The following is a 55493-nucleotide window of genomic DNA, read 5'->3' on the forward strand; positions in this document are numbered from 1 at the left end:
GTGGGCGTGCCACGCGGCCGGACGGCGGCCTTCGCGCCCACCGGCAACACACTCATCGCCTTTGGCGGCGTAAAAGGCGCGCCCGCGCGAACCTTGATGGCGATGCGCTCGGCGAGCACCGCAAGGACGATTGCCGATCTGCCCGACCTGCCCGATTCACGGCGCGAACTGGCCGCGCTCGGCCAGGCGATCGGCACCGGGTCTGCGCAGCTTCTGGTCGGCGATGACGCCACCGAAGAGGCATTACGCCGCGCCACTGTCCCGCCCGGCGCGGTGCTGGCCTTTGCCACCCATGGCCTGCTTTCTGGCGAGCTCGACGGGTTGAGCGAACCCGCGCTGCTGCTGTCGCCCGCAGGCAACGACGACGGCTTGCTCAAGCCCAGCGAGATCGGTGCGATGAACCTGCCTGCCGGGCTGGTGATCCTGTCGGCGTGCAACACCGCAGCAACCAGCTCGACCGATCGCCCGCAGCTGGCAGGGCTGGTCCAGGGCTTCTTCCTCGCCGGGGCCGAGCGCGTGCTGGCAAGCCATTGGCCGGTGCGCGATGATGTCGCCCGGCGGCTGTCGGTCAGCACCGTGCGCGGCATGAACAACCGCCTGGCGCCGGCCGAGGCACTGCGCCGCGCGATCGCCCAGGTCCGCAAGGGATCGGACGGCGAACCGGCAATCGACAAACCCGCGCTGTGGGCGGTGTTCGAGTTGTTCGAAGCCAATTGAACGACCGGGCGGGCTTTCGGTAAGCATCAGCAAGATCGCGCAATTCAATTACCGCCCAACGCTGTTGGTCGCCAAGATTGACGCAAATCGCGATCAGGCGCGCGCATTCCCATTCGGCCGTGTGGTGCTCGACCGAACTTACAGCCTCGCGCCTGCAAGATCAGCGCCTTCGCGCAAAGCCTTGAGTTTCTTGGCGGTCACCAGCGGGTCGATCTTCCCATAGCCTGCAAAGGTGCCGAACCCGCAATCGGTGCTGCCGATGATACGGTCTGCGCCGACAATGCCGGCGAAACGCGCCAGCCGCTGCGCAATCAGTTCGGGGTGCTCGACATAATTCGAGCAGGTGTCGATGACCCCGGGGGCCAGCCGCTTGTCGATGGGGATTTTCGCATCGCGCCACACCGTCCATTCATGTTCGTGCCGGGGGTTGGCCCCTTCGAACAGGATGGTGGCCGGGCGCGCGGCGAGCACGATGTCGACCACGCGCTCGAGTGGGATATCGTGATCGTGCGGACCTTCGTAATTGCCCCAGCAGATGTGCATGCGCATCCGCTCGGGCGGGATGTTGGCGGTGGCAGCGTTCAGCGCCTCGACATTGGCGGCAGCGACCTTGAGGAACTCGTCCTCGGACAGGTCCTGATAGCCGGTATGGCGCGACATCGCGAGATCGGGGCAGTCGAGCTGCAGGTCAAACCCGGCACCCACGATCGTCTCGTATTCCTCGCGCATGGCATCGGCGAGATCGGCCAGATACGCCTCGTGGCTGGGATAGTGGCGGTTGACCTGGAAGGCGGTGATCAGCCCGGGGGAAGCCGCGTTCATGAATCCACGCCCGCCTGGCGCATGCGCATCCATCGCGGCACGAAAGCGGCGGATATCGTCGTGCAGCGGCTCGAGCGATACCAGCCTAACCGGACCGATGCACGAGGCACGAACGAATTCCTGACTGCCCATGATCGCGGAGAGCCTGCGCGCCAGATCGGGCACTTCGGCCAGATCTGCGGCCGGCTTGCGATCGACGTGCCCGCCAAAGCCCGACAGCCGCTCTATCATGTAGGTCGAATAGCCAACCTTGCCCATTTCGCCGTCGCTGACGATGTCGACTCCACATTCGCGCTGGAACGCGACCGAGCGATTGACCGCATCGGACACCGCAGTGTCGAACGCGGCAGCATCATAGGGTTCGCCTGCATCGCGCGCGAGCAGCAAAGCGGTCAGCTCGGGTCCACGCGGCATCGATCCGACATGGGTTGTGGCGATATAGGTCAATTTAGCCCTCCTCATAACTTTTCACGGCCGCTGAGCTCGCTCCTTCGCCCATTTGGAGGGACCACACAAAGTGATAGCAGCGATCCAATACGATCAGTCCTGTTGATATGTGAGAGAGGCTGTTGCCGGGCCGAAACGCGGCATCTGCGCTGCCTTGGGATCGGCAGTGCGAAGGGTGGCCCTGATCGGGCTAGGAGATAATATCTCGGAAATGGACGCGGCGCCGAAAAATGTATCAGCCCTGGACGCGGATGGCATGGAGGATCTTGCACATGAGGTATCGCCTTGTGTCGGGCGTCTGTGCTGGTGGTGTGTATAGTGGTCGTTTGACCATAAAGCCCGTCAGCACATACTAACAGGCTAATTCCCCAAGGTTTTAGAGATAAAATGGTCGGGGAGACAGGATTCGAACCTGCGACCCTCTGCTCCCAAAGCAGACGCGCTACCAGGCTGCGCCACTCCCCGATCCTGGATCGACCCGGCCATGGTGTCCGCGAGGGCGGGCATCTGGGACGGATTTTCGCAATGTGCCGGTGAGTGGGCTTGCCCCAGGTTCACCTTCGACATTGCAAGGCCAGTGCTAACCGGCCTGCCGAGCAGGGTGTCTAGCGCGTTGCGACGGGATTGCAAGCCATGAAACGCCTCCACCGGGAGATTGCGATGCGGGCGCCGCGTGTGGTCCGGGATGGCCATTGCAAAGCCGTGACGGCTGCCGACTATCTGGCCTTGGCAGCGATCGCTTCGATCTCGATCAGATAATGCGGACCGGCGAGTCCTGCCACCTGCACGGTCGATCGCGCGACCAGATTTGGGTTCTGGCTGGTGCCGAAGAATGCGCGGTACCCTGCGTTGAAACCGGCAAAGTCCATCTTGCCGCCGAGCGCGGGATCGCCGACCACGAACACGGTGAGCTTGACCACGTCGGACATCGCATAGCCTCGGTCCGCCAGCGCATTTTCGATCTTGCGAAAGGTGCTGATCGTCTGGGTGCGGGTATCACCATAGGCTTCGATGCTGTCGGTGCGCGCAGGGTCGATCGGATCGGCGAGCTGTCCGCTGAGCATCAGGATCTCCGCACCCGGCGGGATCGTCACCCCGTTCAGAATGATGGCAGGCGGCGGATTGGGATGGCGGATGATCGGCTGGGCCTGCGCAGCGCTGGCGCATGCCAGCGACACGAGAGTCCAAAGCGGCAGATGACGAATCAAGCGGCGATCCTTTCTTCCTGAACCGAGGGCGCAACGCAACGCGGCGCGCAGCAGCAATCACCAGCGCAATAGCAGAGGAAGGCGGCGCCCCGCCAGCCCGGGTTCGCCTGCATTCGCTCGCGGCCCATGCGGCGCGCAACGGCGATGCTGAGGGTAAGGTGGAAAATGGTGGGCCCGGAGGGACTCGAACCCCCGACCTAGCCGTTATGAGCGGCCAGCTCTAACCAACTGAGCTACAGGCCCGTCCCGGCTGTGCCTCTGGCGCGGTTAGCCCAGCCCAGGGCGGCAATGCAAGCGGGAAAAGCGCAGTCTTCCAAAAGGCCGGCAGGCGGCGGCTTCAGCGCAGTATGGCAGCATCGATATCGCCAATGCAGGTCGGCTTGACGTCGCGCGATGCCAGATACGACAGCACCTGATGCCACCAGTCGAAAAACGCCTCCACATCCGCAGGCTCGCGAACATAGGGCGTGTGGCCTGCGCGCAGCGAGGGCGAGTGGAACGAGAAATTGAGGATCGGCAGACCATCGTCGAGCGCGATGTCGATCCCGCGGATCACCTCGGTGACCGAAATGCCTTCTGGCGTCAGCGAGATGCGTTCGAGCAACCGCCCGCGGGCCATCAGCGACTTGGTGAGACCCGCCATCTGCGCGAACGGGAAAATCGGTCCCTGGCGGCGCAGCAGCCCCCAATAGACCGACGTCACCGGCAGTTCGACGATGTCCAGCCGCCGATCCAGCCAATAGGGCTCAAGCGGGTAATGCGAAAAGTCCGGCCCCTCGGCCTTGCTGTAATCGAAATTGGCGCGCACCGAGGTATCGAACCGCACCCCTGCCTCTCGCAGCAGATTGAGCGTCTCGGGACCGATGCCATAGCGCCCGGCACGATAAGCGATCGGCTGCTTGCCGGTTACCTCAGCGATCGCATCGCGCAGTCGGTAGAATTTTGCCCGTTCCAGCTCGGGCGGCAGATTGCCGGCATAAGTGTTGCGCTGGGTCACCTCTTCGTCGAACGGCGGGTTGACCCAGGGATGCAGCTGAATGCCGACCTCGGCGCGCCCTTCGCGGACCAGCGCGCCATAGATTTCCTTGCCGCGCGGGTCTGAAATGATCGGCCAATCCACCAGATACAAAGGCGTTACGCCATATTGTTCGCACAGTGTCTGAAAATCGGTGATCGCCTCGATCGCGTCCAGCGAATAGCCTTCGCGCTGGATCGGGCGGGTCCAGTCGAACTCTTCCTCGACATCGATGGTGACAAGATAGCGCTGCCCGAAACCTGGCGCGAACTGGACGAAGTCGTCCTTGCCCGGCAATCTTGCAAAGGTCATTCAGCCCGCCCTGGTTTCACAGCGTCGCAGTCACCAAGGCCGTGCCCCCCTGGCCCCGCGCCCTGGCGCGCCCCGGAAACCTAGGAACGCGCGGCCTCTGCGCTAATCCGCGTGCAAGGCAAGGTCAAGCACAGAGCATCGGCCTCCACTGCGAGCTCGCCGCCCTGTGCAGCCAGAAGATTGCGCACCAGCCTGAGACAGAACCCCAGACCCAGCAGCGGGCCGCCATCGTCATGCCCTGCCGAAGCCCGGTCGACATCGAACAGCTGATCCCGGTTGAGGGCGGCGAGCGAGCGGGGGCGGCTGAAGCGCAGATCCAGCGCGTCTGCATGCTGGGCGAACGAAAGCGTGAGCACCTCATCCGGCGCGCAGCTGCCGATCAGCGCTGCGGCGAGCCGGGGCACGATGCGGTCGATCGCCTGGGGCGACACCGCGATCACCGCGCCTGCGGGCAATGCGCCGATCTCCAGCCTGGCGCCTGCATGGTCGAGCAACGGCTGGACCCGCCCGATCAGCCGGTCGACCAGATCGCCCGGAGCGACCTGTCCGACGGGATCATCCAACGCGTTGCGATCAAGCCGCAGCGCAGTATCGAGATCATCAAAGCCGCTGAGCAACTGGCGCGCGTCCTGGCGGATGCGCAGTGCCATGTCCCTGTATTCTGCAGCCACCGGACCGAACAGCTGCTGTTCAATGATCTCGGAAAAGCCCATGATCGCGTTCAGCGGCGTGCGCAGTTCGTGGACGATCTGGCGCAGGCCATCGCGCCCGGCGAGCATCGCGCCATCGTCCTGGGGCCCTGCGCTTTCCCACGCCATCGGGCGGCGGACCATGCCATTATAGCCGATGAAGCGCCCGCTGGCGCGATCGAACACCGGGTCGGCATCGATGCGCCACTCGCCCGACAGGCCCGCAGCACCGCCCAGATTGGCGCGGCCGCCGCGCACCGGCATCCGGCGGCTGAACGCGGTCGCGACCGCAGCATCGACTCCGCGGAACCCGGCCATCGCCGGAAGCGCGAGCGAAAGGCCGTAGACCGCGCCCAGCGCGACACCGCTGGCGCTGGCAATCGCGCCGTCGACACCGGTCGAAAATCGGAACTCCTCGGGGGTAACACTCTCCGGCGCAACGGCGAGCGGCTCGTCGGCGGCAGAACGGTCATCGTCCTGCGTCGCATCGCGGGACATAGCATCGCCCGTGATCGCATCGGCCTGGATGGCATCGCCCTGCACCGCATGGCCCAGCCGATTCCAGTCGGGCACCGCGGTGGCCGGACGATCTTCCATCGCCTGTTTGAAGCGCACTTCCTGCAGCGCCTCGATCCGCTTGACGATCTCCCCGATGCTCTGCGGCCCGCCGCTTTCGGGCGCGGTGGCAACGTTGGCGACGCTGGCCAAGGCCTCGATAGGCAAAGGTTCATCGGGCTGCAGCGCATCTGCGATCGGCGCGGCCGCTTCGGCTGTCGGCTCGGTGGAGATGACATCGGCTGATGGCAGGTCGGCGGTCGGCACCGGATCGGAAGCGATGGGTTCGGCAACGCCGCTCTGCGCCTCCGGTTCAGCTAAGGCGACCTGCGCCGCCGCATCGGGCAGCGCGGTATCGTAGAGCCCCAGTTGATCGAGCAAGGCACGGGTGCGCGCGCCTAAATCTCGGCGGTGACGCAGAAAGCCGCGCGCGCGCGTCGGCAATGCGGGAACCAGCGCGGCCCATTGGCTGTCGGTCAGCCGAGCCGCACGGATGGCAGCGCTGGCGATCTGCGGGGTTTCCGCCGCCAGATACTGGACCAGCACCGGCGATACCAGCCGCCCCGACAGGCACTGCACCGTTAGAAGGCGATCCGATTCACTCACCGCGCTGCGCAGACTGTGGATACGCGCCAGACCCAGGGCATGGCGTTCGTCAGCAGCGCTTGCGCCGATCTGGCCCAGAATGTCCACCAGCTGCCGATATTGCGCCACCGCAGCCGCTCCGCCGGGGACGTCACCGGCGAGAACTGTGGTCAGGCGATCATCGAAATGCATAACTACCCATAATCCCAGCACGGCGTGCGAATGAGGCCAAGACCGGGCGCGCGTGCGCCTGCCGATACCGATCGCGAGACAAGAGGGATAGCCAGTCAGGGGCCGTGGCGGAAGTGGGCTTTTTTCCACGTCGCAATGTGGGACAATTGCGTTAGAGAACAATTATATTATATGGAGGCATCGTCTTGTTGCGGAAAATTTCCACAAAAGACCATTCTTCCCGGTGGTTCGGTGTGTCGCGGCTCAAATCAGGCCAACCCGCTCCGGTCCGCACGGCATGGCAGGGGATAAAAAGTGTCAAGTCTGGACCAAATCGATCGACAGTTGCTGACCAGACTGCAGGATGAAGGTCGCATCACCAATGTCGAACTGGCCAGCCGCGTCGGCCTGACCGCCCCGCCCTGCCTTCGCCGTGTGCGCGCGCTGGAAGAAGCTGGTATCATCCGGGGCTATCACGCCGATATCGACCCGCAGAAGCTGGGCTTCGCGATCACGGTGTTCGCGATGGTGAGCCTCAAGAGCCAGGCCGAAAGCGATCTCAAGGCGTTCGAAGACCATGTCAGCACGCTGCCCCAGGTGCGCGAGTGCCATATGCTCAACGGCGAAATCGACTTCATTCTCAAGATCGTAGCGCGCGATCTTCAGGAGTTTCAGGCGTTCCTGACCTCCAAGCTGACCCCGGCTGCCAACGTTGCCAGCGTGAAGACCTCGCTGACCATCCGAACGTCCAAACAGCAGCCCGGCGTTCCGCTCGACGAATAAGCCGCCGGCTTCAAGCACAAAAAAGCGGGCCGGGATGCTCTCCCGGCCCGCTTTTTTTGGAACCCAGAGGCCTTGATCAGGCGGCAGGAGCCGCCGCTGCACCCGCACCCGCACCCGACTTCTGGTCGATGTACACCGCCCACAGCTTGGCGATTGGCGCGCGCACGCCGGTCACGCTGGTGAGCGTCTGGCGCGCGGGAGCGTATTTGCCCTGTGCGACCTGCGCGATGGCCTGAACCATCATGGCGCGTTCCTTGTCTTCGACGTTCTTGGTCAGCGCGAGCGCCGCCAGTTCCTCGGCTTCGGCATACTGCTTGTTGGCGAGCAGCGCGTCGGCAGTGGCCAGCGTCACGGTGGCGGTTGCCTTGCCGCGCGAATCGCGAATCGAATCGGGCAGCGTCGCGACATATTCGGCGCGGCTGTTGCCGGCCAGGGTAGCCTGCTCCTTGAAGAACGCATCGCTGGCGGACACAACGCCCGCAGCCTTGCCTTCCTCGATCAACGCAAGCACTTCGGTCGGACGACGCGCTGCGCCTGCCGCTTCGATATACTCGCGATAGTCATTTGCGCTGGAGAGCCCACCCGCCATGCGCAGCAGACGCATCGCGTCCAGGCTCTGGTCGCTGGTGAAGTTGCGGTTGTCGCTCTGCATCGCGCGAACGACCTCGTTCCAGGCCTTGTTGCCGGTGTCCGCCTTCAGCAGCAGCTGTGCCCAGACCGTGCTGTCGCTCTTGGTGGCGCGCGCAATCTGAAAACCGCGCTTGGCCCAGCTGGGCGCATACTGCTTGTCACCTGCCAGCTGCGCTTCCACAGCGCGCTGCAGATAGGGCAGGCCCTGCGCGGCCAGCGGCGAATTGGCGGCATCGATGCTACGACCGCCCGACTTGGCGATCGCTTCGCCGAAGTGCGCTTCAGCGAGCTGGAACAGGTTCACCGGGTTGTTCTGTCCCGCCTGGACCGCAGCGGTCAGATAGGTGCGGGCACGACTGAAGTCATTGCCGACCAGCGCCTTCTCGCCGAGGAAGCTGTTGAAGGTACGCGCTTCGGATTCGGTGGACTTGCCCGAGGCCAGCGCTTCTTCGATGCCCTTTTCCTGCATCGCCTGGTTTTCGGTCTTCAGGCCGATCTGCAACTTCATCTTGCCGGTGAGGTACTTTTCGTCCGCGCTGGTCGCAACAGCAGCGGCTTCGGTCAGCTTGGCGTCGGCGGTAACGAAGTCGTTGGCGCCGAAGGCGGTCTGCGATTCACCGAACGCCTTACGGAAGGGAGCGCTCAGCTCCATCTGGGGGGCTTCTTCCTTGCCTTTCTTCTGCTTCTTCTGGGCCAGCGCGCCTTCGACCGGCAGAGCGAGCGAAACTGCGGTGGTCGCAGCCAGAGCGAGCGCGAGAGCCATGGGGAAACGGGAAATGCGACGCATATTATCCTCCGAACTAAATCCCGGTTATGCACATGCCGGGCGTGATCACCCTTTTGCCGGGGCGTTAATGAAGCCGTCCTTAATGAGTCTGGCTGAAACGAACAACCGGGCTTTGGGGTTCCGCCGCAAAAAGCGGCGCGATGGCGGTGCGAAACGGCGTCGCGATGCTGTGGGTGCGCTGCGAACGGCTTGGCAACGCCCCGCCTGCTGGGCTATGCGCGGGCAGGTATGATCATCCTGCTTTCCCCCGCAAAATCCCTGGATTTCGATTCGCCACCCCCTGCCGTCGACCCGAGCCCGATCCGGTTCGAGGCCGAGGCCGAGCGGCTGGTGCGATCGGCCGCACGGCTGACCAAGGCGCGGCTCAAGCAGATCATGCCGGTTTCCGATGCGCTGATCGATCTGAACTATGGCCGGTATCGCGGTTTTTACGATCAGCCCGAGCGCCCGGCCGCCTTTGCCTTCAACGGCGATGTCTATTCCGGCCTTGCCGCGCGCAGCCTTGAAGAACCGGCTCTGGCCTTTGCGCAGGACCATGTGCGCATCCTTTCCGGGCTCTACGGCTTATTGAGGCCGCTTGATAATATTCGGCCCTATCGCCTTGAAATGGGTACGAGATGGGCGCCACGTCACCCCTCTCTGGTGTCGTACTGGGGCGACCGGATTGCAGCGGCGGTTGCCAATGACCTTGCCGCCAGCGGAAGCGACACGGTGGTCAATCTGGCCAGCCAGGAGTATTTCGCTGCCGCCGACAAGGGGCTGAAAAAGCGCGGAATCAGGGTGGTGACCGCCGACTTCCGCCAGCAGGGCCCGGATGGCCCGCGCTTCATCAGCTTCGAGGCCAAGCGGGCGCGCGGGCTGGCGGCGCGGTTCCTGTGCGAGAACCGCCATGACGATGCCGAGGCGCTCAAGGGCTTCGATACCGATGGCTACCGCTTCGACCCGGATACCAGCGACGAGGCCGTGTGGCGGTTCATCCGCGCATGAGCGATTGTACCGTAATCATCGGAGCGTCGGGCGGGATCGGCGCGGCGCTGATGCGCGAGGCACAGACACGCGGTGCGCATGTCGTTGCACTAGCCCGCAGCTTTGACGGCGTGGCGCATATCGACCTCGAGGACGAACCCAGCATAGCCGCAGCGGCCGAGAAAATCCGCGCTCAGGGCCTGATCCCCAGCCGGGTGATCGTCGCCACCGGACTGCTGCATGCTGATGGCAAGGGGCCGGAAAAGAGCCTCAAGGACATCGACCCGGCCTGGATGGCGCGCAACTTTGCGGTCAACACCATCGGCCCGGCACTTGTCGGCAAGCATTTCGTGCCGCTGATGCCGCGCAAGGCCCCTGCCCTGTTCGCTGCGATCGGCGCGCGGGTGGGCAGCATCTCCGACAACCAGCTGGGTGGCTGGTACGGCTATCGCGCCGCCAAGGCCGCGCTGCATATGACCATCCGCAACATCGCCATCGAATGGGGGCGCCGCAACGACCAGTCGATCTGCGTCGCACTGCACCCCGGGACCGTCGATACCAGCCTCAGCAAGCCGTTCCAGGGCAATGTGGCAGAGGGCCGGCTGTTCGATGCGGCCTATAGCGCCGCATGCCTGACAAACGTGCTGGACGGCCTTCAGGCAGCCGATTCGGGCGGGATATTCGCCTGGGATGGCACGGCCATTCAGCCCTAGCCGCTGTTGCCACCCAAGCTGCTGATTTTCCTGTTGAAAAATCCGGTCGGAAAGCCCGCAAAAGCTGGCATTTTCGCCCCCCTTCGCCTAGAGCCAAGCCGAGACGCAAAAGCGTCACAAAGGCATAAAAGGCGCATGGAATGAACGACGAAACCGCAGCAGCGGAACCCACCGAAATCGAACGCATCGACATCGTCGATGAGATGCGGTCCAGCTATCTGGACTATGCGATGTCGGTCATCGTCAGCCGCGCCCTGCCCGATGTTCGCGATGGCCTCAAGCCCGTCCACCGCCGCATCCTTTACGCCAGCCACGAAGGCGGCTTCGTCGCGGGCAAGCCCTATCGCAAGTCGGCCAAGATCGTCGGTGACGTGATGGGTAACTATCACCCGCACGGCGACAGCTCGATCTACATGGCATTGGCGCGCATGTCGCAGGATTGGGCGATGCGGGTTCCGCTGATCGACGGCCAGGGCAACTTCGGTTCGATGGACCCCGATGCCCCGGCATCGATGCGGTACACCGAAGCAAGGTTGAGCAAAGTCGCGCTCAAGCTTCTGGAAGATATCGAAAAAGATACCGTCGATTTTATCCCCAACTATGACGGATCGCGCCAGGAGCCGCAGGTTCTGCCCGCGCGTTTCCCCAATCTTCTGGTCAATGGCGCAGGCGGCATCGCCGTCGGCATGGCGACCAACATTCCGCCGCACAATCTGGGCGAGGTCATCGACGGGTGCCTTGCCTGGATCGAGAACCCGATGATCGAGCTCGATGATCTGATGAAGATCATCCCGGGTCCCGATTTCCCGACCGCCCCGCTCATCCTCGGCCAATCTGGCGCCCGCGCGGCGTACCAGAAGGGGCGCGGATCGATCATCATGCGTGCGCGCCACACGATCGAAGAGGGTCGCGGCGACCGCCGTTCGATCGTCCTTACCTCGATCCCCTATCAGGTCGGCAAGAACGCGCTGGTCGAGACGATCGCCGAGGCCGCCAAGGGCAAGGAAGCGCGGATCGAGGGCGTCAGCGACATCCGCGACGAATCCAACCGTCTGGGCGTGCGCATCGTGATCGACCTCAAGCGCGATGCCTCGCCCGAGGTCGTGCTCAACCAGATCTGGCGCTACAGCCCCGCACAGTCGAGCTTTCCCGCCAACATGCTCGCCATTCGTGGCGGCCGTCCCGAGGTGCTCGGCCTCAAGGACATCATCGAGGCGTTCGTCCAGTTCCGCGAGCAGGTCATCACCCGCCGCACCAAGTTCGAGCTCGCCAAGGCACGCGACCGCGCGCACATCTTGCTCGGGCTGGTGGTTGCGGTCACCAACATGGACGAGGTGGTAAAGATCATCCGCAGCTCCGCCTCGCCCGCCGAGGCCCGCGCCCGACTGCTGGCACGCGAATGGCCGATCGGCGAGATCGCACAGTACATCAAGCTGGTCGAGGCGATCGAGGGTGAACTGGAAGGCGACATCTACCGCCTGAGCGACCTTCAGGTCCGCGCGATCCTGGATCTGCGCCTCCACCGCCTGACCGCGCTGGGCCGCGACGAGATCGGCAACGAACTGAGCGCGCTCGCGCTGGCGATCGAGGAGTATCTCGCGATCCTCAGCGATCGGGCGAAGCTTTACGAGGTGCTCAAGGAAGAGCTTATCGCGGTGCGCGACGAGTTCGCCACCCCGCGCCTGTCGGTGATCGCGCCTGCCTGGGACGGCATCGAGGACGAAGACCTGATCGAGCGCGAGGAGATGGTCGTTACCGTCACCCTGCAGGGCTATATCAAGCGCACCCCGCTCGACGCGTTCCGCTCGCAGGCACGCGGCGGCAAGGGGCGTTCGGGCATGGCGACCAAGGACGAGGATGCCGTCACCAGCATGTTCGTGACCTCCACGCACACGCCGGTGCTGTTCTTCTCCACCCACGGCAAGGTCTATCGCAAGAAGGTGTGGCGCCTGCCCGAAGGCGGCCCGGCGACGCGCGGACGCCCGATGATCAACCTCCTGCCGCTGGCGCAGGGCGAGACCATTCAGACCGTGCTGCCACTGCCCGAGGACGAGAGCACCTGGGCCGATCTGCACGTGATGTTTGCTACCGCCAACGGCACCGTGCGGCGCAACTCGATGGACGCGTTCACCAACGTGCCCACCAACGGCAAGATCGCGATGCGCTTCGACGAAGGATCGGATGACCGGCTGATCGGTGTTGCGCTGCTGACCGAGGGCGACGACGTGCTGCTGGCGACGCGCCAGGGCAAGGCGATCCGCTTTGCAGCCACCGACGTGCGCGAGTTCCAGAGCCGCACCTCGACCGGGGTGCGCGGCATGACGTTGCGCGAGGGCGACGAGGTCATTTCACTGTCGATTCTCTCGGGCTTTGAAGCCTCCACCGAGGAGCGCGACAATTACCTGCGCGCGGCCCCGTGGAAGGGCAACGAGGCCGAGCCGACACTGTCGCCCGAGCGGGTCAAGGAGTTCGCGGACGCCGAGCAGTTCCTGCTCACCGTCTGCGCCAACGGCTATGGAAAATTGTCCTCCGCCTATGACTATCGCCGCACCAATCGCGGTGGCCAGGGGATCACCAACATCGACAATATCGGTCGCAACGGGCCGGTTCTGGCGAGCTTCCCCGCGCATCAGAGCGACCAGCTGATGCTGGTAACCGATCAGGCCAAGCTCATCCGCCTCAGCCTCTCGACGATGCGCGTCATCGGGCGCAATTCGGCAGGTGTGAGACTGTTCAACGTGGCCGATAACGAGCACGTCGTGAGCGCGGCGCGGATTGCCGAAGAAGAGGCCGCCGAGGATGTCGCCGGCGAACCGGACGACACGACCGAAACCGCAGAATAAGCGTCAGGGCTTTGCCACGATGTGATCGCGAAACCAGCGGGCGACCTCGTCTTGGGACAGGTCGCCCGCGGCAACCGCCAGCGTCATCACGACCAGTTCTGCCTCGGTGATCGCGAACTGGACGTCGTTGAGCAGCAGGAAGGTCAACGCCACAACCGCCGCCGTGCGCTTGTTTCCATCGCTGAACGGGTGATTGCGTGCCAGCCCGAAGGCATAGGCAGCCGCAAGGTCAGCCGCATCCGGGTTGCCATAAGCGGCAAGGTTCAACGGCCGACCCAGCGCGCTTTCGACCAGCGCCAGATCACGAATGCCGCTCAGCCCGCCATGTTCGGCGACCTGCTCGTCATGCAGCGCAAGAACGACATCCTGCCGCAGCCAGACCCAGTCCGGCATCTCACTTGGCCAGTTCACGCAAGGCGTTACGATAACGGCCCATCACGTCGCGAGCCGTTGCCATCTGCTTGTCGAAGTCGGGATCGGCAGATTTGAGCGCGATGCCATCAGCCTGCTTGACCACCGACACCTCATCCCCCTGCGCCAGGTTGAGGTGCGCGAGGATATCCTTGGGCAGGATGACGCCGGTCGAGTTGCCGATCTTGATGAGCTTAAGGGGCTTGTTCATACGGATGTTATAACACTAGCCTCCGCTGGCTTCAAGTCGACACCCGCGGGTCCTTGTGGCGCAGCGTCTGGATCACCCCGGTGCAGATCAGGAACTGACCGAAGTAATAGAGCGGCCAGATCAGCCACTCGGGCAGCACCGATCCCTCAAGCGGTCCGAACCGCGCGAAGATCAGCAGGTCGGACGCCACGAACATGATTGCACCGGTGCCGACGCGATAGCGCGGAAAGTCGCTGGTCCATGCCATCGCCGCCATGACGGAGAGGAACAGGGTATAGACGGCTATGCCGGTAGCGCCCGATCGGTCGATCGGCAGCGCCCATGCGATCAGCACTACGGCAGGCACCAACACGATCGCGAACGCCCGCTGGCTGAACGTCACGGTGGGCCGCCGGTGCCGCGCATAGAGCGCGATTGCAACGATATGCCCCAGCAGAAAGGCGATCGCTCCGTAGATGAGGTCGATCTCGATCAGCATGTCGCCGATGGCGCCCAGCGCCATGACGCCGGCGATCAGCCAACCATCGAGCGAATGGTGCCGGACGGACGCGAAGATGGCCAGAAACCCGACGCCAAGACCCTTCCACAGCATCAGGTACAGGCCGGGAATGGGCGCATCGCTGACGAAATAATAGCTGATCGCCGCAACCAGGCTGAGCAGCAGCCACGGCCGCGATTCCACCAATGCGCGTTTGACGACCATATGCCCCTGCCCTTCTGTTCTTGCCAAGCTGATGGCATTGTTCGCATCGCTCGCGCAAGCGGTGCAACGCACCCTGTGCAAAACCAGTCCGCCGCGCTATTTGCTCGAGCATGAGCAACACACACACCTTCGAACATCAGATTCACATCATCGGCGGCGGGCTCGCCGGGTCCGAGGCGGCATGGCAGCTGGCCGAGGCCGGCATCAAGGTGCGGCTGTCGGAAATGCGCGGCGGCGGCGACATGACGCCCGCGCACCAGACCGATGGCCTGGCCGAACTCGTCTGCTCGAACAGCTTCCGCTCGGATGATGCCGACCGCAATGCCGTGGGCCTGCTGCACCAGGAAATGCGCACTTTGGGGTCGCTGATCATGGCGTCGGCGGAAAAGGCCAAGGTGCCTGCAGGATCGGCGCTGGCGGTGGATCGCGACATCTTCTCTGCTGCGGTCACCGAGGCGCTCAGCAACCATCCCAACATCCAGATCGTGCGCGAACGCATCGACAGCCTGCCGGAAAGCGGCCCGACGATCGTCGCCACGGGCCCGCTTACTGCAATGACGCTGGCACAATCGATCGGTGCTGCGACCGGAGAGGATGCGCTCGCGTTCTTCGATGCCATTGCCCCGATCATCCACCGCGACAGCATCGACATGGACATCTGCTGGATGGCGAGCCGCTGGGACAAGGTTGGCCCGGAAGGCGACGGCAAGGACTATATCAACTGCCCGATGGACAAGGAGCAGTATCTTGCCTTCCACCAGGGACTGATGGACGGCGACAAGACCGAGTTCAAGGAATGGGAGAAGGACACCCCCTATTTCGAGGGCTGCATGCCGATCGAGGTCATGGCGTCGCGCGGAGTGGAAACGCTGCGTTTCGGTCCGATGAAGCCGGTAGGGCTCGACAATCCGCGCACCGGGCGCTGGCCCTATGCGGTGGTGCAGTTGCGGCAGGACAACAAATTGGGCACCTTGTGGAACATGGTCGGCTTTCAGACCAAGCTCAAGCACGGCGCGCAGGTCGAGCTGTTCCGCACCATACCGGGCCTGGAAAAGGCCGAGTTCGCGCGGCTGGGCGGGTTGCACCGCAACACCTTCATCAACTCGCCGCGGCTGCTCGACGAACAGCTGCGCCTCAAGGCTGCGCCGCACATCCGCTTTGCCGGGCAGATGACGGGTTGCGAGGGCTATGTCGAAAGCGCCAGCATCGGGCTGATCGCGGGGCGCTTTGCCGCTGCCGAACTGCAGGGCCGGGTGCTTGACGCGCCCCCGGTCACCACCGCGCTGGGCGCCTTGCTGGGGCACATCACCGGGGGCGCGGATGCCAGCGACTTCCAGCCGATGAACGTCAATTTCGGCCTGTTCCCGCCGCCCGAGGGCAAGGTGCACAAGAAGCAGCGCAAGGAGGCCTACACCTCGCGCGCGCGTGCCGACCTGCAAAGCTGGATCAACGGCGAACCGGTCGCGATCGCAGCAGAATAATCAGCATTTGCAACGCGCTACAGGCCGTTTGGGCTTCGTCGTGGCAAACTCCTGAGCCGACAGGCGGCCGTTGCCATCGGCATCGGCCGTGGCAAAGCGGTCGGACGTGGCGACCGCCCATTCCTCGAAGGTGAGCAGGTTGTTGCCATCCTTGTCGAGCGCCTTGAACGCCTTGGTGCGGCTGGCGAGCAGTTCTTCGCGGGTGATGATCCGGTCGCCATTGCGGTCATAACGGGCAAAGCGGCGCTCCTCGCGGGTCATCTCGGTGGCCTCGGGGGGCGCGGGGCCGCGCATCGTCCCGGGATCGGCGATGGGCAGCGCGGTGTCCACAGGCTCGGGTGGCGGCGCTGCGATGCTGGCCAGATCATCGTCCTGCTGCTGCGCACGGATGATGAAGAAGCCGCCGATCACCAGCGCGATCGCCGCCAGACCGCCAAACAGGAAGCGCATTGCCAATCCCCCCGCCAATATCCGGCGAGGGCCCTGCCCCGTCAGCGCTCCCTCAGCGCCCGGTCAGACCATGCCAGACCAGCCCCAGGAACACGCCGGGGCCACCCCAGGGACGATCCATCTGGCCCTGCGCAAAGTCAAGCCGCACCGCCCGCGCGATCATCGAGATCGGACGCAGTTTGCGCGGCAGCCTCGGTGCAGCGAGCGTCGGATCGCCCGCCGCCTTGACGGCAGCGTCCAGCGCAGGTGTGCGGCGGTGAAAGCGCGCCATGTCCCACAGCGCCCAGGCCTTGCCGATCCCTGCCAGATCGTCCCGGCTCACCATCGGCGCGAGGGGTTGAAAGGCGGCGATCAGCGCGCCACGGCCTTCTGCGAATTCTGCCACCGCGGCTCCATCCTCGAGCTCCAGCGCCGCCTCCCAGCCGCGGATCACCGGGCCAAGCGCGGATTGCAGGTCGAGCCCTTGCGCCTCTAGCGGCAGCAGCGCCGCCAGCACCGGATTGGCCGAAGGCCGCTCGCTGGCGGGCTTGCTGATGACGTCATGCCACCACTGCAGGCGGATCTGCGCCAGCATCGCTTCGCGCGCCTGCAGCACGATCCCGGCGATCTGCGCATCGAAGGCGAACAGCGCCTGGCACCAGACCCGCATCTGCGCATCGCCATAGCTGCTGGCGAGCGTGACAAGGGGTGAAACGGGGGGTTCGGGGGCCTGCATGAGGGGCGCGATCCACCAAAAGCCGCGCCGGATCAAGGTAAAGATCGCGGTAACCACGTCCCTTTGAAGGCTGCTTACCATTGCGCGCGTAGAAGGCCCGATACGTGACAGGGGCATTTACCAACCATGACGATCCGTACCACCGATACTCAGCATCGCCATGACGCCATTGCGACGCGCAAGGGCGCGGACCAGACCGCTGCCCGGCGCCCGTGGCTCAACCGCCTGCTTGCATCGAAGCGCGGCAACGTGCTGCCCATCGTGGCGGCCAGCATCCTGCCGATGGCCGCGATGATCGGCGGCGCGGTCGACATGAGCCGCGCCTATATGGTCAAGACGCGCATCCAGCAGGCCTGCGATGCGGGCGTGCTCGCCGGACGCCGCGCGATGCAGCAGAGCAGCTATTCGGACGCCGCCAAGGCGCAGGCGCAGGACTTCTTCGACATCAACTTCAAGGCGGGCTACAACGACTCCCACTCCGTCACCTTCAACACGTCCAATCCCGCTGGCACCAGCAAGGTGCTGGGGTCGGCCTCCACGGTCATGCCCACCGCGATCATGGGGATGTTCGGCAAGAAGACGATCCCGATCGACGTGACCTGCGAGGCAGAGCTCAACCTCAGCAACTCGGACGTCACCTTCGTGCTCGACGTGACCGGATCGATGAACGACAGCATTCCCGTCGGCGGCGGCGGTTCGATCGTCAAGATCACCGCGCTGCGCAACTCGGTGATGAGCTTCTACGACACGCTTGCCAATGCCGCCACCGGCAGCCTGGCGCGCATCCGCTATGCGTTCGTCCCCTATTCGACCAACGTCAATGTCGGCGAGATCCTGTATGACACCAACACCAACTGGCTGAACGGCGGCAACGCTGCCGATAGCTGGAACTATCAGTCGCGTCGCCCCTTGTGGAACGTCACGTCAACCAGCACAGAAACACTGACCAACAACCAAACATTGTCGTTCAACGTCAACGCTACCAATTGCACAAATTACGGAAATAACACCGGATTTTGGCAAGGATGGACTCAATTCAGTCCGAATCCCTCGGGCAATCCCACGACGGAAACAAGCGGCAACACGACAACGAAAACCACTTACCAGCCTTGGCGCTGGGGGGGTGTGGCTGGACCTTGGAGTAGCTCAGGCACGAATACCTGTGTGCGCAGGCGTACACGGGAGATCACAACGACAACCGTGACTGAAACTGCGGTTTGGCAAGCTGGAGCGACGTTCTCGCGCTGGGAATATTTGCAGCGCAGCTATCCCACGTTCGATTTCGTCCGCTCGATCAAGAGCGCCAACCCCGCCGTGCCAACGCCCAGCGAAATCAACGGTAGCACCAGTCGCTGGTCAGGTTGCATCGAGGAACGCGACACCATTGCGGGCGCACCTATCGCTTATGGCTCTGGCGGGATCACCGTCAACGGCAACGCCAACGCGCACGATCTCAACATCGATGCCGTGCCCAACAGCGATGCCACCAAATGGCGGCCACATTGGGAGGATGTCTATTTCTTCCGGAACGACCCAACAAGCCTGAAGAACTATGGCGGCGGCTACACCGCGTGCCCCAGCAAGGCCAGGCTGCTGGCGACGATGACCCGCACCGATGTTCAGAACTACGTCAATTCGCTGGTCGCTGTGGGCGGCACCTATCATGATGTCGGGCTGCTCTGGGGCGCACGCGTCGCATCGCCGCAGGGAATATTCTCGTCGAACGTCAACGCGTCGCCGGGCAATGGCGGATCGGTGGGTCGCCATCTGATCTTCATGACCGATGGCGAGCTGACCAGCTATGACTTCGTGGCGAGCATGTACGGCCTGGAAATGTATGACCAGCGCGTCACCGGCGGCAGCACCAGTCCCAACCAGCTGGAGCGACAGCGGCAGCGCTATCTCGCGATCTGCGAGGCGATCAAGGCCAAGGGTATCCGCCTGTGGGTGATCGCCTTCGGCACCACACTGACCACCGACCTGCAGACCTGCTCCAGCTCGGGCAGCTCGTTCACGGCGGCAAACAGCTCGCAGCTGAACACCGCATTCCAGAACATCGCCAAGCAGATTTCCGAACTGAGGTTGACCAAGTGATGGCCCTGCCCGTCTTCATTAATCGCATTCGCCAGGACCGGCGCGGGGTTTCCGCGACCGAGTTCGGGCTGATCGCGCCCACCTTCATCATGATGCTGCTGGGTGTGTTCGACATGGGCTACAATGTCTATGCCAGCGCCATCCTCGACGGCGCGGTGCAGAAGGCGGGGCGCGATTCCGCGCTGGAGACGGGTGCCAATGCCGTCGGGACGCTCGATGCCAAGGTGAAGGAAAACCTGGGCCCGCTCGGCACCGGGGCGGTGTTCTCGTATGAACGGCGCAACTATCGCGACTTCGCCAAGGTCGGCCTGCCCGAGGACTTCGAGGACAAGAACAGCAATTCTGTCCGGGATGCCGGCGAATGCTTCACCGATGAAAACGCCAATGGCACTTGGGATGCGGATCTGGGCAAGGACGGCGTCGGCGGAGCGCGCGACGTCGTGCTGTACACCGTGCGCATGAACTATCAGCGCAAGTTTCCGCTCTACAACCTGATCGGGATGAGCAGCCAGGCGACGATCGCCTCGGCCACCGTTTTGCGCAACCAGCCTTATGCCGACCAGGCCTCTGAAACCACGCAGGTGATTTGCACATGAACGCTGCCCATCCCCAGCCGCTGCCGGCACCCCATCCCGAAAAACGCGGCCTTCTGGCGCGCGGCAGGCAGTTTGCCCGCAAGCTGCGTCGTGACCGTTCGGGCATGGCGCTGATCGAGTTTGCCTTCACCCTGCCCTTGTTCACGGGGCTCGGCTTTTATGGCATCGAGATTTCCAATCTGGCGATCACGCAGATGAAGATGAGCCAGATCGCGCTCAACATGGCCGACAATGCCTCACGCATCGGCACGCTGAACGCCAATCTGGGCGCCAAGGTGATCTCCGAACAGCAGATCAACGACGTGTTTCAGGCAGCCGCGCTGCAGGCGGGTGCCGCCGGCCTCTATCAGGATGGCCGCACGATCCTCTCCAGCCTCGAGCTCAATGCCAATGGCGGCCAGACCATCATGTGGCAGCGTTGCAAGGGAATGGACTTCGAGGATTCGAATTACGGCCCTCAAGGCACCGGTGCCACCGGAACCAGCTTCCAGGGCATGGGTCCTTCAGGCGACAAGATCCAGGCGACATCCGGCACGGCGGTGATGTTCGTCGAGCTGCACTACACCTATCACCCGCTGTTCGGCAGCATGTTCATGGAAGACCGCGAGCTGTATCAGGAGGCCGCCTATACGGTGCGCGACAGCCGCGAAATCGGCAAGGAACCCGGAAACAACGTGTCTGCAAGTCGCAAGTCTACCTGCGACAAATACGACGCCATCCTGCCGCAGACATCGGATGCCGATATCGCCGCGGCGCAAGCGGCGCTCGCCGCTGGCGGCGGGGACGGTGATGACGACGACGAGGATGAAGGTCTGCCGGGCTATAGCGGCGGCACCAACCCCACCAATCCTGACAAGGGGCTGTGCGTCGCGGGTCTGATCTGCACCAAGACCTGAGCGTGGCCGGGCCTCACGACCCGGCCACCCCCTGTCATCCCTTGTAGCAGACCTTCTTGACCGCCTTGATCACGCGGGCGCTGTCGACCAGCGCCAGTTTCTCCAGGTTCGCGGCATAAGGCAGCGGCACGTCCTCGTTGGTGACGCGCAGCACCGGTGCATCGAGATCGTCGAAGCCCTGCTCCATCGCCACCGCCATGATTTCGCTGGAGATCGAGCAGACCGGCCAACCTTCCTCGACCACCACCATGCGGTTGGTCTTCTTGAGGCTTTCGAGAACGGTTGCGGTATCGAGCGGACGCAGCGTGCGCAGATCGATGACCTCGGCCTCGATGCCTTCGGCTGCCAGCTTGTCCGCGGCGTCGAGCGCGACGGCGACCCCGATCGAATAGCTGACGATGGTGACGTCTGCGCCCGCGCGCATGATCCGCGCCTTGCCGATCGGCAGGACATGGTCCTCCAGATCGGGGACATCGAAGCTGCGGCCATAGACCAGCTCGTTTTCCAGGAACACCACCGGGTCCTCGGTGCGGATCGCGGCTTTCAGCAGGCCCTTGGCATCGGCTGAATCATACGGCGCGATCACGATCAGGCCGGGAACGCTGGCATACCACGGACCGAAGTTCTGGCTGTGCTGCGCGCCCACGCGGCTGGCCGCGCCATTGGGTCCGCGGAACACCACCGGGCAGCGCATCTGCCCGCCGGACATATAATTGGTCTTGGCCGCCGAGTTGATGATGTGGTCGATCGCCTGCATCGCGAAGTTGAAGGTCATGAACTCGATGACCGGACGCAGGCCGCCCATCGCCGCGCCCGCCCCGATACCGGCAAAGCCGTATTCGGTGATCGGGGTGTCGATGACGCGGCGCGCGCCGAACTCCTCGAGCAATCCTTGGGTGACCTTGTACGCGCCTTGATATTCGGCGACTTCCTCGCCCATCACGAACACGCGGTCGTCGCGGCGCATTTCCTCGGCCATCGCATCGCGCAGCGCTTCACGCACCGTGGTCGAGACCATCTTGGTGCCTTCAGGCACGGCAGGATCGCTGACCGGAGCGCGCTTGGGCGTTTCGGGGACGATCTTGGCGTCCTCGCTCGGCGCTTCGGCCTTTGCAGGCTCGGCGGCGGGTTCGGCAGCGGGTTCGGCAGCGGCAGCGGCAGCAGGCGCTGGCGTGGAGGCATCTTCCCCTTCGGCAGCGATCATCGCGATGACCGCACCCACCTTCACATTGTCGGTGCCCTCGGCGATCAGGATCTTGGTGATCGTGCCTTCGTCGACCGCCTCGAATTCCATTGTCGCCTTGTCGGTCTCGATTTCGGCGAGGATGTCACCAGAGGCAACGGTGTCGCCTTCCTTGACCAGCCATTTGGCCAGCGTGCCTTCCTCCATGGTCGGGGAAAGCGCGGGCATTTTCAGTTCGATGGCCATCAATATTGCTCCACCAGCACATCGGTATACAGGTCGGACGGGTCCGGCTCGGGCGAGGTTTCGGCAAAGTCTGCCGCCTCGCTCACCAGCTTTCGGATGTCCTTGTCGATCGTCTTCATCGCGTCTTCGGAAACGCCCATCTTGAGCAGTTCCGCCTTGGCCGCCTCGATCGGATCGGAATTGTCCTTCATGTTCTGCACTTCCTCGCGGCTGCGATACTTGGCAGGGTCCGACATCGAGTGCCCGCGATAGCGATAGGTCTTGAGCTCCATCAGCAGCGGACCATTGCCGCCGCGGACATATTCGAGCGCCGCCTCGGCCGCGCCGCGCACTTCGAGCACGTCCATGCCGTTGACCTGCATGCCGGGGATGCGGAACGAGTCACCGCGACGATAGAATTCGGTCTCGGCGCTGCTGCGCGACACCTTGGTGCCCATGGCATAGCCGTTGTTCTCGATCACGAAGATGATCGGCAGCTTCCACAGGGCTGCCATGTTGAAGCTTTCATAGACCTGGCCCTGGTTGGCCGCGCCATCGCCGAAATAGGCCATGCACACGCCGCCATCCTCGGTGTACTTGTGACCGAAGGCCAGGCCCGCACCCAGCGCAACCTGCGCGCCGACGATGCCGTGGCCACCATAGAATTTGTGCTCGGTCGAGAACATGTGCATCGAGCCGCCCTTGCCGCGCGAAATGCCCGCGCCGCGCCCGGTGAGCTCGGCCATGATAACCTTGGGATCGATACCATAAGCCAGCATATGGCCATGGTCGCGATAGCCGGTGATCACGCTGTCCTTCCCCGGCGTCAGCGCCGATTGCAGGCCGACCGCGACCGCTTCCTGGCCGATGTACAGGTGGCAGAATCCGCCGATCAGGCCCAGGCCATACAGCTGTCCGGCGCGCTCTTCGAAGCGGCGGATCAGCAGCATTTCCTTGTAGAAATGCAGCAGCTCGTCGGCGGTCGCTTCATGCCGCTGCGGATCGCGCGGGCGGGGGTGGTTGCTCCCCTCTTCGGGAAGCACTGCCGACTTCGCCTTGGCGGCAGGCGCATCGGCATCTGCGGACTTGGCGGGAGCTTTTGCGGGTGGTTTGCGAACGGGCTTTGCAGCGGGTGTCTTGACCAAGACGGGAAACCTTTCACGATTGGGATCGGTGCCGTGAGGCGGGGAGGAAACGACCGCAGCGGGTATAGAAGCAAGCACGCGGTTTACGCAACGGCCTAGGCGGGTTTTGCGCAATAATCCCGCAGCATGGCTGCGGTGACCGGGCCGCCTATTTCAGCGGAACGATGATCTCGTCGGGATGCGCGACATTGAGATCGCGGCGCACCAGTTCGCTCACCAGATCGGGGTCGACCGCGCGCGGATCGAGCAGCTTCACCCGGTTGCGCAGCGCGTCGCGCTGGTCGCGCAGGCGGGCAAGCTCCACCTTCTGCACCTCGAGCCGCTGGCGATAATCGCCCCAGGCGAGCACGCCCGTCGGCCCGAGCAGCGCATACCCCGCGATCACCAGCAAGGCGACGAGCGAGATGCCCGGCGCAATGGCCTGCTTTGCTGGTTTGATGACGGGTTTACGTTGCGGCATTAACCCTATGAATCACAATTGATTCGGGCTGACAAGCCGAAACCGCCTTCCCGAATCAAATATGCGATCAATAGAAGTCAAGATCAGCGAAAGATCGCTGCCCCGGCATAATGGGCGCTAGCGCCCAGCTCTTCTTCGATGCGGATCAGCTGGTTGTACTTGGCAAGCCGGTCCGAGCGGGCAAGCGAGCCGGTCTTGATCTGGCCGCAGTTGGTCGCGACCGCCAGATCGGCGATCGTCGCGTCCTCGGTCTCGCCCGAACGGTGCGACATCACCGCGGTATAGCCCGCACGGTGCGCCATGCTGACGGCTTCGAGCGTCTCGGTGAGCGTGCCGATCTGGTTGACCTTGACCAGCAGGCTGTTGGCCAGGCCCTTTTCGATGCCCATCGCCAGCCGCTCGGGGTTGGTGACGAACAGATCGTCGCCGACCAGCTGGACCTTGTTGCCCAGCAGTTCTGTAACCGCGAGCCAGCCTTCGAAATCATCCTCGCTCATGCCGTCCTCGATCGAGCGGATCGGATATTCGTCGCACAGCTTGCCGAGATAGTCCGCCATTTCGGTGGGGCTGAGCGAAAGGCCTTCGCCGCTGATCTCGTACTTGCCGTTGCGGAAAAATTCGGTTGCGGCGCAATCGAGCGCCAGCACGACGTTCTCGCCCGGCTTGAAGCCGGCCTTTTCGACCGACGCCATGATGAAGTCGAGCGCGGCGCGGGTCGAGGCGAGGTTGGGGGCAAAGCCGCCTTCGTCGCCGACCGCAGTCGCCAGACCCTTCTCGTGCAGCCCCTTCTTGAGCGTGTGGAAGATTTCCGATCCCCAGCGCACGGCCTCGGCCAGGCTATCCGCGCCGACCGGCATGATCATGAATTCCTGAAAATCGATCGGGTTGTCGGCATGCTCGCCGCCATTGATGATGTTCATCATCGGCACCGGCAGCACATGCGCCGAGACGCCGCCGACATAGCTGTACAGCGGCAGGCCGCGTGCATCGGCTGCGGCCTTGGCGACCGCGAGGCTGACACCCAGGATCGCGTTGGCGCCCAGCCGCGACTTGTTTTCGGTGCCATCCAGGCCGATCATCGCCATGTCGATGTCACGCTGGTCTTCTGCGTCGAGCCCGACGATCGCCTCGAAGATCTCGCTGTTGACCATGTCGACCGCCTGGGTGACACCCTTGCCCAGATACATCGCCATGTCGCCATCGCGCTTCTCGACTGCCTCATAGGCTCCGGTCGACGCGCCCGAGGGCACCCCTGCCCGGCCAAAGCTGCCGTCTTCGAGCAGCACATCGACTTCGACCGTGGGGTTGCCGCGGCTGTCGAGAATCTGGCGGGCGTGGATATCCATGATCGCGGTCATAAGCGGCACTCTTTCGGGTCTGGCAGGTGGATGGAATGGCGCACCCTCTAGGGCTTGGAGGGCCCGTTGGCAACCATCCGGACGCACGTTGGCGCGTCCATGCTGCAAACGCGAAAACGCTTGAAAATGTGCACGGACTGGCCAGAATAGTGCAAGGGCAAGCGGAACCGCGGCAACGCCTCATGCGTCTGCTGCAAAGCTTGAGGAGGAATATATGTCCGAAGAAGAAATCAAGGCCGCTGCCCCGACCGAGGCTGCGCCCAAAAAGCCGCGCACCAAAAAGGCAACCAGCCCCATAGATGGCTCCGCCACGACCGCTGCACCCAAGCGCAAGACGACGGCCACGCCAACCGAGGCCATCGCTCCTGCCGTGGCGACCGGAACCGCGCTTGCGGTCACGACCGCGCCCGAAACCGCTTCGTCCGACACCAGCGCGCTGGGCGCCGCTGCAGCCAAGGTGAATGCCATGATCCCCGACAACATGACCGACAAGGCCCGCGAAGTGGCGACCGACGTCAAGGACAAGGCCAGCGACGCCGTGCATGGCCTGGCCCGCATCATCAGCGACAGCGCCGGGGCGATCGACGACAATATCGGCCCCAAATATGGCGATTATGCGCGCACTGCGGCGCAATCGGTCAGCGAAGCTGCCGATCGTCTGCGCGCCAAGCCTGTGGATGAGATCGCCGAGGATACGCGCGAATTCGTGCGGACCAAGCCTGCGGCCGCTCTGGGCATCGCGGCGGTGGTCGGCCTGATGCTCGCCAAGCTTGTCGGATCGGTCTTTGGCGGCAAGAAGCTCTGACCGCAGGTCCGGCGCCGATTGCACCCAAATTGATGACCACCATTCCCAATCCCGCGCCTGGGTCCAGTGCGCCTGCATCTGCTGTCGCTCCGGACACAGGTGCAGGTGATGACACTGCCGCCCGGGACGCGAGCGAACCCACTGTCAAACCCGGAATGATCGACCAGTTGCGCGGCCTGTACGCCGATGGCCGCGAGATGATTGATGCCGAAATCGGCTTTCAGAAAGCGCGGATGTCGGCAGCCGGCCGGCAGATCCGCACCATGGCGCTGCTTGGCGTCGTCGGCCTGATCCTGATCAGCTGCGCGCTCATTGCGCTGGTGGTGGGGACGATGATCGCACTCATCCCGATCCTGGGCGCATGGGGTGCGATGGGCGCCACCGTTGCAGGCAGTCTGGTGCTGGCGGCATTGTGCTTCTGGCTGGCGGCGGGCCGCGTCGGCAAGGTCAGCGCATTGTTCGCGGCTGATCCCGAAGCCGAAACCACCGCCACCGCTGCGGAGGGTCACGCATGACAGAGCAGATGCAGGCCGCGCAAAGCCCTGACGAGCATGAACCCAGCCTTGCGGAAGTTGCCGCACGCAGGGTCGCCGCGCGCACCCAGTGGCAAAAGGCGCTCGCCCGCGCCAAGGAGCGCTTCACGCCGGCGAATGTTGCCGACGAAGCGATAGACACCGCCGCCAACACCATCGGCGGCGCTGCGGACAAGGCGGCGGGATTCGCCTGGGCGCATCGCGGCAAGCTGGCACTGGCGGGACTTCTGGGCGGGCTGTTTTACGGCCGCAAGCCCATCGCCAAGGCTACCGGGCCGCTGGTCGGCAAGGCCAGGGCGTCGATCGGCAAGGCGCGCGAGACGTTGCTCAGCCGCAAGAAGCCCTGATCGCAGCTACGCGCGTCAGGGCTGGAAAATCGTTCCAGATGCGACTAAGGCGCACCGCTATCACGCGGTGGCCGCCAAGGCCCCGGTGAAGGAGAGGATGCCGCCCGGCATCCAGTTCATCGGTCATGGGACGCACAATTCAATGAGCAAACTTCATCTCGTCATGGGCGGACGCGTCAGCGATCCGCAAACCCTCGATTTCTGCGAACTCGACAACATGGATCTTGTCGGCGTCTATCCCGATTATGCCAGCGCCGAAGAAGCCTGGCGCAGCAACGCTCAGCGCACGGTCGATGACGCCGAGATGCGCTATGTCATCGTGCACCTGCACCGGCTGCTCGATCCCGAAACCCCCGAACAGGCCTGATCGCCCGTCGTTTAGCCCCCGCACTCGCCGTGTTACGGAATGTCGTGACGCGGCCTGCGCGGGCGATGGCTCTGCGCCAGAGGCACGGCCAGTGCCAGACCGGCGGCAAACCCGCCGATATGCGCCCAAATGGCGATGCCGAGAGCGGTTCCTGCAAAGGCGAGCTGGCTGAGCAGGTTGATGCCGATCCACGCGGCTGCCAGCCACGCAATGTGCACGACCAGGCCCGGCACCGGTCCGATGGCCTTTGGCTTGCGCCGGGCGAACAGCAGGAAATAGGCGGCGAGCAGCGCTGAGATCGCTCCGCTTGCGCCCACCACCGGCGTTGTCGAGAGCGGATCGACGGCGTAGTGCATCGCCGCCGCCCCGACGATCCCTGCGGCATAGAGCAGCACGAACCGACCTGTGCCGAGCGCCACCTCGATCATGCGGCCGACCACCACCAGCACCAGCATGTTCATCGCCAGGTGGAAAAGCCCGGCGTGCAGGAATGCAGAGGTCACCGGGGTCAGCCACACGGGGACGACCCAGGGGTAATCCAGCGGCAGCGCGCTCGTATGGCCGTGCAGGCTGTCGGAAAGCCGCGCCGCCCAGAACCCGCCTTCAACCTGAAAGCGTTCGGTCCAGCCGGTCAGAAAGCCTGCAAGCCAAACCAGCACATTGGCAATCACCAGCGCGTTGGTCGCCGCGCCGCGCGGCAGATTGGGCATGTGTCAGATGAACTCGATCTTCGACACGACATAGAACTTGTCGCCCGAAGGCACGCTGACCTCGACCTCGTCGTCGAGCAGGCGGCCGATCAGCGCGCGGCCCAGCGGGCTGGAATAGCTGATCTTGCCTTTGCGCGCGTCGGCTTCTGCTTCGCCGACGATCTGGTATTTCACCGGCTTGTCGTCTTCGTCGAGCAGCGTCACGGTCGCGCCGAACACGACCTTGTTGCCCGAAAGCGTGGTCGGATCGATGATCTGTGCGCGGCTCAATTTGCCTTCCAGGTCGGCGATGGTCGCCTCGACCTGGCCCTGACGCTCCTTGGCGGCATGATATTCGGCGTTCTCGGAAAGATCGCCATGCGCGCGCGCTTCCTCGATCGCCTCGACGATCAGGGGGCGCTCTTCCTTGAGCAACTTCAGCTCGCGCGAAAGCTTTTCATATCCTTCTGCCAGCATGGGCAGCTTATCGACGGTTGCCATTCGGCATATCCCTTCTTCTGTGGCCGAGCCTGGCCCATCACCCGACAAATAAAGCTCTTCGCGGCCCCGCAACGGGACCACACAAGGTTAACGACTTGTCGGGGGGCTCAAGCGTCAGGCCGTATATAATAAGCCTGAAGCGGCTTTACTTCAAGGCTGCTCTTGGCGAGCGAGGCCATCGCCCGCACCGCTGCGACGCTGGCCGCGGCGGTGGTGAAGTACGGAATCTTGCCGCTGAGTGCGCTCGCGCGGATCGATTGCGAATCCTTCAGGCTCTGCCAGCCTTCGGTGGTGTTGAAGATCAGCGCAATCTGGCCGTCCTTGATCCGGTCGACGATGTGCGGACGTCCCTGCGCCACCTTGTTGACCTCGGTTACCGCCACGGCGTTGTCCTTAAGATAACGCGCGGTGCCGCCGGTGGCGACCACGTCCATGCCCAGAGCGATCAGGCCGCGCGCGGCCTCGAGGATCACCGGCTTGTCGCCATCCTTGACCGAAATGAACACGGTGCCGTTGGTCGGCAGCGTCAGACCCGCGCCGATCTGCGCCTTGGCAAAGGCGGTGGCAAAGTCCTTGTCGATGCCCATCACCTCGCCGGTCGACTTCATCTCGGGGCTCAGCACCGGATCGACCCCGGCAAAGCGCGCCCAGGGGAACACCGCTTCCTTGACCGCCATGTGGTCGATGTTGCGATCGATCACCGGCAGGTCGGCCAGCATCTCGCCCGCCATCACCCGCGCGGCATATTTGGCCACCGGCTGGCCGATCGCCTTGGCGACGAAGGGTACTGTGCGGCTGGCACGCGGATTGACCTCGATCAGATAGACCTGGCCTTCCTTGACCGCGAACTGGATGTTCATCAGCCCGCGGACCTTGAGGCCCTCGGCCAGCGCACGGGTCTGACGTTCCATTTCGGCGATGAGGTCATCGGACAGACTGTAGGGGGGAAGCGAGCAAGCGCTGTCGCCCGAATGCACGCCTGCTTCCTCGATATGCTGCATGATCCCGGCGATCGCGACATCGCGGCCGTCGCAGATCGCATCGACATCGACCTCGATCGCATCGCGCAGATACTGGTCGATCAGCACCGGACTGTCGCCGGACACCTGCACGGCCGTCGCGATATAGGATTCGAGCTGCGCCTGACCGTCGACGATCTCCATCGCCCGGCCGCCCAGCACGTAGGATGGCCGGATCAGCACCGGATAGCCGATGCGGCTCGCCACTGCGATCGCCTCTTCGCGGCTGCGCGCAATGCCGTTCATCGGCTGCTTCAGGCCAAGCTTGTCGACCAATTTGGCAAAGCGCTCGCGGTCTTCGGCAAGGTCGATCGCGTCGGGCGATGTGCCGAGGATCGGGATGCCCGCATCCTCGAGCGCCTGCGCCAGCTTGAGCGGGGTCTGCCCGCCGAACTGGACAATGACGCCGACGAGTTCGCCGTTCGAGCGTTCGACGTCGAGGATCTCGAGCACGTCCTCTGCGGTCAGCGGCTCGAAATACAGCCGGTCCGAGGTATCGTAATCGGTACTCACCGTTTCCGGATTGCAGTTGATCATGATCGTCTCATAGCCCGCGTCGCCCAGCGCGAAGCACGCGTGGCAGCAGCAGTAATCGAACTCGATCCCCTGGCCGATGCGGTTGGGCCCGCCACCCAGGATCACGATCTTGCGGCGATTGGTCGGCTGGCTCTCGCACTCGGGCTCGCCAAAGCTGGGCGCCTCATAGGTTGAATACATATACGGCGTCTTCGCCTCGAACTCCGCCGCGCAGGTGTCGATCCGCTTGAACACGGGGCGCACGCCGAGCTTGTGGCGCAAGGCGCGCACTTCCTCTTCGGTGACGCCGCCGGTCATCGCGACCACGGCATCGCGCACCAGGCCCGATCCGCGCGCGATGGCGTGGCTCATGCCGGGCCGCAGATGCGCCGACTTGAGCGCCAGATAGGCGAGACGCTTGTCCGAAAAGCCCATCGACTTCAGCCGCCGCATGCCCACCGCATCGCGCGGCAGGCCATCTGCGAGCACTTCGTTCTCGGCATCGACGATCTGCTTGATCTGCTCAAGGAACCAGGGGTCGTATTTCGCGACCGCGTGGACCTGCTCGACGGTCATGCCCTCGCGCAGCGCCTGCGCCGCGATCAGCAGCCGGTCGGGGGTCGCCTGGCTCAGTTCCGCAACGATATCGTCGTGCGGCGCGCCGACGAGGTGGTCGACCATGTTGAAGCCGCTCAGGCCCGTTTCCAGCCCGCGCAGCGCCTTCTGCACCGATTCCTGGAAGTTGCGGCCGATCGCCATCACCTCGCCCACCGATTTCATCGCGGTGCCGAGCAGCGGGCTTGCACCCTTGAACTTCTCGAACGCGAACCGGGGGATCTTGGTGACGACATAGTCGATCGTCGGCTCGAAGCTGGCGGGCGTCGCACCGGTGATGTCGTTGGTGATCTCGTCGAGCGTGTAGCCCACCGCGAGCTTGGCCGCGACCTTGGCGATCGGGAAGCCGGTGGCCTTCGACGCAAGCGCCGACGAGCGCGACACGCGCGGGTTCATCTCGATGACGATCAGGCGGCCGTCCTTGGGGTTGACCGCGAACTGCACGTTCGACCCGCCCGTTTCCACGCCGATCTCGCGCAGCACCGCAATGCTGGCTGAGCGCATGATCTGATATTCCTTGTCGGTCAGCGTCAGCGCGGGCGCCACAGTGATGCTGTCACCGGTGTGCACGCCCATCGGATCGACATTCTCGATCGAGCAGATGATGATGGCGTTGTCGTTCTTGTCGCGCACAACCTCCATCTCGTACTCTTTCCAGCCGAGCAGAGATTCCTCGATCAGCACTTCGGTGGTTGGCGAGGCATCGAGCCCGCCGGTGACGATCTGGACGAACTCGTCGCGGTTGTAGGCGATGCCGCCGCCGGTGCCGCCCATGGTGAAGCTGGGGCGGATGATCGAGGGAAGGCCTGTGCGTTCGAGCACGGCGAGGGCTTCGTCGATCGTGTGCGCAATGCCCGAGCGCGCTGATTCCAGCCCGATCTTGTCCATCGCGTCGCGGAACTTCAGCCGATCCTCGGCCTTGTCGATCGCTTCGGCCTTGGCGCCGATCAACTCGACGTCGTATTTCTCGAGCGTGCCATCCGCGTCGAGCGCCAGCGCGGTGTTGAGCGCGGTCTGCCCGCCCATCGTCGGCAGCACCACCAGCTTCTCGTTCGGGCGCTCGGCGCGCTCCTTGGCGATAATCTTGGCGACGATCTCGGGCGTGATCGGCTCGACATAGGTCGCATCGGCCATGTCGGGATCGGTCATGATCGTTGCGGGGTTGGAATTGACCAGAATGATCCGGTAGCCTTCCTCCTTCAACGCCTTGCACGCCTGCGTGCCCGAATAATCGAACTCGCACGCCTGGCCGATGATGATCGGGCCTGCGCCGATGATCAGGATGCTGTTAATATCGGTGCGCTTGGGCATTGTTGTTGTGCTCTCTTTAAAGGCTTTGTTTCATCTGGGGGAGGCGGCGACCGGACGTTTCTTCAGTGCATCGTGCCGGACTGCGCTTCGCAGCCCCAACCGTCATATTCGACATCGAACAGCATCTCGATCTGCAGACAGGTGCGGGTCAGGTCCTTGATCGACTGCGCATCGACCGCCTGGAACCGCTCGAAGAACAGATACGGCTCGCCGCCTTCTGCATCCTCCTCGCGGTCGAGCTCGGTAAGCCCGAAAGTGTTCGCGGCCTCGGAAAGGCGCTGCAGGTTTTCCTCCGAGCCCCGGAAGCTCACATCGACCGCGCGCTTGACGCTCGCCTGGTCACCATTGGCCGCCAGATTGCGCAGCACGTCCTGATCGGCCACCCACTCCTGCTCCATGCGCGCAGGATCGACCTTGGGGAGTTTCATGCTCATGCCACACCTGCGGGGGACTTGAGGCCGCCAACGAACTTCTCGAACAAATAGAAGCTGTCCTGCGGCCCGGGCGAGGCTTCGGGGTGATACTGCACGCCGAACGCGCGCTTGTCGGTGAACGCGATGCCGCAGTTGCTGCCGTCGAACAGCGAGACATGGGTTTCGATGACGTTGGCGGGCAAGGTCGCTGCATCGACCGCAAAGCCGTGGTTCATGCTGGTGATCTCGACCACACCGGTTTCGAGCCTTTTGACCGGATGGTTCGCGCCGCGATGGCCCTGGTGCATCTTCATCGTGCGCGCACCAGCGGCTAGGCCCAGCAGCTGATGGCCGAGGCAGATGCCGAAGATCGGCACGTCGCGCTCGAGCAGCGCCTGGATCACTGGAACGGCATACACGCCGGTCGCCGCCGGATCGCCCGGGCCGTTGGAGAGGAACACGCCATCGGGCTGAAGTGCGGTGATTGCATCGACCGGCGTCTGCGCAGGCACGATGGTGACGCGCGCGCCAGCCTGCACCAGCGATCGGAAGATGTTGTGCTTGGCACCGTAATCGATCGCGACGACATGCGGGCGGTCGCCCTCGCCGGCGCCGGCATAGCCCTGCCCCAAAGTCCAGATGCCGCCCTGCCAGTCGCGGGTGTCGGCACCGGTGACCTCGATCGCCAGATCCATGCCCTCGAGCCCTGCCCAGCCCTGCGCCTGTGCGAGTAGCGCGGGCATGTCGAACACGCCGTCGGGCGCGTGCGCGATAACCGCATTGGGCGCGCCTGCCTCACGGATGCGGCGGGTGAGCGCGCGAGTGTCGATGCCTGAAATGCCGATCTGGCCGTTCGCCTCAAGCCACCGCGTGAAATGCTGGGCGGAACGGAAGCTGCTGGGATTGGTCACGTCCTCGCGCACGATGCAGCCTAGCGCGCGGGGCACGTCGGCTTCGACATCTTCTGCATTCGCGCCGACATTGCCGATATGCGGGAAGGTGAAGGTGATGATCTGCCCGGCATAGCTCGGGTCGGTCAGGATTTCCTGATAGCCGGTGATCGAGGTGTTGAAGCAGACCTCGCCTGCCTTGGCTCCGGCGGCACCAAAGCCCCTGCCCCAGATCGCCGTACCATCGGCCAGAAGCAGCAATCCGGTCGCGCCTTGGGGCTGAGCGGAGGTGGTGGCGTGCGCCATGGATCGTTTTCCTTGTGTTGCGTTGAGTCGCAAATGGGCCGGGCCGCAGACTATTGCAGGTTCGGGCGGGGCCAAAGCCCCGTTCACGCCCCCTGCCGGAAAGCGGCCAAATTGGCGGGTCACTAGGCTTAGCGGGCTTGTACGGTCAATCTATGAAAAACATTTTTATGCGGCTAGGCTGGTCGCTTGTTCCAAAATTCACCGGAAAGGATGCGCTCGCATGATTCGCGATTCGCTTAAGGCTGCGCAGGTTGCGGCAATGAAGGGGGGCGACAAGCCCCGCACCGCGGCGGTCCGCCTGATCCTCGCCAAGATCAAGGACCGCGATATCGAGCTGCGTACTTCGTCGGCGACCATCGATGACGACGCGATGGTCACCGAGGTGCTGCAGAAGATGATCAAGCAGCGCCGCGAATCGATTGCGATGTACGAACAGGGTGGCCGCGCCGAGCTCGCTGCGCAGGAAGCATCCGAGGTCGCGATCATCGAGGAGTTCCTCCCCGCGCAGCTGGACGAGGCCGCCGCCCGCGCCGCGATCGCTGCCGTGGTTGCCGAAACCGGTGCATCGAGCTTGAAGGACATGGGCAAGGTGATGGCCGAAGTGAAGGCCCGCCACGCCAGCGAGATCGACATGAGCAAGGCCAGCGGCTGGGTGAAGGAAGCTCTGGCGGGCTAACCGGAACGCACATGACCCTCACCCCGCAATGGCTGGACGAGTTGCGCTCGCGCATCACGCTGTCGACCCTGATCGGGCGGCACGTGAAGGTCCAGCGCGCGGGGCGGGAGTACAAGGCGTGCTGTCCGTTCCACAACGAGAAGACCCCCAGCTTCACGATCAACGACGACAAGGGCTTCTATCATTGCTTTGGTTGCGGAGCCCATGGCGATGCGATCCGGTTCATGACCGATCATCAGGGGCTGGGCTTCATGGATGCGGTCAAGGAGCTCGCCTCCGAGGCCGGGATGACCATCCCCGCCCCCGATCCGCGCGCGGCGCAGGCGGCAGTTGCCCGGGCGTCGCTGCACGATGTCTGCCAGGCGGCGCAGGACTGGTTCGCAGCCCAGCTTGGCAGCGCTTTGGGCGAGCAGGCGCGGGCCTATCTGAAAGCGCGCGGGCTGACCGCAGAGACGATCCAGCGCTTCGGCATCGGCTTTGCGCCAGACAGCCGCACCGGGATCAAGTCCGCGCTGGGATCGATCGACGAGGATCTGCTGATCGAGGCCGGGCTGCTGATCAAGGTCGACGACAAGCCGAGCTATGATCGCTTTCGGGGACGGATCATGATCCCGATCCGCGATCCACGCGGGCGGGTGATCGCGTTCGGGGGGCGCATCCTCGGCCAGGGCGAACCCAAATACCTCAACTCTCCCGACACGCCGTTGTTCGACAAGGGGCGCACGCTCTACAACCTGCACCTGGCCGCGCCCGCCTCGCGCCAGAGCGGACGCGTGGTGGTGGTCGAGGGCTATATGGACGTGATCGCGCTGGCCCAGGCCGGCTTTGGCGAGTGCGTCGCGCCGCTCGGCACCGCGCTCACCGAACACCAGATCGAGCGGCTGTGGAAGATGGTCGACCGGCCCCTGCTGTGCTTCGATGGCGACGGTGCGGGGCAGAAGGCGGCGATGCGTGCTGCCTCGCGTGCGCTGCCGCTGCTCAAGCCCGGGCTCTCGCTCGGTTTCGTCTCGCTGCCTGCGGGCCAGGACCCGGACGATCTGGTGCGCGCATCGGGTCCGGGCGCCTTCACCGCCTGCATCGATCGCGCAACCGGGCTGCTCGATCACCTGTGGACGCATGAACTGAACGCCGCGCCGCTGACCAGCCCCGAGGCACGCGCGGGGCTCAAGGCACGGCTCAACGCGCATGCCGACACGATCGCGGATGGCGACATCAAGGCGCTGTACCGCCGCGAGATCGGTCAGCGCTTTTCGGACATGTTCTTTGGCGCGCGCCAACCCCAGACGCCCGGCCCTGCCTTCCGCCCCGGCGCCAAGGGCCAGAAGGGCTGGCAGCGCCGCGATGAACCCGTACCGCCCAGCGAGGAACTGCGCGAATTCAGCCGCCAGCCGATGAGCGACCTGATCCTGCGCGGCGTCCTGCACGGCGTGCTCCATCGCCCGGCGCTGCTGGTGCGTCACTCCGAGGCGCTGAGCGAGTTTGTCGGACTTGCAGAAGGCTGGGCCGATCTGCTCGACGCGATGCTCGATGCAAGCCACGCGCATTCCATTCAGCCCGATGACGCGGCGGAAACTCTTGATACGGCACGCCTTATGACCATATTGCAGGACAAGGGCATGGCAGACACGATCGACAGGCTGAAATCGGGTGGCAGGCCGCCATTTTCGTTCTGCACTGCGGTGCAGGCGGAGAAAGACGAGGCGCGCGAAATCCGCATCGCGGGAGATTTTGCAGAAGCGATCGAAGTGATGACCACGCGCCCCCGGCTGGTGGCGGCCTTGAGTGAGGTAACCCGGCGGTTCGAAGCCGATCTGGCGGAAAATGATTCGGGTGATGGATTGTTTTTGGAGCAGCAACAGCTAAGGGCAAGAAAGCAGCAGTTTGACCAGCGCCTGATAGAATTAACGGAACGGAGTGCATAACCGGCGATACAGTCGTCCACACTCCGGGTGATACAGGGCCGCTTGAGCTCAGACGCAAAACATTTGTATCGGCCAATCGCGGCCTGATATGACGCAAATTATCTCCGCAGCCGCTCGCAGGCCGCGGCGACACAGGTGACAGGAATTACGGAATTGGCAAGCAAGGCACCGAAAGACAGCAAAGCCGACACCACGGATGCACCGCTGATCGATCTGAACGAAGCCTCGGTCAAGAAGCTGCTCTCGCGCGCCAAGAAGCGCGGCTACATCACCTATGACGAGCTGAACGAGGCGCTGCCGCAGGACCAGATGTCGTCCGAGCAGATCGAGGACGTGATGTCCGCGATCTCGGAGATGGGCGTCAACATCGTCGAGAACGACGAGGAAGCGGGCGAAGAACAGCCGGCGGACGATAACGACACAGCCGACGACGGTTCGGAACAGCTCAACATCTCTCCTGAAAAGAAGAAGGAGACGATGGACCGCACCGATGACCCGGTGCGCATGTACCTGCGCGAAATGGGCGCGGTGGAGCTGCTCAGCCGCGAGGGCGAAATCGCCATCGCCAAGCGCATCGAGGCCGGCCGCGACACGATGATCCTGGGGCTGTGCGAAAGCCCGATTACCTTCCACGCCATCATCGAATGGTCGACCGCGCTCAACGACGGCGAAATGCAGCTGCGCGAGATTCTCGATCTCGATGCGATGCTGTCGAAGGAGCCCGCGCCCGAAAGCCTGTCCGAGGACGGCGAGGACGATGGCGAGATCAGCGAGAAGACCGCGGGCCCCAGCTTCAAGGAAGAGGACGATGTCGAGGAGGTCGCCGAGACCAACGACGACGAAGACGATCTGACCGAGCGCCGCACCCGCCGTCCCGATGACGACGAGGAAGAGGACAACACGCTCAGCCTCGCGCAGATGGAAGCGCAGCTGAAGCCCGCCGCGCTCGAGAAGTTCGCGCTGATCACCTCGCTGTTCCGCAAGTTCGAGAAAATCCAGCGCGATCGCCTCAACGCGCTCAGCATCGGCGACGATTTCCCGTCGGCGAAGGAAAAGAGCTATCAGAAGCTGCGCGAGGACCTGACCGCCGAGGTTGAGTCGGTGCAGTTCCATGCCAACAAGATCGAATATCTGGTTGACCAGCTCTATGCCTTCAACCGCCGCCTGACCGCATTGGGCGGCCAGATGCTGCGCCTTGCCGAGCGCCACAAGGTGCCGCGCAAGGACTTCCTCGACCGCTATCTCGGCCACGAGATGGACGAGGCGTGGCTGGAAACCATGGCGGGCGTCGACAAGAAATGGGCGGCCTTCGTCAGCAACGAAGCAGGCGCGGTTGACCGCATCCGCGCGGAAATCAGCGACATCGCTGCCGCCACCGGCATGAGTCTCAACGAGTTCCGCCGCATCGTCAACATGGTGCAGAAGGGCGAGCGCGAGGCGCGGATCGCCAAGAAGGAAATGGTCGAGGCGAACCTGCGTCTCGTGATCTCGATCGCCAAGAAATACACCAATCGCGGCCTGCAGTTCCTCGACCTCATCCAGGAAGGCAATATCGGCCTGATGAAGGCGGTGGACAAGTTCGAGTATCGCCGCGGCTACAAGTTCTCGACCTATGCCACATGGTGGATCCGTCAGGCGATCACCCGTTCGATCGCGGATCAGGCGCGCACCATCCGCATCCCCGTGCACATGATCGAGACGATCAACAAGCTGGTGCGCACCAGCCGCCAGTTCCTGCACGAGCAGGGCCGCGAACCCACGCCTGAAGAAATGGCCGAGCGCCTCTCTATGCCGCTCGAAAAGGTCCGCAAGGTGATGAAGATCGCCAAGGAGCCGATCTCCCTCGAAACGCCGATCGGTGATGAGGAAGACAGCCACCTGGGCGATTTCATCGAGGACAAGAATGCGATCATCCCGGTGGATGCCGCGATCCAGGCGAACCTCAAGGAAACCGTCACGCGGGTTCTTGCGAGCCTGACCCCGCGCGAGGAACGCGTGCTGCGCATGCGCTTCGGCATCGGCATGAACACCGATCACACGCTTGAAGAGGTCGGCCAGCAGTTCTCGGTCACCCGCGAACGTATCCGTCAGATCGAGGCGAAGGCGCTGCGCAAGCTGAAGCACCCGAGCCGTTCGCGGAAGATGCGGTCGTTCCTGGATCAGTAAGCCCCAACCCAGGGCGCGCGTCGCGGCAATGGGTTTTACCCGGTTTCGGCTCGGTCATCGAGGGCCTAGGATGTCTGCCTCCCGCGTTTGAGCGCCAATGGTTTGGGTAATTGGCACGGCGTTACGTGTGGAACCCGGATAGCCTAGTTCTGCAAGCCATAGCTCAGAAGCGCGTTCTTCGCGTTGGCATAATTGGGGTCGAGGGCCAGCGAGCGGCGGAAATAGGACACTGCTTCGCTGTAGCTCGGATCGGTCCCCTCGCCATTGGCGTACATCACCCCGACATTGTAGCAGGCTGATGCGCGCCCGAGTTCGCACGATCTGGTGAACAGTGCCTTGGCCTTGACCATGTCTGTCGGCAGAATCTTCTTCTTCGAATAGAACAACGCGAGATCGTGGCAGCCGCTCGGCTCTCCACCCGTGCACGCCTTGTCGTAAAGCGCCGCCGCTTTCTGGAAATCCTGCGGCAGAAGGTCGCCTTCGACGTGGAGCCGGGCGAAATTGTAGCATGACTTCATATGGCCGGCGTCGCAGCCCTTGGTGTACAGCGCCTCCACGCTCTTCGCATCCCGTTCGAACACGGTGCCTTCGGTGTGCATAACGGCAAGATCGAAGCATCCTCTGGGCTGATCGATGGTACATGCCCTGTCAAGCAACCGCTTGCCCTGCGCGACATCTGGCTCGACGCCGTCTCCGTCGACATAGATGCGTCCAGCATGGTAGCAGCCCGAGCCGATGTCGCCGTCGCAGGCCTTCGCAAAGAATGCGGCAGCCTTTACCCTGTCCTCCTTGACCATTTCGCCATTGTCATACGCAGTAGCGGCGTTGTGGCAGGAAACGGCATCGCCTTGGTCACAGTGCGTGATCCACGCGAGCAATTCTTCCGGTTCCTTCATACTGGCACCTTGTTCGTCTTGCACTTCCGGTGCGGATACAAGAGATACTGCAATGATCGCTTGCCAAAGTCCGGCCAGCACTGGTTGAATCATGGCATGTACTCCTTGGCATCAGTGGCTTTTCGTTACAGCGTAGATTGCCACATTTGTGCAAGCGAAGATTTTCGTTCCGCCAACCAATCCGGCCTATGCCGCATCTGTCCAGGACATACCTACGGCTATAGGACAACATCGGGCTGCCAGGCGGCGGCCCGGGCATCACATCACCCCCGCAACGGCCACACCAGTTGCCGCACATAGCCTTCCGGCACCTCCAGCCCTTCCACGCCATAGCCGCTCGGCCAGCGGTCCTTGGGCATGTGTTCGGTGCCGAACCAGCGGTCGATCATCGGCAGATGGACCGCAAAGTTGGTGTCGCGCGCCTCGGGCTCGATCGCGTGGTGCCAGTGGTGAAAGCGCGGCATCGCGATCCAGAGTTCGAGCCACGGGCTACGCGGCGCAAAGTTGGCGTGGATAAAGACCGCGTGCAGCGACACGAAGCCGAGATAGGCGTAGACCGCGACTTGGTCGAACCCCAGCGTCACGATCGGCAGCAGAACCAGGGCGCGCGTCGCGACGACATCGACCAGATGCAGCCGCGATCCGGCGATCCAGTCCATCGTCGTCACCGAGTGGTGCACGCGGTGGAAGCGCCACAGCAAAGGCACGGCGTGGAACGCGCGGTGGACGGCATATTGCGCAAGGTCCGCGACCAGCACGACGGCCAGAAACTGCACCACCAAGGGAGCCATCTGGACCCATGCCTGCACCGGGGCGATCGCCAGCGCCTGGCCGACCTGGGTCGCGGGGATCAGCACCAGCAGCGACATCAGTTGCACCAGCGCGTGGCTCATGAAGAAGTAGCTCGCGTCGGTCAGCCAGCCGCGCCGGAACGGCCCCTGCTCGCGCCTCAGCGCAAACGCGCGCTCGAGCGGCACAAACACCGCCGCAGTGGTCAACACGCCGAGAACGAACCAGTCGAGCCCAACATAGACCGGGCTCGCAGGCGCTTCAGGGATTGCGACCCCGCCCGCTCCCAGCGCCAGTGCAATCCCAGCAAGTGCAAGGCCGGCAAGCCCCAACGCCTTGCGCCGCCGCAACAGCATCGACAGCGCGGCGAGCAGCAGCGTTGCGAAGATCCCCGCATCGATCGCGGTGCGCACCAACCCCAGCGGGTATCGGCCGCGCAGTTCGGGCAGTGTCAGCCAGTGCGGGAAATGCAGGCACAGCACCGCCGCGATGCTTAGCAAACCCAGCACGATGCCCAGCACACCGCTCACCCATCCGCTACCGAAACGGCGCGGGGCCTGGTCTGCAAAGATGCGGGTCAGCCATTGCTCTGCGGTCATGGGTGCGGAGGATGGCAACGATTGGCGAAGATATGGTTGATGACGCAAAAACCGGGGGCTGTCGCCTCTGCAGCCCAAGCAGCGGTCAGGCCACTCTGGATTGCGGTTCCCCTGAATGCGCGTCCGCCCCCGCCTCATCGTCGCCAGCTGCCATCAGCCAGGCTTCGGCTTTATCGGGATCGGTGAAATATTGCGCGTCGCGGCTGGAAGTGGCGCGCAACAATTGCATTCGCGCCAGCGACAGCGCGACAACGAAGGCAAGCTTGCGCGATCGATGGCGCGAATCAGCCAACACACCGCCAAATGCCTTCACGATGTCCTGCTGCTGGATCTTCATGTCGCGCACATCAACCAAAGTGACATGCTCGTTTGGGCCGCACGTCAACTTGTCATGGGCTGCATTGCGTGCAGCGATATACGCCTCGACATCCGTCGGCTCGAAGAAGCCCGCGAGATAGTGTCGAACGATATTGCCTACCGGATCGACTTCGACTTTGTAGATCGCATCCATGCCGCGACGTTAATCGGGACGAGTGAAAAATTGGTAAGCGCGCTCAATACAGCCGGAACGCCGACACCGCGTCCCACGCCGCTTCGTCCGGCGCGGTGAGCGCGTCCAGATGATCCGGCGGCGCGCTCGCATCATCAACCCATTCGCGCAACGCCGGGCCGCCGTTGATGACATCGATCGCAAGTTTGCCCAGCTCGTATTCGTACGGGAAGTCGCGCCACAGCGGGTAGTCGGGATAGAGGCTGCGGATGGCCTTGAAGGCGAGCGCCTGGACGCGCCAGGGGCGGAAGCTGGCGTGGTCGTAGAACGCGCCCTCGGCGTGGATGTGCACGCCGTGGCACAGCTGGCCGACATGCTTGTGGAAGGTTGGCTCGAACCAGATTTCGCGCAGGGCGCAGCCGGTGAGCCAGTGCGGGGCGATGGCGCGCATCCTGTCGATGACCGCGCGCGCGTCGATATCGGGCGCGCCGAAGATCTCGAGCGGGCGGGTGGTCCCCCTGCCCTCGCTCAATGTCGTGCCCTCCAGCATCACCGTGCCCGCGTAGGTGCGCGCCATGTTGACGTTGGGCGCATTGGGGCTGGGGTTGATCCAGATGCGGCTGTCTGGCCAGCCGAAGCCTGGCGCGGCATCGGGCTGCCAGCCGGTCATTTCGATCACGCGGTAATCGACATCAAGGCCATAATGACGGATAAACCAGTGGCCCATCTCGCCCAGCGTGAGACCATGCCGCATCGGCATCGGCCCTGCGCCGACAAAGCTCTCCCAGCCCTCGCGCAGGGTCAGCCCCTCGACCGGGCGCCCGGCAGGGTTGGGCCGATCGAGCACCCAGACCGATTTGCCCTCTTTCGCCGCGGCTTCGAGCATGTAGAGCAAGGTCGTGACGAAGGTGTAGATCCGGCAGCCCAGGTCCTGCAGGTCGATCAGCACGACATCGAAGGTGCCCATCATCTGCCCCGTCGGGCGACGGACCTCGCCATAGAGGCTGAACACCGAAATGCCGTGCACCGGATCGGTAAAGTCCGGGCTTTCCACCATATTGTCCTGCTTGTCGCCGCGCAGCCCGTGCTGCGGGCCGAACGCGGCGGTCAGGCGGATATCGTCGAGCCCGGCCAGCGCGTCGAGCGAATGCGTCAGGTCCGCGGTAACCGACGCAGGATGCGCGACCAAAGCAACACGCTTGCCGTGCAGCGGTTTGCGCAAGTCTGGTTCAGCCAGAAGACGATCGATACCGAAGAGCATGGGGCCTCGCGCGCTGCTTGAATTGGGTGCGGGTTCTTTAGCCCAGCCGCGCGGCAAAACAATCCGCGTGGTGAAAATCGGGTTTTCCGGGAGGGTGCGCGAGCGACCAGTAAGATTTGCTGCCGTCCTTCGCCTCGATCACCGCAGTGATCGCCAGCCGCCAGGGCGCAGGGCCGAGCAGCGCTTCGAGCCCGGTAAGGTCGAGCGTGGCCTGCCAGTGTTTGGAGGCGGTGCGCGCGATCTGCGGCGGCGCAGTCAGATCAAGGTCGCGCATACCGATGCGATAGTCGTCGAACCCATAGGCTGCCCAGGCACCCGAGGGCGAGAGGTTGAACTCGGCATAACCGCTTCCGGTGCCCGACCCGATGAACGCCTCGAAGCAGCTGGTCTGCCAGAGGTCATCCGCGCGGCCGACCGCAGGCGCGGGCCACAGGATCGTGTGGAAGGGATCGGAGACACGGACTTCGAGCGTCAGCAGCTCGACATCGAGCGTCCAGCCGATGGCGACCTCGACGCTGTCAGGGGGCGGACAATCGGGATGGGGGACAAGGATGGGCGACTTCATGGCCCCAACTTCGCGGACATTGCCCGTTTATTCAAGAACCATCCCCGTCATTCCCGTCATTCCCGTCATTCCCGCGTGCGCGGGGGTGACGAAAGAGGGCATGGCTTGGCGACATGCGCATATGCTGGTAGACTGACGCAAACGTAAAGTTCGCGCGCCAGCCCATGGCGCAGGAGATGGATCGCAATGGCCCTGGTGAAAGCCGCCAACCCCGCGCAGATATTCGGCCGCGACAGCTTTCGCGAGCTCACCGCCGTGTCGCGCTGGAAGGGGCTCGCATTGGTCGCGCATGCTTGGGGCGTGATCATCGCGCTCGCCTGGGGGGCTGCGTATCTGGGCACATGGTGGGCGTGGATGATCGCGGTGCTACTGATCGGTGGTCGGCAGCTGGGCCTCGCCATCCTGATGCACGAGGGCGCGCACGGCCTGCTGCACCCCAACCGCGCGATCAACAACTGGGTCGGCCAGTGGATCACCGGGGTGCCGATGGGCACCGATCTGCACGCCTATCGCACCTATCACCTGACCCATCATCGCTATACGCAGCAGCCCGAGGACCCAGACCTGTCACTGTCAGCGCCCTTCCCCACCACCCGCGCCAGCATGCTGCGCAAGGTGTTTCGCGATCTGACAGGGCAGACGTTCCTGAAACAGCGCAGCGCGCAGGTGATGATGGCGCTGAAGGGGTTTGGCCCGGGCGCAAAAGAGCAGAATTTGTTCGTGGGCAAGGTGGTGCTGCGCTTCCTCGGCGCGCAGGTGGTGCTGCTGGCGCTGTCGTTCGCGACTGGCCTGGGCGTAACGCCTTATCTGGTGTGGCTGATCGCGCTGGCGACCACGTTCCAGCTTTACCTCCGCATCCGCAACATTGCCGAGCACGCCTGCACGGCCACAGGCAGCGAGGACCCGTTCACGCATGCGCGGACGACGCACGCCAACTGGCTGGAGCGCGCGACGGTGGCACCATATTGGGTGAACTTCCACAGCGAGCACCACCTGTTCATGGGAGTGCCCTGCTATAACCTGCCGCGCGCGCACCGCATGCTGGTCGAGGGCGGCCATGCCGGCCGGATGACCATAGCGCCAGGCTATATCGAGGTCATGCGGCAGGTGATCATTCCATCACCTGCCGCACAAGCTCATTGATCAGACAAGTTGATCAGACGGTTTCGGACTGCGCTTCAGCAGCCGCCTTGACCGCCATCGCGATCGCCGCATTGAAGGCCGGAAGGTCATCGGGGTTGCGGCTGGTGATCAGGTTGCCGTCGATAGCGACTTCCTGATCGACGACATTCGCACCGGCGTTCTTGAGATCGGTGCGGATCGAACCGTAGCTGGTCATGGTCTTGCCCTTGGCGAGGCCCGCCTCGATCAGCAGCCAAGGTGCATGGCAGACGGCGGCGATCGGCTTGCCGGCATCTGCAAATTCCTTGATCAGCGCCATCGCGGTCTCGTTGGCGCGCAGCAGATCGGGGTTGATCTGGCCGCCCGGCAGGACCAGCGCGTGATAGTCGGCTGCCTTGGCACCATCGAGCGGCGCATCGACCGAGACGCTCTTGCCCCAGTCGTCACCCTTCCAGCCGCGAATCTCACCGCTTTCGGGCGAGACGACATGGACGGTGGCTCCCGCGCCGCGCAGGGCGTCACGCGGTTCGATCAGCTCGGACTGTTCAAAGCCGTGGGTCGAAAGGATGCAGATCGTGCGGCCGGTAAGATCGGGAAGCGACATGGGGTATTCTCCGTTGTTGGGGGTATGTCACCCCTACGGATCACCCGGCGTGCGCGTTCCATGGCGGCGGCGTCCGGTCGCGCATTACAGCCACTTCGCCCGTTTGAAGCGGACATACAGCGTCAGGCAGATCATTGTCATCACGCCGAGAATTGCGAAATAGCCATAGCGCCAGCGCAGTTCGGGCATGATATCGAAGTTCATGCCATAGATCCCCGCGATCGCGGTCGGCACCGCCAGGATCGCCGCCCAGGCGGCAAGCTGGCGGGTGATCGCTCCCTGGCGTTGCTGCTCGAGCAGGCCGCTGGTCTCGATTACCGATGTCAGCGTGTCGCGCAGCCCCGCCACGCGATAGTCGGCGCGCCGCACATGGTCGTGCAGATCGCGGAAATAGGGCACCATGTCGCCATCGATCTGCGGCAGGCTGAGGTTCATGCAGCGCGCGGCGACATCCTGCATCGGGCCCAGCACACGCTGCAGCCGGAACAGGTCGCGGCGCAGAGAAAAGACCGCGCTCGTCTGCTCGCGATCAAGAAACGCGTCGAGCGCGCGATCCTCCATCGCCAGCACACGGTCCTCGAGCACGTCGATGACATCAAGATAGCTGTCGACGATGAAATCGACGATGGCGTGCAGCACGAAATCGGCGCCATGCGCCAGCATCCAGGGTGTTGCCTCAAGCTGGGTACGGACCGGGCTATGGTCGCGCATCGACCCGTGCCGCACGGTGACGATGAAATGCTTCCCCATGAAGATCGCGGTGTTGCCGTAGGTGATGCGGGTCTTGGCGGCCTCGTCCTCGTCAAGATGCACGGTGCGCGCCACCGCGAACAGATGATCGCCGAACGCCTCGATCTTGGGGAGATGCCGGTGGTCAAGGGCATCCTCGACCGCCAGCGGATGCAGCTTCAGCTGCTCCTCGATTGGCGCCAGTTCATCCTCGGTCGGTTCGTGCAGGCCGATCCACAGCAATTCGCCCGCTGCGGGAACAGGCAGTGGCTGCGCCAGATCGACATCGGTCAGCTTGACACCATCGCGGTACAGGCGCGCCGCAATGACGGTCATCCGGCGACGACCTTGACCCATTGAGACTTGATCCAGCCCGATTTGCAAGGCCCGGCATAGACCCTGTCCGCGCTTACCGGAGAGCCGACCTTGCAATCCGCATCGGGCTCGCGGGTATAGATGATGCCGATCGCGTCGCTGGCATCATCGCTGTCGCACATCCACACCTGCTCGCCATCGGACAGAAAATCGATCGCGTCGGGCGAGGTGTCATCGGCGGGGAACACCATGATCGCTCCCTCGCCTGCACCTGTTATCTCGCCCAGCGCGCAGGGGTCCAGCCCGTCATCGGCCTTGAGCATCACCGGGCGGTTTGCCCCGACGAACGGCGGCTGGGCCAGCGATCCTGTTTGCGGCTGGGCAGGGAACTGGGCCTGAGCCAGCGACCCGGTAACCAGCGCAAGCAGAGCAGCACCCGCAATCATCGCCTTCATGTCGTTTCCCCTAAGCAACGCTATCCAGCGCCTGCGCGATCAGCGTGCGGGTGTTGGCGATGCCGTACAGCGCGATGAAGCTGCCCATACGCGGGCCCTGCTCGCTGCCCAGCAGCGTCTCGTACAGCGCCTTGAACCAGTCGCGAAGATTGCCGAAACCGTACGCCTCGTCCTTGCCGATGGCGTAGACGATGTTCTGGATGTCCTCGGCGGTCGCATCTTCGGACAGCGCGGCCAGCTCTGCATCGAGCGTCCTGAGCGCATCGACCTCCGCGCCCACCGGCGCGCGGCGCTTGAGGGTCGGCGCGACGAAATCGCGGCCATAGTTCACCGCGTTGTCGATGAGGCTGTCGAGCTCGGGATGCGTCTGGGGCGACACGCCGGGCGCGTACTTCTGCACGAAGCCCCAGACCAGATCCTTGTCGTCCATGCCCGGAAGGCTGACGACATTGAGCAGCAGCCCGAAGCTGACCGGCGGACTGCCCTCGGGCACCTCGCCTGCATGGATGTGGTGCGCGGGATTGCCCAGGCGCTTGTCGGCGTCCTGGTTGTGCCAGCTGTCACGGAACTGGAAATATTCGTCCACCGCGCGAGGAACAACAGAGAGCGACAGCTGCTTGGCCGCCTTGGGCTCGCGATAGATATAGAACGCCAGGCTGTTCTCGCTGCCATAGCGCAGCCACTCGTCGATCGACAGGCCGTTGCCCTTGGACTTGGAGATCTTCTCGCCCTTCTCGTCGAGGAACATCTCGTAGATCATGCCCTCGGGCTTCTGGCCGCCCAGCACGCGTGCGATCTTGCCCGACTGCACGCCGCTGTCGGTCAGGTCCTTGCCGTACATCTCGTAATCGACGCCCAGTGCCACCCAGCGCATCGCCCAGTCGACCTTCCACTGCAGCTTGGCGCCGCCGCTCAGGATCGACTGCTCGATGGTCTCGCCCTCGTCGACGAAGCGCACGATCCCGGCTTCGGCATCGACCACCTCGACCGGCACCTGCAGCACCACGCCCGACTTGGCGCTGATCGGCATTACCGGCGAATAGGTCGCCGCACGCTCAGCGCGCAAGGTCGGCAGCATGATGTCGAGGATCGCCTGATAGTTGCGCAGCACCCCGCGCAGAGCCTCGTCGAAATGCCCTCCCTGATAGCGCTCGGTCGACGACACGAACTCGTAATCGAACCCGAACTGGTCGAGGAATGCGCGCAGCATCGCGTTGTTGTGATGCGCGAAGCTTTCGAACTTGCCGAACGGATCGGGGATCTGGGTGAGCGGCTTGCCCAAGTGCTCGCGCAGCATGTCCGGATTGGGCACGTTGTCGGGCACCTTGCGCAGGCCGTCCATGTCATCGCTGAACGCCACAAGACGCGTCGGCGCGCCGCCCGTCAGGGTTTCGTAAGCCCGGCGGACGAGCGTGGTGCGGAACACCTCCTGGAACGTGCCGATATGCGGCAGGCCCGAGGGGCCGTAGCCGGTTTCGAACAGCACCGGGCCCGCGCTCTCCGGCTTGCCGTCGCGATAGCGTTTGATCAGCTTGCGCGCTTCCTCGAACGGCCATGCCTTGGATCGCAGTGCTGCCTCGTGATACGCGCTCACGTGTGTTTCCTTTTCGTTCCGATGCCGCCATAAGGGCGGGTGATGACCGCTTCCCTAAACTTTCCAGCCCTGCATGCAAGCCATAGCGCGATCTGGTTCGCAGCTCCCGGCAAGCCTGCGGTGCGCATTTCCAAGGGCGAGGCAATCGGCCGCGCCGCCGAGACCCCGCTGATCATGCTGAACGCGCCTTTGGTGGCGCAGCGGCTGGGGTACCCCGAGCTCTCCGGGCTCGACCTGCTCGAGCTGTTCGCGTTTGTGCATCCGGCGCAGTTCATGGTGCCCACGCCGATGGGTCTGGCTCGGGCGCTCAAACTGCCTCTCCCGACACTTGCCCCGGTCCCCCGCGAAGGCGGGGGCCCATCTCCTGAATTTTCGGGATTGCTGGGGGGTGGTGACGTAGGGCGCGCAGACGCAAACCTGTTCGATCCCAGTACCGACCGCTCCAACCGCAATCCTTCCGAGATGGACCCCCGCCTTCGCGGGGGACCAATAAATGCTGATGGCGACGACTCCATCGCTGACTCCGCGATCCCCGCCCTCCTCCACGCCGCGACGGCCGCCCTGTTCGCCACGCTGGAGCGCAGTGACTGGCCGCAGCGTGAAGGCGCATGGTCATCGCTGCAGGCGCTGGCCAAATTGCGCTGGCCATGGGCGGGGGCGGCCGCAAAGCATCTGAAAGCTCCCGAAAAGGCCGAGCGCTGGCTGTTCAGCCGGTTGCCCGAATGGGAAGAACAGCCGCCCCGCGCGCAGCCCCGGCAGGTGAGCTTGAGCGAGGACGCGGTCGAGGCGCAGCTTGAGGGGCTCACCGGCACCGGGGCCGAGCGGCGCGAGGGGCAGCGACAGTTCGCGCGGACCGCCGCGCACATCTTCGCGCCGCGCGAACGCAAGTCGGAGCCGCACATGCTGCTGGCGGAGGCCGGCACCGGGATCGGCAAGACCTTGGGCTATCTCGCCCCCGCCTCGCTCTGGTCGCAAGCCGCGGGCGGCACGGTGTGGATATCGACCTACACCAAGGCGCTGCAACGCCAGCTGTCGCGCGAGACCGAGCGCATCTACGGCAACGAGGCCGCGTTCCGCAAACGCGTGGTCATCCGCAAGGGCCGCGAGAATTACCTGTGCCTGCTCAACCTCGAAGATGCGCTGCAGGGCGGCTTCCAGGGCCGTGCGGCGGTGCTCGCACAACTGGTCGCGCGCTGGGCCGCGTACAGCCGCGATGGCGACATGATCGGCGGAGATCTGCCCGGCTGGCTGGTCACATTGTTCCGCCGCGCAGGAGTCACCGCGCTCACCGACCGGCGCGGCGAGTGCGTCTATGCCGGCTGTCCGCACTACCGCAAATGCTTCATTGAGCACGCCGCGCGCGCCAGCCAGCATGCCGATCTGGTCATCGCCAACCACGCGCTGGTGATGGTCAACGCCGCGCGGGCGCGCGAGCAGCAGGGTCGCCCGACGCGGATCATCTTCGACGAAGGCCATCATCTCCACGATGCCGCAGATTCGATGTTCGCGGTCGCGCTGACGGGCCAGGAAACGGTCGAGATGCGGCGCTGGATCATGGGCCCCGAAGGCAAGTCGCGCGGGCGCAGGCGGGGCCTGGCCGCGAGGCTCTCCGACGTTGCCTCCTATGACGATCTCGGCGGTCGCGCGATCGAGGCGGCGCGGATCGCAGCCGAGGCACTCCCCGGCGAAGGCTGGCTGGCACGCATCCGCGAGGGCGCAGCCTCGGGCGAGATCGAGCTGCTGCTCGCCGCCATTCGGGGCACGGTTTACGCGCGAGACGAAAGTGGCGGCGAGGATGCGGGCTATGGGCTGGAGACCGAACTTGCAGAGCTCGACGGGCCGCTGATCGCCGCCGCGCTGGAGGCGGCGCGCGCGATCGATGCGCTGCACAATCCGCTGGTGGCGCTGGGGCGGCGGCTCGAGGCGCTGATCGAGGACGGCCCCGACTGGCTCGACGGCCCGGCGCGCGCGCGGATCGAGGGGGCGCTGGCATCGCTCGGCTGGCGGATCGACCTGCTCGCGGCATGGGCGTCATTGCTCGGGCGCATCGGCGGGCCTGCCGACCCCGATTTCGTCGACTGGCTGGCACTCGACCGGTTCGAGGGTCGCGAATACGACATGGGGCTGCACCGCCGCTGGCTGGACCCCGGCAAGCCGCTCGCCGAGGCGGTGATCAAGCCCTCGCACGGCGTGCTGGTGACGTCTGCGACGCTCAAGGCCGGGGACGACTGGACGCCTGCCCTCACCCGATCGGGCGCGGTGCATCTGGAAAAACCGCCCGAGATGTTCGAGGCGCGCAGCCCGTTCGATTATGCCAACCAGGCCGAGGTGCTGATCGTTACCGATGTGCGGCGCGGCGACATGGCAGCGCTGGCGGGAGCCTATGGGCGGCTGATCGAGGCGGCGGGTGGCGGCGCGCTGGGGCTGTTTACCGCGATCCGGCGGCTGCGCAGCGTCCACGGGCGTATCGCCGACCGGCTCGCGCAATCGGGTCTGCCGCTGTATGCGCAGCATGTCGATCCGATGGAGACGGGCACGCTGGTCGATATCTTCCGCGACGATCCGCGCGCATCGCTGCTGGGCACCGACAGTCTGCGCGATGGCGTCGATGTGCCGGGCCATTCGCTGCGGCTGGTGATCATGGAAGGCGTGCCCTGGCCCAAGCCCGACATCCTGCACCGCGCGCGCAAGGCGGCGGGCGGCGGCACGCAATATGACGACATGATCATCCGGGCACGGCTTGCCCAGGCGTTCGGGCGGCTGATCCGGCGGGCGGACGATCGCGGGCGCTTCGTGATGCTGTCCTCGGCCTTCCCCTCGCGCCTGCTCAGCGCGTTTCCCGCCGGCACGCCGGTGCGACGGGTAACGCTTTCGGAAGCTTTACAAGCGGTGCAATCTGGCGTTTCTGCGCAACCGATGTCGGGCGCACGAATCGATCCCGTGACGGGATCCGGGGGAGAGACGCGATGAAGAAGCTGACCTTGCTGAGGCACGCGAAATCCGACTGGCTGGACCGGTCTTTGCGCGATTTCGACCGCCCGTTGAACGCCCGCGGCCTGCGCGGAGCCCGGGCGATGGGGCTATACGCCGCGGAGAAGGGCATGGTGTTCGACGCGGTTGTCGCCTCGCCCGCGGTGCGGGTCACCGAGACGATCGATCATTTCGAGACCGCTTATGGCCACACGCTCAACCCCGATTGGGACCGGCGCATCTATCTCGCTTCTTCGGTGACGCTGATCGACGTCTTGCGCGGCGTGCCCGATACCGCCGGCCATGTGCTGATGGTCGGCCACAACCCGGGGCTCGAGGACCTGGTGTTCGATCTGGTCGCAGATGACGGTTCGAGCCCGCTGCGCGATGTGGTCGAGGAGAAGTTCCCGACGGCAGCGCTGGCGGTGATGGATATCGCCATCGATCGCTGGTCCGATCTCGACAACCGCTCGGCAAAGCTGGTGGAAGTCACCCGGCCGCGCGATCTTGATCCCGATCTTGGTCCACAGGACGACGATTGACCACTCTGCCGTGACGACTGCGACCCTGCCCGAAACGATCCTGCGCCGCGCCGCGCCGCAAGACGCGCCCAAGCTGGCGCTGCTCGGTGCCACAACGTTTCTCACTGCCTTTGCCGCCGATCATCCGGGCCAGGCGCTGGTCGATCATTGTGCGCATGAGCACTCGGTGAAGCGGTATGCCGATTGGCTCGCAAATCCCGATTATGCCTTCTGGATGATCGAAACCCCTCTGGGAGCGCCGCTTGGCTATGCCATGCTGTGCCCGCCCGAGATCGACATCACGCCCGATCCGGGCGCACTCGAACTCAAGCGCATCTACACGCTGCCGGGCTGGCAGGGCGCAGGCATGGGGCGCAGGCTGATCGAGGCGGTGATTGCCGAGGCGAAGGCGCGCGGTGCACCGTCGCTGTATCTGTGCGTCTACACGGTCAACGTGGCCGCGCAGCGTTTCTATGCGCGGTTCGGTTTCGAGAAGGTCGGGCAGCAGAAGTTCATGACCGGCGACGTGCCGTTCACAGACTGGATCCTGCGCAAGCCGCTAGGCTGATGCTCAGGCGGCTTCCAGCGCGGCGGCAAGCCGGTCGCGTATGGTGCGCAGCGCGGACAGATCGATCGATGGCTGCGGCGCAGGCGTAGCGGGTTCGCTGGCCGAGGCCACGGTCTTGTCTCCAGCCTCCGCCGCCAGCAGCTGCCGCGCACCGCGCACCGTGAACCCCTCATGGTTGAGCAGCTGGTCGATGCGGCGCAGCATGACAACATCCTGCGCGCGGTAATATCGCCGTCCGCCGGCGCGCTTCAAAGGTTTGAGAACATCGAACTGCGCTTCCCAATAGCGCAGGATATGCGGCTTCACGCCCAGTTCGGCCGAAACCTCGCCGATGGTGCGCATCGCGCCATCGGCCTTGGCCACGGCTTCAGTCACTGGACATGATCCTTTCCTTCATGATCTGGCTGGCGCGGAAGGTGAGAACACGGCGCGGGGTGATCGGCACTTCGACGCCGGTTTTGGGATTACGCCCCACGCGCTCGCCCTTGTCGCGGAGCAGAAAGGTGCCGAAACCGGAGATCTTGACGTTCTCGCCGCGCTCGAGCGCATCGGTCATGTGGTTGAGAACGGATTCGACCATCTGCGCGGCATCGGCGCGCGAAAGACCGATCTGGTGGTTGATCGTGTCGGCCAGATCAGCCCTGGTCAGAGTACCAATCGATCGCATACCGCATTCTCCTCACCCGCATATGGGGGGAAGATAACGCAACTGCATTAACAAGGCAAACCGGCCCATCCCTAAAACAACGTAAATTGAGCCAATTGGGAGCAAAATATGACGCGAGGTTAATAACGGATCACCGCAGCGCCCCAAGTCAGCCCGCCACCCATGGCTTCGAGCACCATCAGGTCGCCGCGCCGGATGCGGCCGTCGCGCACCGCAGTGTCGAGCGCCAGCGGGACCGAGGCGGCGGAGGTGTTGGCGTGCTGGTCGACGGTGATCACCACCTTTTCGGGCGGCAGGCCCAGCTTGCGGGCGGTGGCATCGAGGATGCGGGCATTGGCCTGGTGCGGCACCACCCAGTCGATATCGGCGCTGGTGAGGCCCAACGGCTTCATCACCTGCTCCATTACCTCGGCCAGATTGACCACGGCGTGGCGGAACACTTCGCGTCCGCGCATCCGCACCTTGCCGACGGTGCCGGTGGTGGAAGGTCCGCCATCGACATACAGCAGATCATGATGGCGGCCATCGGAATGCAATTGCGTGGCCAGAATGCCGCGCGGAGCGGTATCGCCCTCGGCGGCGGTTTCCAGCCCCAGCACCACGGCGCCCGCGCCATCGCCGAACAGCACGCAGGTGCCGCGGTCTTCCCAGTCGAGAATGCGACTGAAGGTTTCCGCGCCAATCACCAGCGCGCGGCGCGCCATGCCGGTGCGCAGCATGCTGTCGGCGACGCTTAGGGCATAGAGGAAGCCCGAACAGACCGCCGCGACATCGAAGGCGATACCGCCAACCATGCCGATTGCCGCCTGGACCTTGGTCGCGGTGGCGGGAAAGGTGTGGTCGGGCGTCGCGGTGGCCAGCACGATGAGGTCGACATCCGAGCCCTGCAGACCGGCAGCATCGAGCGCAGCGCGCGCGGCGCCGATCGCCAGCGTCGAGGTGGTCTCGTCCGGCCCTGCCAGATAGCGGAACTTGATCCCGGTACGCTCGGTGATCCAGTCGTCCGAGGTGTCGACGGTCTCGGCCAGTTCGGCATTTGATACCCGCCGCGCAGGCAGCTGAGATCCCGTGCCCAGGATGACACAGTGTTCGGCCGGGGTCTGTTGGGTCATTTCGGTGATTCGCCCGATCCGTTGGTGCTTGCGCCGTTGCTGGCGATCGCACTGGTGTCGAAGTCCTTCAGGACATCGCCAATCCGCTGGGTGATGTTGTCTTCCACCAGCCGCGCCGCGACTTCCACCGCATTGGCCACGCCCTTGATGCTGGCTGAGCCATGGCTTTTGACCACCACGCCGTTGAGCCCCAGAAAGACCGCGCCGTTGTGGTTGTTGGGATCGAGGTGATGCCGCAGCAGATCGGTAGCGGGGCGCGAGATCAGGAAACCGATCTTCGAGCGCAGCGACGACTGGAAGCTGCGCTTGAGCAGGTCGGTCACAAAGCGCGCGGTACCCTCGAGCGACTTGAGCGCGATGTTACCCGAAAAGCCATCGGTTACCAGCACATCGATATCGCCGCGCGAGATCTTGTCCGCTTCGGTGAAGCCCTGGAAATCCATCGGCAGGTGTGTGGCGGTGCGCAGCGCGGCAGCGGCATCGCGCAGCGCATCGGTGCCCTTGGAATCCTCGGTGCCGATGTTGAGCAGCCGGGTGCGCGGCTTTTCGAAGCCGAAGATGATCTGCGAATAGACCGCGCCCATGACCGCGAACTGGACCAGATTGCGGGCATCGCAATCGGTGTTGGCACCCAGATCCAGCATCACCAGATCTGTGTCTTCCAGCGTGGGCAGCAAGGCGGCGAGCGCGGGCCGGTCGATCCCCGGCATGGTGCGCAGGGCAAGCTTGGCCATCGCCATCAGCGCGCCGGTGTTGCCGGCGCTGACCGCAGCGCCGACCTCGCCCGACTTCACGGCCTGGATCGCCAGGCCCATGGATGAATTCTTGGATTTCCGCAGCGCCTGGCTCGGCTTGTCCTCACCCCGCACGACCTCGTCGGTGTGCAGGATTTCGGACGCAGCGCGCAAATTGGGGTGGTTGTCCAGCCCCGCCTTGATCTGCTTTTCATCCCCGACCAGCAAGAAGGTGAAGCGCTCGTGCCTATGGCGTGCCTCTGCAGCACCTCCCAGCATCACGCGCACGCCTTCATCACCGCCCATCGCATCAATCGCGATCCGCGGCTTCATTGGCACCGGTTAATCCCCCTGAAAAAGTGCAAAGGCCGTCTGATCTGGATCAGGCGACTGCAAGCACCTCACGGCCGTTATAATGGCCGCATGCGCCGCAAACATGGTGCGGGCGCTTCAGTTCACCACAGTTCGAGCATTCGCTGAACGCATCGACGGTCAGCGAATCGTGGCTGCGACGCATGCCGCGCTTGGAGGGTGAGGTTTTTCTTTTAGGAACAGCCATGGCAGGATCTGCTTACCTTATCTGCTTGTCTATCAATGCGATAATGCCATGTTTTCCGAAGCAGGCGCGTCTAGCGCAGTCTGCCGGTGGAGCAACAAAGCCCATTCGCGTGCGAAGGCGGGGCTATAGCGAAAATCTCGTGCGTTGCAAGCATTGTCACGCTAGGCCCGCCGCACAATTTGCCGCGCTTTCCTTGCGGCGAGACTTGAGGGGAGCCTATCACATGAACCTGCCGCTGACACTGACCATGGCCGCTGCCGCCGGACTGATCAACATCTGGCTCGCCATCCGCATCGGTCAGGTGCGCACCAGCCAGAAGGTGAGCGTGGGCGATGGCGGCAACGAATTCGTGATCCGCCGCATGCGCGCGCAGGCCAATTTCGTCGAGTTCACCCCCTTCGTGCTGATCCTGATCGCCGGCCTCGAAGCCTCGGGCTTTGCCGCGACCTGGATGTGGGTGGTAGGCGTTATCTACATGATCGGACGGCTTGCGCACGGCCTGGGCATGGATGGCGGCGCGTTCAAGCTGGGCCGCATGATCGGCACGCTGACCACGTTGCTGACGCTGCTCGGGCTGTCGGGCTATGCGGTTTATGTGGCGAGCGTGCTGCCGGTGGCGTGACGCCAAGAACTCTCCCCAACCGCTTGCGGGAGGGGCAGGTTCAGCTTGCTGAACCGGGGTGGGCCTGAAATTTG

General features: G+C 64.1%; 54 protein-coding genes and 2 tRNA genes (1 of these 56 running past the window's edge). 21 read left to right on the forward strand and 35 right to left on the reverse strand.

The features are described 5' to 3' along the window. Positions 1-717 carry the end of a CHAT domain-containing protein gene (locus IP68_RS01365; RefSeq protein WP_054133151.1) on the forward strand. 2100 nt of this gene lie to the left of the window's left edge, so the window shows 717 of its 2817 coding nt (coding positions 2101-2817); its start codon lies off the left edge, out of view; the stop codon is at positions 715-717. 138 nt (positions 718-855) lie between these two features. Here the strand turns inward: IP68_RS01365 and IP68_RS01370 are convergent, their stop codons facing one another. The 6 genes from IP68_RS01370 to IP68_RS01395 form a co-directional block, all read right to left on the reverse strand. Beyond that, the gene (locus IP68_RS01370; RefSeq protein ID WP_197275693.1) at positions 856-1953 is read right to left on the reverse strand and encodes a cobalamin-independent methionine synthase II family protein; all 1098 of its coding nucleotides are present in this window, start codon (positions 1951-1953) and stop codon (positions 856-858) included. Between the two features lie 421 nt (positions 1954-2374). Further along, positions 2375-2451: transfer RNA gene (locus tag IP68_RS01375), tRNA-Pro, on the reverse strand. A 251-nt stretch (positions 2452-2702) separates the two neighbouring features. Continuing rightward, positions 2703-3194 carry a RidA family protein gene (locus IP68_RS01380; protein ID WP_054133153.1) on the reverse strand — a complete coding sequence of 164 codons (492 nt, stop codon included), beginning with the start codon at positions 3192-3194 and terminating at the stop codon, positions 2703-2705. A 166-nt stretch (positions 3195-3360) separates the two neighbouring features. Continuing rightward, positions 3361-3437: transfer RNA gene (locus IP68_RS01385), tRNA-Ile, on the reverse strand. Between the two features lie 94 nt (positions 3438-3531). After that, entirely contained in the window at positions 3532-4521 is a 990-nt protein-coding gene (locus tag IP68_RS01390; protein WP_054133154.1) for a polysaccharide deacetylase family protein, read from the reverse strand. Between the two features lie 80 nt (positions 4522-4601). Continuing rightward, entirely contained in the window at positions 4602-6542 is a 1941-nt protein-coding gene (locus IP68_RS01395; RefSeq protein ID WP_054133155.1) for a sensor histidine kinase KdpD, read from the reverse strand. Between the two features lie 294 nt (positions 6543-6836). Between IP68_RS01395 and IP68_RS01400 the strand changes: the two genes are divergently transcribed. Continuing rightward, positions 6837-7304 (forward strand): Lrp/AsnC family transcriptional regulator, encoded by a 468-nt coding sequence (locus tag IP68_RS01400; RefSeq protein ID WP_054133156.1) that lies wholly within the window; start codon positions 6837-6839, stop codon positions 7302-7304. Between the two features lie 76 nt (positions 7305-7380). On the opposite strand, the gene IP68_RS01405 is transcribed toward IP68_RS01400, so the two are convergent. After that, positions 7381-8721, reverse strand: a complete 1341-nt coding sequence (locus tag IP68_RS01405) for a hypothetical protein (protein WP_156317891.1) — start codon at positions 8719-8721, stop codon at positions 7381-7383. Positions 8722-8949: 228 nt separating this feature from the next. Between IP68_RS01405 and IP68_RS01410 the strand changes: the two genes are divergently transcribed. The 3 genes from IP68_RS01410 (at position 8950) to gyrA (ending at position 13243) form a co-directional block, all read left to right on the forward strand. Next, positions 8950-9708, forward strand: coding sequence for a YaaA family protein (locus tag IP68_RS01410; protein ID WP_054133248.1), 759 nt, complete (start codon positions 8950-8952; stop codon positions 9706-9708). Continuing rightward, entirely contained in the window at positions 9705-10400 is a 696-nt protein-coding gene (locus tag IP68_RS01415; protein ID WP_054133158.1) for an SDR family NAD(P)-dependent oxidoreductase, read from the forward strand. Before IP68_RS01410 ends, IP68_RS01415 begins: the two co-directional genes overlap by 4 nt. Positions 10401-10540: 140 nt before the next feature. Continuing rightward, entirely contained in the window at positions 10541-13243 is a 2703-nt protein-coding gene (gene gyrA, locus IP68_RS01420) for a DNA gyrase subunit A (protein ID WP_054133159.1), read from the forward strand. A 3-nt stretch (positions 13244-13246) separates the two neighbouring features. Here gyrA and IP68_RS01425 read toward each other — a convergent pair whose 3' ends face one another. The 3 genes from IP68_RS01425 to IP68_RS01435 are packed head-to-tail and all read right to left on the reverse strand — an operon-like array spanning position 13247 to position 14568. Next, entirely contained in the window at positions 13247-13636 is a 390-nt protein-coding gene (locus tag IP68_RS01425) for a type II toxin-antitoxin system death-on-curing family toxin (RefSeq protein WP_054133160.1), read from the reverse strand. A 1-nt stretch (position 13637) separates the two neighbouring features. Further along, positions 13638-13865 (reverse strand): AbrB/MazE/SpoVT family DNA-binding domain-containing protein, encoded by a 228-nt coding sequence (locus IP68_RS01430; protein WP_054133161.1) that lies wholly within the window; start codon positions 13863-13865, stop codon positions 13638-13640. Between the two features lie 31 nt (positions 13866-13896). After that, on the reverse strand, positions 13897-14568 hold the full coding sequence (locus IP68_RS01435; protein ID WP_054133162.1) for a lysoplasmalogenase: 672 nt from the start codon (positions 14566-14568) through the stop codon (positions 13897-13899). 110 nt (positions 14569-14678) lie between these two features. On the opposite strand from IP68_RS01435, the gene trmFO reads away from it, so the two are divergent. After that, a complete protein-coding gene (trmFO, locus tag IP68_RS01440) occupies positions 14679-16049 on the forward strand; it encodes a methylenetetrahydrofolate--tRNA-(uracil(54)-C(5))-methyltransferase (FADH(2)-oxidizing) TrmFO (RefSeq protein WP_054133163.1) in 1371 nt (456 codons plus the stop codon). Here the strand turns inward: trmFO and IP68_RS01445 are convergent, their stop codons facing one another. Together IP68_RS01445 and IP68_RS01450 are read right to left on the reverse strand one after the other, a co-directional pair. Continuing rightward, entirely contained in the window at positions 16050-16499 is a 450-nt protein-coding gene (locus tag IP68_RS01445; protein WP_054133164.1) for an EF-hand domain-containing protein, read from the reverse strand. Positions 16500-16551: 52 nt separating this feature from the next. Further along, a complete protein-coding gene (locus tag IP68_RS01450; protein ID WP_156317892.1) occupies positions 16552-17214 on the reverse strand; it encodes a squalene/phytoene synthase family protein in 663 nt (220 codons plus the stop codon). Between the two features lie 126 nt (positions 17215-17340). On the opposite strand from IP68_RS01450, the gene IP68_RS01455 reads away from it, so the two are divergent. The 3 genes from IP68_RS01455 to IP68_RS01465 are packed head-to-tail and all read left to right on the forward strand — an operon-like array spanning position 17341 to position 20800. Further along, entirely contained in the window at positions 17341-19308 is a 1968-nt protein-coding gene (locus tag IP68_RS01455) for a TadE/TadG family type IV pilus assembly protein (RefSeq protein ID WP_054133166.1), read from the forward strand. Next, on the forward strand, positions 19308-19904 hold the full coding sequence (locus IP68_RS01460) for a TadE/TadG family type IV pilus assembly protein (RefSeq protein ID WP_054133167.1): 597 nt from the start codon (positions 19308-19310) through the stop codon (positions 19902-19904). Before IP68_RS01455 ends, IP68_RS01460 begins: the two co-directional genes overlap by 1 nt. Next, positions 19901-20800 (forward strand): TadE/TadG family type IV pilus assembly protein, encoded by a 900-nt coding sequence (locus tag IP68_RS01465; protein WP_054133168.1) that lies wholly within the window; start codon positions 19901-19903, stop codon positions 20798-20800. The genes IP68_RS01460 and IP68_RS01465 overlap by 4 nt, the downstream gene beginning before the upstream one ends. Positions 20801-20834: 34 nt before the next feature. On the opposite strand, the gene IP68_RS01470 is transcribed toward IP68_RS01465, so the two are convergent. The 4 genes from IP68_RS01470 to eno all read right to left on the reverse strand — a co-directional run bounded on the left by IP68_RS01470 (position 20835) and on the right by eno (position 25171). Then, positions 20835-22229: a pyruvate dehydrogenase complex E1 component subunit beta gene (locus IP68_RS01470; protein ID WP_054133169.1), complete on the reverse strand. Its 1395-nt coding sequence runs from the start codon at positions 22227-22229 to the stop codon at positions 20835-20837. Beyond that, positions 22229-23251, reverse strand: coding sequence for a pyruvate dehydrogenase (acetyl-transferring) E1 component subunit alpha (pdhA, locus tag IP68_RS01475; RefSeq protein WP_054133249.1), 1023 nt, complete (start codon positions 23249-23251; stop codon positions 22229-22231). The genes IP68_RS01470 and pdhA overlap by 1 nt, the downstream gene beginning before the upstream one ends. A gap of 250 nt (positions 23252-23501) precedes the next feature. After that, positions 23502-23813: a septum formation initiator family protein gene (locus IP68_RS01480; protein WP_054133170.1), complete on the reverse strand. Its 312-nt coding sequence runs from the start codon at positions 23811-23813 to the stop codon at positions 23502-23504. Positions 23814-23896: 83 nt separating this feature from the next. Then, positions 23897-25171, reverse strand: a complete 1275-nt coding sequence (gene eno, locus IP68_RS01485; RefSeq protein WP_054133171.1) for a phosphopyruvate hydratase — start codon at positions 25169-25171, stop codon at positions 23897-23899. Positions 25172-25385: 214 nt separating this feature from the next. Between eno and IP68_RS01490 the strand changes: the two genes are divergently transcribed. From IP68_RS01490 to IP68_RS01505, 4 genes are all read left to right on the forward strand, one after another. Then, positions 25386-25976: a hypothetical protein gene (locus IP68_RS01490; RefSeq protein ID WP_054133172.1), complete on the forward strand. Its 591-nt coding sequence runs from the start codon at positions 25386-25388 to the stop codon at positions 25974-25976. Positions 25977-26131: 155 nt separating this feature from the next. Continuing rightward, positions 26132-26491: a phage holin family protein gene (locus tag IP68_RS01495; protein ID WP_054133173.1), complete on the forward strand. Its 360-nt coding sequence runs from the start codon at positions 26132-26134 to the stop codon at positions 26489-26491. Then, positions 26488-26856, forward strand: a complete 369-nt coding sequence (locus IP68_RS01500; RefSeq protein ID WP_150126196.1) for a hypothetical protein — start codon at positions 26488-26490, stop codon at positions 26854-26856. Before IP68_RS01495 ends, IP68_RS01500 begins: the two co-directional genes overlap by 4 nt. 142 nt (positions 26857-26998) lie before the next feature. Next, a complete protein-coding gene (locus tag IP68_RS01505; RefSeq protein ID WP_054133250.1) occupies positions 26999-27223 on the forward strand; it encodes a DUF4170 domain-containing protein in 225 nt (74 codons plus the stop codon). Positions 27224-27255: 32 nt separating this feature from the next. Here IP68_RS01505 and IP68_RS01510 read toward each other — a convergent pair whose 3' ends face one another. The 5 genes from IP68_RS01510 to carA form a co-directional block, all read right to left on the reverse strand. Continuing rightward, positions 27256-27933, reverse strand: coding sequence for a rhomboid family intramembrane serine protease (locus IP68_RS01510; protein WP_054133175.1), 678 nt, complete (start codon positions 27931-27933; stop codon positions 27256-27258). Between the two features lie 3 nt (positions 27934-27936). Beyond that, the gene (gene greA / locus IP68_RS01515) at positions 27937-28413 is read right to left on the reverse strand and encodes a transcription elongation factor GreA (RefSeq protein ID WP_054133176.1); all 477 of its coding nucleotides are present in this window, start codon (positions 28411-28413) and stop codon (positions 27937-27939) included. Positions 28414-28520: 107 nt separating this feature from the next. Then, positions 28521-31874 carry a carbamoyl-phosphate synthase large subunit gene (gene carB, locus IP68_RS01520; RefSeq protein WP_054133177.1) on the reverse strand — a complete coding sequence of 1118 codons (3354 nt, stop codon included), beginning with the start codon at positions 31872-31874 and terminating at the stop codon, positions 28521-28523. Between the two features lie 62 nt (positions 31875-31936). Next, entirely contained in the window at positions 31937-32308 is a 372-nt protein-coding gene (locus tag IP68_RS01525) for a ribonuclease E inhibitor RraB (RefSeq protein ID WP_054133178.1), read from the reverse strand. Continuing rightward, a complete protein-coding gene (gene carA / locus IP68_RS01530; protein WP_054133179.1) occupies positions 32305-33483 on the reverse strand; it encodes a glutamine-hydrolyzing carbamoyl-phosphate synthase small subunit in 1179 nt (392 codons plus the stop codon). Before carA ends, IP68_RS01525 begins: the two co-directional genes overlap by 4 nt. A 220-nt stretch (positions 33484-33703) precedes the next feature. On the opposite strand from carA, the gene IP68_RS01535 reads away from it, so the two are divergent. The 3 genes from IP68_RS01535 to rpoD all read left to right on the forward strand — a co-directional run bounded on the left by IP68_RS01535 (position 33704) and on the right by rpoD (position 38247). Then, positions 33704-34159 carry a GatB/YqeY domain-containing protein gene (locus tag IP68_RS01535; RefSeq protein WP_054133180.1) on the forward strand — a complete coding sequence of 152 codons (456 nt, stop codon included), beginning with the start codon at positions 33704-33706 and terminating at the stop codon, positions 34157-34159. An 11-nt stretch (positions 34160-34170) separates the two neighbouring features. Then, on the forward strand, positions 34171-36081 hold the full coding sequence (gene dnaG / locus IP68_RS01540; protein ID WP_054133181.1) for a DNA primase: 1911 nt from the start codon (positions 34171-34173) through the stop codon (positions 36079-36081). 153 nt (positions 36082-36234) lie between these two features. Further along, the gene (gene rpoD, locus IP68_RS01545) at positions 36235-38247 is read left to right on the forward strand and encodes an RNA polymerase sigma factor RpoD (RefSeq protein ID WP_054133182.1); all 2013 of its coding nucleotides are present in this window, start codon (positions 36235-36237) and stop codon (positions 38245-38247) included. A gap of 143 nt (positions 38248-38390) precedes the next feature. Here rpoD and IP68_RS01550 read toward each other — a convergent pair whose 3' ends face one another. The 5 genes from IP68_RS01550 to IP68_RS01570 form a co-directional block, all read right to left on the reverse strand. Continuing rightward, positions 38391-39236: a tetratricopeptide repeat protein gene (locus IP68_RS01550; RefSeq protein ID WP_082382044.1), complete on the reverse strand. Its 846-nt coding sequence runs from the start codon at positions 39234-39236 to the stop codon at positions 38391-38393. Positions 39237-39406: 170 nt separating this feature from the next. Next, positions 39407-40531 carry a sterol desaturase family protein gene (locus tag IP68_RS01555; protein ID WP_054133184.1) on the reverse strand — a complete coding sequence of 375 codons (1125 nt, stop codon included), beginning with the start codon at positions 40529-40531 and terminating at the stop codon, positions 39407-39409. A gap of 85 nt (positions 40532-40616) precedes the next feature. Beyond that, on the reverse strand, positions 40617-41042 hold the full coding sequence (locus IP68_RS01560; RefSeq protein WP_054133185.1) for a hypothetical protein: 426 nt from the start codon (positions 41040-41042) through the stop codon (positions 40617-40619). 43 nt (positions 41043-41085) lie between these two features. Then, positions 41086-42282, reverse strand: coding sequence for an exo-beta-N-acetylmuramidase NamZ domain-containing protein (locus IP68_RS01565; protein WP_054133186.1), 1197 nt, complete (start codon positions 42280-42282; stop codon positions 41086-41088). A 37-nt stretch (positions 42283-42319) separates the two neighbouring features. Then, complete coding sequence (locus IP68_RS01570; protein WP_054133187.1) at positions 42320-42847, reverse strand: DOMON-like domain-containing protein; 528 nt, start codon at positions 42845-42847, stop codon at positions 42320-42322. Positions 42848-43033: 186 nt separating this feature from the next. Here IP68_RS01570 and IP68_RS01575 point away from each other — a divergent pair, with 186 nt between their 5' ends. Beyond that, positions 43034-43990, forward strand: a complete 957-nt coding sequence (locus tag IP68_RS01575; protein ID WP_054133188.1) for a fatty acid desaturase family protein — start codon at positions 43034-43036, stop codon at positions 43988-43990. 13 nt (positions 43991-44003) lie between these two features. Here IP68_RS01575 and IP68_RS01580 read toward each other — a convergent pair whose 3' ends face one another. From IP68_RS01580 to IP68_RS01595, 4 genes are all read right to left on the reverse strand, one after another. Beyond that, positions 44004-44573, reverse strand: a complete 570-nt coding sequence (locus IP68_RS01580; protein WP_054133189.1) for a type 1 glutamine amidotransferase domain-containing protein — start codon at positions 44571-44573, stop codon at positions 44004-44006. Positions 44574-44657: 84 nt separating this feature from the next. Next, complete coding sequence (locus IP68_RS01585) at positions 44658-45638, reverse strand: magnesium and cobalt transport protein CorA (protein ID WP_054133190.1); 981 nt, start codon at positions 45636-45638, stop codon at positions 44658-44660. Continuing rightward, on the reverse strand, positions 45635-46072 hold the full coding sequence (locus IP68_RS01590; protein ID WP_054133191.1) for a hypothetical protein: 438 nt from the start codon (positions 46070-46072) through the stop codon (positions 45635-45637). Before IP68_RS01590 ends, IP68_RS01585 begins: the two co-directional genes overlap by 4 nt. Positions 46073-46082: 10 nt before the next feature. Further along, complete coding sequence (locus IP68_RS01595) at positions 46083-47666, reverse strand: lysine--tRNA ligase (protein WP_054133192.1); 1584 nt, start codon at positions 47664-47666, stop codon at positions 46083-46085. Positions 47667-47708: 42 nt separating this feature from the next. Here IP68_RS01595 and IP68_RS01600 point away from each other — a divergent pair, with 42 nt between their 5' ends. From IP68_RS01600 to IP68_RS01610, 3 genes are read left to right on the forward strand one after another with little or no spacing between them, the layout of a single operon-like run. Further along, a complete protein-coding gene (locus tag IP68_RS01600; RefSeq protein ID WP_054133193.1) occupies positions 47709-50636 on the forward strand; it encodes an ATP-dependent DNA helicase in 2928 nt (975 codons plus the stop codon). Next, complete coding sequence (locus IP68_RS01605) at positions 50633-51178, forward strand: histidine phosphatase family protein (RefSeq protein WP_054133194.1); 546 nt, start codon at positions 50633-50635, stop codon at positions 51176-51178. The genes IP68_RS01600 and IP68_RS01605 overlap by 4 nt, the downstream gene beginning before the upstream one ends. Before the next feature lie 10 nt (positions 51179-51188). Then, the gene (locus IP68_RS01610) at positions 51189-51725 is read left to right on the forward strand and encodes an N-acetyltransferase (RefSeq protein WP_082382046.1); all 537 of its coding nucleotides are present in this window, start codon (positions 51189-51191) and stop codon (positions 51723-51725) included. Between the two features lie 3 nt (positions 51726-51728). Here IP68_RS01610 and IP68_RS01615 read toward each other — a convergent pair whose 3' ends face one another. From IP68_RS01615 to rpmF, 5 genes are all read right to left on the reverse strand, one after another. Beyond that, entirely contained in the window at positions 51729-52100 is a 372-nt protein-coding gene (locus tag IP68_RS01615; protein ID WP_342768868.1) for a MerR family transcriptional regulator, read from the reverse strand. After that, entirely contained in the window at positions 52093-52392 is a 300-nt protein-coding gene (locus IP68_RS01620; RefSeq protein ID WP_054133195.1) for an integration host factor subunit alpha, read from the reverse strand. The genes IP68_RS01615 and IP68_RS01620 overlap by 8 nt, the downstream gene beginning before the upstream one ends. Before the next feature lie 119 nt (positions 52393-52511). Next, a complete protein-coding gene (locus IP68_RS01625) occupies positions 52512-53504 on the reverse strand; it encodes a beta-ketoacyl-ACP synthase III (RefSeq protein WP_054133196.1) in 993 nt (330 codons plus the stop codon). Beyond that, positions 53501-54571 carry a phosphate acyltransferase PlsX gene (gene plsX / locus IP68_RS01630; protein ID WP_054133197.1) on the reverse strand — a complete coding sequence of 357 codons (1071 nt, stop codon included), beginning with the start codon at positions 54569-54571 and terminating at the stop codon, positions 53501-53503. The genes IP68_RS01625 and plsX overlap by 4 nt, the downstream gene beginning before the upstream one ends. A 49-nt stretch (positions 54572-54620) precedes the next feature. Continuing rightward, the gene (gene rpmF, locus IP68_RS01635; RefSeq protein WP_026091768.1) at positions 54621-54797 is read right to left on the reverse strand and encodes a 50S ribosomal protein L32; all 177 of its coding nucleotides are present in this window, start codon (positions 54795-54797) and stop codon (positions 54621-54623) included. 223 nt (positions 54798-55020) lie between these two features. Here rpmF and IP68_RS01640 point away from each other — a divergent pair, with 223 nt between their 5' ends. Further along, positions 55021-55419 carry an MAPEG family protein gene (locus IP68_RS01640; RefSeq protein WP_054133198.1) on the forward strand — a complete coding sequence of 133 codons (399 nt, stop codon included), beginning with the start codon at positions 55021-55023 and terminating at the stop codon, positions 55417-55419. The last annotated feature ends 74 nt before the right edge of the window (positions 55420-55493 follow it).

Origin of the sequence: Blastomonas sp. AAP25 (genome assembly GCF_001295965.1) — a bacterium.
GTDB classification, from domain to species: Bacteria; Pseudomonadota; Alphaproteobacteria; order Sphingomonadales; family Sphingomonadaceae; genus Blastomonas; species Blastomonas fulva.

Excerpts from the sequence above, each read along its gene's own strand:
- IP68_RS01370 (WP_197275693.1), bottom strand. The coding sequence starts at position 1,953 with ATGCCGCGTGGACCCGAGCTGACCGCTTTGCTGCTCGCGCGCGATGCA.
- IP68_RS01390 (WP_054133154.1), bottom strand. The coding sequence starts at position 4,521 with ATGACCTTTGCAAGATTGCCGGGCAAGGACGACTTCGTCCAGTTCGCG.
- IP68_RS01395 (WP_054133155.1), bottom strand. The coding sequence starts at position 6,542 with ATGCATTTCGATGATCGCCTGACCACAGTTCTCGCCGGTGACGTCCCC.
- IP68_RS01405 (WP_156317891.1), bottom strand. The coding sequence starts at position 8,721 with ATGCGTCGCATTTCCCGTTTCCCCATGGCTCTCGCGCTCGCTCTGGCT.
- IP68_RS01410 (WP_054133248.1), top strand. The coding sequence starts at position 8,950 with ATGATCATCCTGCTTTCCCCCGCAAAATCCCTGGATTTCGATTCGCCA.
- IP68_RS01415 (WP_054133158.1), top strand. The coding sequence starts at position 9,705 with ATGAGCGATTGTACCGTAATCATCGGAGCGTCGGGCGGGATCGGCGCG.
- gyrA (WP_054133159.1), top strand. The coding sequence starts at position 10,541 with ATGAACGACGAAACCGCAGCAGCGGAACCCACCGAAATCGAACGCATC.
- IP68_RS01425 (WP_054133160.1), bottom strand. The coding sequence starts at position 13,636 with ATGCCGGACTGGGTCTGGCTGCGGCAGGATGTCGTTCTTGCGCTGCAT.
- IP68_RS01430 (WP_054133161.1), bottom strand. The coding sequence starts at position 13,865 with ATGAACAAGCCCCTTAAGCTCATCAAGATCGGCAACTCGACCGGCGTC.
- IP68_RS01435 (WP_054133162.1), bottom strand. The coding sequence starts at position 14,568 with ATGGTCGTCAAACGCGCATTGGTGGAATCGCGGCCGTGGCTGCTGCTC.
- trmFO (WP_054133163.1), top strand. The coding sequence starts at position 14,679 with ATGAGCAACACACACACCTTCGAACATCAGATTCACATCATCGGCGGC.
- IP68_RS01445 (WP_054133164.1), bottom strand. The coding sequence starts at position 16,499 with ATGCGCTTCCTGTTTGGCGGTCTGGCGGCGATCGCGCTGGTGATCGGC.
- IP68_RS01450 (WP_156317892.1), bottom strand. The coding sequence starts at position 17,214 with ATGCAGGCCCCCGAACCCCCCGTTTCACCCCTTGTCACGCTCGCCAGC.
- IP68_RS01455 (WP_054133166.1), top strand. The coding sequence starts at position 17,341 with ATGACGATCCGTACCACCGATACTCAGCATCGCCATGACGCCATTGCG.
- IP68_RS01460 (WP_054133167.1), top strand. The coding sequence starts at position 19,308 with ATGGCCCTGCCCGTCTTCATTAATCGCATTCGCCAGGACCGGCGCGGG.
- IP68_RS01465 (WP_054133168.1), top strand. The coding sequence starts at position 19,901 with ATGAACGCTGCCCATCCCCAGCCGCTGCCGGCACCCCATCCCGAAAAA.
- IP68_RS01470 (WP_054133169.1), bottom strand. The coding sequence starts at position 22,229 with ATGGCCATCGAACTGAAAATGCCCGCGCTTTCCCCGACCATGGAGGAA.
- IP68_RS01480 (WP_054133170.1), bottom strand. The coding sequence starts at position 23,813 with ATGCCGCAACGTAAACCCGTCATCAAACCAGCAAAGCAGGCCATTGCG.
- eno (WP_054133171.1), bottom strand. The coding sequence starts at position 25,171 with ATGACCGCGATCATGGATATCCACGCCCGCCAGATTCTCGACAGCCGC.
- IP68_RS01490 (WP_054133172.1), top strand. The coding sequence starts at position 25,386 with ATGTCCGAAGAAGAAATCAAGGCCGCTGCCCCGACCGAGGCTGCGCCC.
- IP68_RS01495 (WP_054133173.1), top strand. The coding sequence starts at position 26,132 with ATGATCGACCAGTTGCGCGGCCTGTACGCCGATGGCCGCGAGATGATT.
- IP68_RS01500 (WP_150126196.1), top strand. The coding sequence starts at position 26,488 with ATGACAGAGCAGATGCAGGCCGCGCAAAGCCCTGACGAGCATGAACCC.
- IP68_RS01505 (WP_054133250.1), top strand. The coding sequence starts at position 26,999 with ATGAGCAAACTTCATCTCGTCATGGGCGGACGCGTCAGCGATCCGCAA.
- IP68_RS01510 (WP_054133175.1), bottom strand. The coding sequence starts at position 27,933 with ATGCCCAATCTGCCGCGCGGCGCGGCGACCAACGCGCTGGTGATTGCC.
- greA (WP_054133176.1), bottom strand. The coding sequence starts at position 28,413 with ATGGCAACCGTCGATAAGCTGCCCATGCTGGCAGAAGGATATGAAAAG.
- carB (WP_054133177.1), bottom strand. The coding sequence starts at position 31,874 with ATGCCCAAGCGCACCGATATTAACAGCATCCTGATCATCGGCGCAGGC.
- IP68_RS01525 (WP_054133178.1), bottom strand. The coding sequence starts at position 32,308 with ATGAGCATGAAACTCCCCAAGGTCGATCCTGCGCGCATGGAGCAGGAG.
- carA (WP_054133179.1), bottom strand. The coding sequence starts at position 33,483 with ATGGCGCACGCCACCACCTCCGCTCAGCCCCAAGGCGCGACCGGATTG.
- IP68_RS01535 (WP_054133180.1), top strand. The coding sequence starts at position 33,704 with ATGATTCGCGATTCGCTTAAGGCTGCGCAGGTTGCGGCAATGAAGGGG.
- dnaG (WP_054133181.1), top strand. The coding sequence starts at position 34,171 with ATGACCCTCACCCCGCAATGGCTGGACGAGTTGCGCTCGCGCATCACG.
- IP68_RS01550 (WP_082382044.1), bottom strand. The coding sequence starts at position 39,236 with ATGATTCAACCAGTGCTGGCCGGACTTTGGCAAGCGATCATTGCAGTA.
- IP68_RS01555 (WP_054133184.1), bottom strand. The coding sequence starts at position 40,531 with ATGACCGCAGAGCAATGGCTGACCCGCATCTTTGCAGACCAGGCCCCG.
- IP68_RS01560 (WP_054133185.1), bottom strand. The coding sequence starts at position 41,042 with ATGGATGCGATCTACAAAGTCGAAGTCGATCCGGTAGGCAATATCGTT.
- IP68_RS01565 (WP_054133186.1), bottom strand. The coding sequence starts at position 42,282 with ATGCTCTTCGGTATCGATCGTCTTCTGGCTGAACCAGACTTGCGCAAA.
- IP68_RS01570 (WP_054133187.1), bottom strand. The coding sequence starts at position 42,847 with ATGAAGTCGCCCATCCTTGTCCCCCATCCCGATTGTCCGCCCCCTGAC.
- IP68_RS01575 (WP_054133188.1), top strand. The coding sequence starts at position 43,034 with ATGGCCCTGGTGAAAGCCGCCAACCCCGCGCAGATATTCGGCCGCGAC.
- IP68_RS01580 (WP_054133189.1), bottom strand. The coding sequence starts at position 44,573 with ATGTCGCTTCCCGATCTTACCGGCCGCACGATCTGCATCCTTTCGACC.
- IP68_RS01585 (WP_054133190.1), bottom strand. The coding sequence starts at position 45,638 with ATGACCGTCATTGCGGCGCGCCTGTACCGCGATGGTGTCAAGCTGACC.
- IP68_RS01590 (WP_054133191.1), bottom strand. The coding sequence starts at position 46,072 with ATGAAGGCGATGATTGCGGGTGCTGCTCTGCTTGCGCTGGTTACCGGG.
- IP68_RS01600 (WP_054133193.1), top strand. The coding sequence starts at position 47,709 with ATGACCGCTTCCCTAAACTTTCCAGCCCTGCATGCAAGCCATAGCGCG.
- IP68_RS01605 (WP_054133194.1), top strand. The coding sequence starts at position 50,633 with ATGAAGAAGCTGACCTTGCTGAGGCACGCGAAATCCGACTGGCTGGAC.
- IP68_RS01620 (WP_054133195.1), bottom strand. The coding sequence starts at position 52,392 with ATGCGATCGATTGGTACTCTGACCAGGGCTGATCTGGCCGACACGATC.
- IP68_RS01625 (WP_054133196.1), bottom strand. The coding sequence starts at position 53,504 with ATGACCCAACAGACCCCGGCCGAACACTGTGTCATCCTGGGCACGGGA.
- plsX (WP_054133197.1), bottom strand. The coding sequence starts at position 54,571 with ATGAAGCCGCGGATCGCGATTGATGCGATGGGCGGTGATGAAGGCGTG.
- rpmF (WP_026091768.1), bottom strand. The coding sequence starts at position 54,797 with ATGGCTGTTCCTAAAAGAAAAACCTCACCCTCCAAGCGCGGCATGCGT.
- IP68_RS01640 (WP_054133198.1), top strand. The coding sequence starts at position 55,021 with ATGAACCTGCCGCTGACACTGACCATGGCCGCTGCCGCCGGACTGATC.